Annotated in this window: 49 protein-coding genes and 1 pseudogene (1 of these 50 running past the window's edge); 35 read left to right on the top strand and 15 right to left on the bottom strand. The window is 61.8% G+C overall.

What is annotated here, in order from left to right; translation table 11 throughout:
* Window positions 1–1,785 carry the 3' portion of an AAA family ATPase gene (locus tag AC04PT_RS13885; protein WP_482874307.1) on the top strand. It extends 309 nt beyond the left edge of the window, so 1,785 of the gene's 2,094 nt are visible here — the last part of the coding sequence; the start codon falls outside the window, past its left edge; it ends in the stop codon at window positions 1,783–1,785.
* 448 nt (window positions 1,786–2,233) lie between these two features.
* Here the strand turns inward: AC04PT_RS13885 and AC04PT_RS13880 are convergent, their stop codons facing one another.
* Window positions 2,234–4,219: an ATP-binding protein gene (locus tag AC04PT_RS13880; protein WP_482874306.1), complete on the bottom strand. Its 1,986-nt coding sequence runs from the start codon at window positions 4,217–4,219 to the stop codon at window positions 2,234–2,236.
* Window positions 4,220–4,500: 281 nt separating this feature from the next.
* Between AC04PT_RS13880 and AC04PT_RS13875 the strand changes: the two genes are divergently transcribed.
* Window positions 4,501–5,133, top strand: coding sequence for a tyrosine-type recombinase/integrase (locus AC04PT_RS13875; RefSeq protein ID WP_482874305.1), 633 nt, complete (start codon window positions 4,501–4,503; stop codon window positions 5,131–5,133).
* A 317-nt stretch (window positions 5,134–5,450) separates the two neighbouring features.
* The gene (locus AC04PT_RS13870) at window positions 5,451–6,806 is read left to right on the top strand and encodes a GGDEF domain-containing protein (protein WP_482874304.1); all 1,356 of its coding nucleotides are present in this window, start codon (window positions 5,451–5,453) and stop codon (window positions 6,804–6,806) included.
* A gap of 638 nt (window positions 6,807–7,444) precedes the next feature.
* Here the strand turns inward: AC04PT_RS13870 and AC04PT_RS13865 are convergent.
* A complete protein-coding gene (locus tag AC04PT_RS13865) occupies window positions 7,445–8,644 on the bottom strand; it encodes an IS91 family transposase (protein WP_482874303.1) in 1,200 nt (399 codons plus the stop codon).
* A gap of 12 nt (window positions 8,645–8,656) precedes the next feature.
* Window positions 8,657–9,543 (bottom strand): annotated as a pseudogene (locus AC04PT_RS13860) (tyrosine-type recombinase/integrase).
* A 673-nt stretch (window positions 9,544–10,216) separates the two neighbouring features.
* Between AC04PT_RS13860 and AC04PT_RS13855 the strand changes: the two are divergent.
* From AC04PT_RS13855 to AC04PT_RS13830, 6 genes are all read left to right on the top strand, one after another.
* A complete protein-coding gene (locus tag AC04PT_RS13855; protein WP_482874301.1) occupies window positions 10,217–10,717 on the top strand; it encodes a DUF6634 family protein in 501 nt (166 codons plus the stop codon).
* A gap of 195 nt (window positions 10,718–10,912) precedes the next feature.
* Complete coding sequence (locus AC04PT_RS13850; protein ID WP_482874300.1) at window positions 10,913–11,581, top strand: hypothetical protein; 669 nt, start codon at window positions 10,913–10,915, stop codon at window positions 11,579–11,581.
* Window positions 11,581–13,776 carry a hypothetical protein gene (locus AC04PT_RS13845; protein ID WP_482874299.1) on the top strand — a complete coding sequence of 732 codons (2,196 nt, stop codon included), beginning with the start codon at window positions 11,581–11,583 and terminating at the stop codon, window positions 13,774–13,776. The genes AC04PT_RS13850 and AC04PT_RS13845 overlap by 1 nt, the downstream gene beginning before the upstream one ends.
* Before the next feature lie 163 nt (window positions 13,777–13,939).
* Window positions 13,940–14,917: a TniB family NTP-binding protein gene (locus AC04PT_RS13840; RefSeq protein ID WP_482874298.1), complete on the top strand. Its 978-nt coding sequence runs from the start codon at window positions 13,940–13,942 to the stop codon at window positions 14,915–14,917.
* Complete coding sequence (locus AC04PT_RS13835; RefSeq protein WP_482874297.1) at window positions 14,914–16,377, top strand: TniQ family protein; 1,464 nt, start codon at window positions 14,914–14,916, stop codon at window positions 16,375–16,377. The genes AC04PT_RS13840 and AC04PT_RS13835 overlap by 4 nt, the downstream gene beginning before the upstream one ends.
* A 429-nt stretch (window positions 16,378–16,806) precedes the next feature.
* A complete protein-coding gene (locus AC04PT_RS13830) occupies window positions 16,807–17,439 on the top strand; it encodes an alpha/beta family hydrolase (RefSeq protein ID WP_482874296.1) in 633 nt (210 codons plus the stop codon).
* Between the two features lie 119 nt (window positions 17,440–17,558).
* Here the strand turns inward: AC04PT_RS13830 and AC04PT_RS13825 are convergent, their stop codons facing one another.
* Complete coding sequence (locus AC04PT_RS13825) at window positions 17,559–18,386, bottom strand: class I SAM-dependent methyltransferase (RefSeq protein ID WP_482874295.1); 828 nt, start codon at window positions 18,384–18,386, stop codon at window positions 17,559–17,561.
* A 554-nt stretch (window positions 18,387–18,940) separates the two neighbouring features.
* Between AC04PT_RS13825 and AC04PT_RS13820 the strand changes: the two genes are divergently transcribed.
* From AC04PT_RS13820 to AC04PT_RS13790, 7 genes are all read left to right on the top strand, one after another.
* The gene (locus AC04PT_RS13820; protein WP_482874294.1) at window positions 18,941–19,894 is read left to right on the top strand and encodes a LysR family transcriptional regulator; all 954 of its coding nucleotides are present in this window, start codon (window positions 18,941–18,943) and stop codon (window positions 19,892–19,894) included.
* 138 nt (window positions 19,895–20,032) lie between these two features.
* Window positions 20,033–21,544 carry an amidase gene (locus AC04PT_RS13815; RefSeq protein ID WP_482874293.1) on the top strand — a complete coding sequence of 504 codons (1,512 nt, stop codon included), beginning with the start codon at window positions 20,033–20,035 and terminating at the stop codon, window positions 21,542–21,544.
* Window positions 21,545–21,548: 4 nt separating this feature from the next.
* Complete coding sequence (locus AC04PT_RS13810; protein ID WP_482874292.1) at window positions 21,549–22,832, top strand: TRAP transporter large permease; 1,284 nt, start codon at window positions 21,549–21,551, stop codon at window positions 22,830–22,832.
* Between the two features lie 22 nt (window positions 22,833–22,854).
* The gene (locus AC04PT_RS13805) at window positions 22,855–23,829 is read left to right on the top strand and encodes a TRAP transporter substrate-binding protein (RefSeq protein ID WP_482874291.1); all 975 of its coding nucleotides are present in this window, start codon (window positions 22,855–22,857) and stop codon (window positions 23,827–23,829) included.
* Window positions 23,830–23,883: 54 nt separating this feature from the next.
* Complete coding sequence (locus tag AC04PT_RS13800) at window positions 23,884–24,411, top strand: TRAP transporter small permease (RefSeq protein ID WP_482874290.1); 528 nt, start codon at window positions 23,884–23,886, stop codon at window positions 24,409–24,411.
* 64 nt (window positions 24,412–24,475) lie between these two features.
* Window positions 24,476–25,858: an FAD-binding oxidoreductase gene (locus tag AC04PT_RS13795; RefSeq protein WP_482874289.1), complete on the top strand. Its 1,383-nt coding sequence runs from the start codon at window positions 24,476–24,478 to the stop codon at window positions 25,856–25,858.
* Window positions 25,859–26,222: 364 nt separating this feature from the next.
* Window positions 26,223–27,281, top strand: a complete 1,059-nt coding sequence (locus AC04PT_RS13790) for an IS110 family RNA-guided transposase (RefSeq protein WP_482874288.1) — start codon at window positions 26,223–26,225, stop codon at window positions 27,279–27,281.
* Between the two features lie 601 nt (window positions 27,282–27,882).
* Here the strand turns inward: AC04PT_RS13790 and AC04PT_RS13785 are convergent.
* Window positions 27,883–28,773, bottom strand: a complete 891-nt coding sequence (locus tag AC04PT_RS13785) for a LysR substrate-binding domain-containing protein (RefSeq protein WP_482874287.1) — start codon at window positions 28,771–28,773, stop codon at window positions 27,883–27,885.
* A 119-nt stretch (window positions 28,774–28,892) separates the two neighbouring features.
* On the opposite strand from AC04PT_RS13785, the gene AC04PT_RS13780 reads away from it, so the two are divergent.
* On the top strand, window positions 28,893–29,597 hold the full coding sequence (locus AC04PT_RS13780) for an SDR family oxidoreductase (protein ID WP_482874286.1): 705 nt from the start codon (window positions 28,893–28,895) through the stop codon (window positions 29,595–29,597).
* Complete coding sequence (locus tag AC04PT_RS13775; RefSeq protein ID WP_459015771.1) at window positions 29,587–29,835, top strand: DUF6552 family protein; 249 nt, start codon at window positions 29,587–29,589, stop codon at window positions 29,833–29,835. The genes AC04PT_RS13780 and AC04PT_RS13775 overlap by 11 nt, the downstream gene beginning before the upstream one ends.
* A 12-nt stretch (window positions 29,836–29,847) precedes the next feature.
* On the opposite strand, the gene AC04PT_RS13770 is transcribed toward AC04PT_RS13775, so the two are convergent.
* Window positions 29,848–30,375: a TetR/AcrR family transcriptional regulator gene (locus AC04PT_RS13770; protein WP_482874285.1), complete on the bottom strand. Its 528-nt coding sequence runs from the start codon at window positions 30,373–30,375 to the stop codon at window positions 29,848–29,850.
* Window positions 30,376–30,442: 67 nt separating this feature from the next.
* Here AC04PT_RS13770 and AC04PT_RS13765 point away from each other — a divergent pair, with 67 nt between their 5' ends.
* Window positions 30,443–31,516: an alcohol dehydrogenase family protein gene (locus AC04PT_RS13765; protein ID WP_482874284.1), complete on the top strand. Its 1,074-nt coding sequence runs from the start codon at window positions 30,443–30,445 to the stop codon at window positions 31,514–31,516.
* An 82-nt stretch (window positions 31,517–31,598) separates the two neighbouring features.
* On the opposite strand, the gene AC04PT_RS13760 is transcribed toward AC04PT_RS13765, so the two are convergent.
* Window positions 31,599–32,195, bottom strand: coding sequence for a TetR/AcrR family transcriptional regulator C-terminal domain-containing protein (locus tag AC04PT_RS13760; protein WP_482874283.1), 597 nt, complete (start codon window positions 32,193–32,195; stop codon window positions 31,599–31,601).
* Window positions 32,196–32,313: 118 nt separating this feature from the next.
* Here AC04PT_RS13760 and AC04PT_RS13755 point away from each other — a divergent pair, with 118 nt between their 5' ends.
* The 4 genes from AC04PT_RS13755 to AC04PT_RS13740 all read left to right on the top strand — a co-directional run bounded on the left by AC04PT_RS13755 (window position 32,314) and on the right by AC04PT_RS13740 (window position 35,722).
* Window positions 32,314–33,339: an aldo/keto reductase gene (locus tag AC04PT_RS13755; RefSeq protein WP_482874282.1), complete on the top strand. Its 1,026-nt coding sequence runs from the start codon at window positions 32,314–32,316 to the stop codon at window positions 33,337–33,339.
* Window positions 33,340–33,406: 67 nt separating this feature from the next.
* Window positions 33,407–34,360: an SDR family oxidoreductase gene (locus AC04PT_RS13750; protein WP_482874281.1), complete on the top strand. Its 954-nt coding sequence runs from the start codon at window positions 33,407–33,409 to the stop codon at window positions 34,358–34,360.
* 65 nt (window positions 34,361–34,425) lie between these two features.
* On the top strand, window positions 34,426–34,932 hold the full coding sequence (locus AC04PT_RS13745) for a hypothetical protein (RefSeq protein ID WP_482874280.1): 507 nt from the start codon (window positions 34,426–34,428) through the stop codon (window positions 34,930–34,932).
* A 115-nt stretch (window positions 34,933–35,047) separates the two neighbouring features.
* Window positions 35,048–35,722, top strand: coding sequence for an NAD(P)H-binding protein (locus tag AC04PT_RS13740; RefSeq protein WP_482874279.1), 675 nt, complete (start codon window positions 35,048–35,050; stop codon window positions 35,720–35,722).
* Window positions 35,723–36,484: 762 nt separating this feature from the next.
* On the opposite strand, the gene AC04PT_RS13735 is transcribed toward AC04PT_RS13740, so the two are convergent.
* Window positions 36,485–37,567, bottom strand: a complete 1,083-nt coding sequence (locus tag AC04PT_RS13735; protein ID WP_482874278.1) for an NAD(P)/FAD-dependent oxidoreductase — start codon at window positions 37,565–37,567, stop codon at window positions 36,485–36,487.
* A 108-nt stretch (window positions 37,568–37,675) separates the two neighbouring features.
* On the bottom strand, window positions 37,676–38,557 hold the full coding sequence (locus AC04PT_RS13730) for a pirin family protein (RefSeq protein ID WP_482874277.1): 882 nt from the start codon (window positions 38,555–38,557) through the stop codon (window positions 37,676–37,678).
* Between the two features lie 99 nt (window positions 38,558–38,656).
* On the opposite strand from AC04PT_RS13730, the gene AC04PT_RS13725 reads away from it, so the two are divergent.
* From AC04PT_RS13725 to AC04PT_RS13695, 7 genes are all read left to right on the top strand, one after another.
* Window positions 38,657–39,556, top strand: a complete 900-nt coding sequence (locus tag AC04PT_RS13725) for a LysR family transcriptional regulator (RefSeq protein WP_482874276.1) — start codon at window positions 38,657–38,659, stop codon at window positions 39,554–39,556.
* Window positions 39,557–39,728: 172 nt separating this feature from the next.
* Window positions 39,729–40,481 (top strand): ABC transporter ATP-binding protein, encoded by a 753-nt coding sequence (locus AC04PT_RS13720; RefSeq protein ID WP_482874275.1) that lies wholly within the window; start codon window positions 39,729–39,731, stop codon window positions 40,479–40,481.
* On the top strand, window positions 40,478–41,215 hold the full coding sequence (locus AC04PT_RS13715) for an ABC transporter ATP-binding protein (RefSeq protein WP_482874274.1): 738 nt from the start codon (window positions 40,478–40,480) through the stop codon (window positions 41,213–41,215). The genes AC04PT_RS13720 and AC04PT_RS13715 overlap by 4 nt, the downstream gene beginning before the upstream one ends.
* Window positions 41,212–42,093, top strand: coding sequence for a branched-chain amino acid ABC transporter permease (locus AC04PT_RS13710; protein WP_482874273.1), 882 nt, complete (start codon window positions 41,212–41,214; stop codon window positions 42,091–42,093). The genes AC04PT_RS13715 and AC04PT_RS13710 overlap by 4 nt, the downstream gene beginning before the upstream one ends.
* A gap of 22 nt (window positions 42,094–42,115) precedes the next feature.
* On the top strand, window positions 42,116–43,114 hold the full coding sequence (locus AC04PT_RS13705) for a branched-chain amino acid ABC transporter permease (protein WP_482874272.1): 999 nt from the start codon (window positions 42,116–42,118) through the stop codon (window positions 43,112–43,114).
* Window positions 43,115–43,137: 23 nt separating this feature from the next.
* Window positions 43,138–44,328 (top strand): ABC transporter substrate-binding protein, encoded by a 1,191-nt coding sequence (locus AC04PT_RS13700; protein WP_482874271.1) that lies wholly within the window; start codon window positions 43,138–43,140, stop codon window positions 44,326–44,328.
* A 63-nt stretch (window positions 44,329–44,391) separates the two neighbouring features.
* Complete coding sequence (locus AC04PT_RS13695) at window positions 44,392–45,525, top strand: iron-containing alcohol dehydrogenase (RefSeq protein ID WP_482874270.1); 1,134 nt, start codon at window positions 44,392–44,394, stop codon at window positions 45,523–45,525.
* A gap of 3 nt (window positions 45,526–45,528) precedes the next feature.
* Here the strand turns inward: AC04PT_RS13695 and AC04PT_RS13690 are convergent, their stop codons facing one another.
* A complete protein-coding gene (locus AC04PT_RS13690; protein ID WP_482874269.1) occupies window positions 45,529–46,275 on the bottom strand; it encodes a FadR/GntR family transcriptional regulator in 747 nt (248 codons plus the stop codon).
* 73 nt (window positions 46,276–46,348) lie between these two features.
* Window positions 46,349–47,359: an AraC family transcriptional regulator gene (locus AC04PT_RS13685; RefSeq protein WP_482874268.1), complete on the bottom strand. Its 1,011-nt coding sequence runs from the start codon at window positions 47,357–47,359 to the stop codon at window positions 46,349–46,351.
* A 104-nt stretch (window positions 47,360–47,463) separates the two neighbouring features.
* Between AC04PT_RS13685 and AC04PT_RS13680 the strand changes: the two genes are divergently transcribed.
* The 5 genes from AC04PT_RS13680 (at window position 47,464) to AC04PT_RS13660 (ending at window position 52,254) form a co-directional block, all read left to right on the top strand.
* Window positions 47,464–48,216, top strand: a complete 753-nt coding sequence (locus AC04PT_RS13680) for an SDR family NAD(P)-dependent oxidoreductase (protein ID WP_482874267.1) — start codon at window positions 47,464–47,466, stop codon at window positions 48,214–48,216.
* Between the two features lie 9 nt (window positions 48,217–48,225).
* A complete protein-coding gene (locus AC04PT_RS13675; RefSeq protein WP_482874266.1) occupies window positions 48,226–49,452 on the top strand; it encodes an acetyl-CoA C-acetyltransferase in 1,227 nt (408 codons plus the stop codon).
* Window positions 49,449–50,333, top strand: a complete 885-nt coding sequence (locus tag AC04PT_RS13670; RefSeq protein WP_482874265.1) for an enoyl-CoA hydratase/isomerase family protein — start codon at window positions 49,449–49,451, stop codon at window positions 50,331–50,333. The genes AC04PT_RS13675 and AC04PT_RS13670 overlap by 4 nt, the downstream gene beginning before the upstream one ends.
* Window positions 50,334–50,410: 77 nt before the next feature.
* Complete coding sequence (locus AC04PT_RS13665; RefSeq protein WP_482874264.1) at window positions 50,411–51,160, top strand: SDR family oxidoreductase; 750 nt, start codon at window positions 50,411–50,413, stop codon at window positions 51,158–51,160.
* Window positions 51,160–52,254 carry a CaiB/BaiF CoA transferase family protein gene (locus tag AC04PT_RS13660; protein WP_482874263.1) on the top strand — a complete coding sequence of 365 codons (1,095 nt, stop codon included), beginning with the start codon at window positions 51,160–51,162 and terminating at the stop codon, window positions 52,252–52,254. Before AC04PT_RS13665 ends, AC04PT_RS13660 begins: the two co-directional genes overlap by 1 nt.
* Window positions 52,255–52,375: 121 nt before the next feature.
* On the opposite strand, the gene AC04PT_RS13655 is transcribed toward AC04PT_RS13660, so the two are convergent.
* From AC04PT_RS13655 to AC04PT_RS13640, 4 genes are read right to left on the bottom strand one after another with little or no spacing between them, the layout of a single operon-like run.
* The gene (locus AC04PT_RS13655) at window positions 52,376–53,068 is read right to left on the bottom strand and encodes a nitroreductase (protein ID WP_482874262.1); all 693 of its coding nucleotides are present in this window, start codon (window positions 53,066–53,068) and stop codon (window positions 52,376–52,378) included.
* A complete protein-coding gene (locus tag AC04PT_RS13650; protein WP_482874261.1) occupies window positions 53,065–54,675 on the bottom strand; it encodes an acetate--CoA ligase in 1,611 nt (536 codons plus the stop codon). Before AC04PT_RS13650 ends, AC04PT_RS13655 begins: the two co-directional genes overlap by 4 nt.
* A gap of 23 nt (window positions 54,676–54,698) precedes the next feature.
* Window positions 54,699–55,871 carry an acyl-CoA dehydrogenase family protein gene (locus tag AC04PT_RS13645; RefSeq protein ID WP_482874260.1) on the bottom strand — a complete coding sequence of 391 codons (1,173 nt, stop codon included), beginning with the start codon at window positions 55,869–55,871 and terminating at the stop codon, window positions 54,699–54,701.
* Between the two features lie 12 nt (window positions 55,872–55,883).
* Window positions 55,884–56,885: a phosphotransferase family protein gene (locus tag AC04PT_RS13640; RefSeq protein WP_482874473.1), complete on the bottom strand. Its 1,002-nt coding sequence runs from the start codon at window positions 56,883–56,885 to the stop codon at window positions 55,884–55,886.
* Between the last annotated feature and the right edge of the window lie 786 nt (window positions 56,886–57,671).

Raw genomic sequence — 57,671 nt, 5'->3', positions numbered from 1 at the left:
AGCTTTGATATATTCATAAAAACGCCTGAATATGACGAGGCGATGTTAGAAATTGAGAAGCTGTTTGAAGGCATCAAGAAGGCGTTCGCCGATCGGCCTGAAATCGAACAAATGATCAAAGACCTCAAAGATTTGAGGGATGCTTTTGGGAAGCCTAACAAAGACGGCTCCATAGCGAAGTCTAGCAAAGTCCATAAGGCATTCGGCTCAGGAAACAAAATTGATAACATTCCGGATTCTCTGCTTCCATTCGAGACCTTTGTTACAAGCAAAAATCCATCAAAATGGATTGGCTGGCAGATCAAAGGGAAAGAGTTCTTGGACCTCGGTGACACCTGCCCTTATTGCGCGACATCTTTAGAGAAGCCCGAACAAAAGGAAACCGCTCTTGCTGTTGCAAAAGAGTACGACCCCACAGCAATCAATCACCTCAACAACCTGAAGGAAGTCATTGAACGGCTTGGCGCGTACTTCAGCCCCGTGTGTCAAGAAAACCTCAACCAAATCACCAAGGCCAAAACGGAACTCACCGCGATTCAGATGAGTTATCTGAATGACCTAAAAAACAGCATTGAGGCGCTTATCCAACAACTGGAAGGGCTGAGGAATATATCGTTCTACTCATTGCGAGATGTCGACGAAATCGACAAGACATTGCCGCTCCTAAAGATCGAACTTGGCTTGATCGACAAGCTGGATTCGGAACCCTCAAGGGCAGTAACTGACCCAATCAATGCGCAACTGAACAGCTTGATCGAGAAAGTTGGTAACCTGAAAGGACAAATAAACAAACACAAGGCCAAGATTAAGAAGACGATTGAACAGAACCAGGGCAGCATCAATGGGTTTTTGCGATCGGCAGGATACAAGTATTCGGTGAAGATCATCTCAGAGCCGGACTCATACAAGATGAAGCTCGAGCACGATGATCTTTCGGATTTCATCGAGTCGGCTACTAAACACCTGAGTTACGGTGAAAAGAATGCTTTTGCCTTGGTGCTCTTTATGCATCAGGTCTTAAGTGAAGACCCCGACATCGTAATCCTTGATGATCCAATCTCATCGTTTGACAAAAACAAGAAATTTGCGATCTTGCATCAGCTATTTCAAGGCAAAGGTAATCTTCGCAATCGAACGACCTTGATGTTGACCCATGACATCGAACCAGCCATCGACGTGATCAAGAGTCTGTCTCACAAATTTCAAGATCCGAAGCCTACTGCGACTTTTCTTTCCTGCAGAAATGGGATTTTGAAGGAAACTTCAATAGTTGGCGATGACATCCGCACTTTCGCCAAAATCTGCATTGATATCATGGGCGGCGCGTCGGATGACATCGTCAAAGCGATCTATCTCCGAAGGCATTACGAGATAATCGACGAGGTCGGCCACGCCTACAATCTCCTGGCTAGTTTGTTCAAAGGCCGACTTGTCCCAACCATTGTAACTGCCTTGGAAAACCGGGACATGAGCGAAGAAGAAAAGGCCGCGGCGGAAGCACAAGTCCAAAAAATGCTGCCAGCCTTCAACTACGATGCATTGGTTGCACAAGTGAACGATGCTGCAGCAATGAAACAGAAGTTCGCCGAGACTGAAGTCGGCTACGAGAAGATTCAGTTGTTCCGTGTCATCAAAGGCAAGCATCAGGACGATGTGATCTCGAAGTTTATCAATGAGTCTTATCATATTGAAAATGAATACGTTATGCAGCTCAACCCACACAAATTCGAGAGCGTGCCCGAATATGTAGTCAACGAGTGTGCAAAGGCTCTTCAAGACGAATGATACTGATGGTGGGAGGCTCGACGGCACAGCTGACCCCGGCTAGGTCTGCTGACGAATGGTCTAAACCGTTTCTTCGGGGGGCCGCGTCTGGAGGTACACAGCCGTTTCCAGAACGAATGTCAGCTATTGCGTCCCGAACTAAACTGTTTGCAGCCTTGACGAAAGTCCGCTTCCCAACCGTCCCAGCTTGACGGAGCACCGACGCGACCGGCCCACAGCTGCCGTTCATCGCATCCTCTGAATGCCGCTGCGCGGCCCGCCGAACCGGCCGTTCGCTGCGGCTGCGAGGTCGAGGCAGCCCTGAACTCACACTGTGCAGACTTTGCGGTCGTTCACCGAGTTCGCCGGTATGGCGGCCTTCGTTCATGCACTACCTTAGTCGAGGCCACCAAAACATCCCATCCATCGGATCTTGAACCAATATTCCTGACGAATGAATGCAATTTTCTTACTCGGCCTTGTCGACGGGTTCCAGCGCTTTGGATACGGCGCTTAGCAAGTCCTGCTGGCTGACGGGTTTCATCAAACGAATGTCGGAGGGCTTCAATCCGTTGCCATGGACTGTCGCCTCTGCCGCGTAGCCCGAGAGGAAAATGCACGGGAGGTCTGGATTGATTGAGCGGATCTCTTTTGCCAGCGCGGGCCCTTGCAGGTTGCCCGGCATCACAACATCAGTCAGCAGAAGGTCAAATTGATCATTGGATTTGAACAGCTCCAGAGCCGCGTCTCCGCTTTGTGCGGTTGCGACCGCATATCCCGCGCTTTCCAGAACCCGGGTCAAGATCTGCATCACTTCGAGTTCATCTTCAGCGATCAGGATTCTGCCATGCGGCATGTGGTGATTGAGCGGTTCGCGAAGCGCGGCTCGTTGGGGCTTGCTCCGCTGCTCGGCCGCCTTGAAGTACAGCTTGAACGTCGTGCCGACACCAACTTCGGAATAGATGCGGATCGCGCCACCAGATTGCTTGATAAAGCCCTGCACCATCGACAGTCCCAATCCGGACCCTTCGCCAACGGGTTTGTCGGTGTAGAAGGGCTCAAAGATCTTTTCGATCTTGTCGGGTGGAATGCCATGTCCGGTATCGCTGATGGCAAGCATGACATAGCGCCCGGGTTCGATATCCTCCTCCCGATCAAAGACATACTCGTCGTCGATACGCATATTGGCTGTTTCTATCGTCACCCTGCCGCCGTCAGGCATCGCATCCCGCGCGTTCAGAAGAATGTTGATCAACGCGTTCTCTGCTGAAGTGGCATCCAATTCGACATCCCAGAGCCCCGCCATCAACGAATTTTCGATATTGATCGTCGCAGGCAAGACCCGGGAGCCCCACGTCATAGTGTTCTGTATAATCTGGTTCAGGTTGATACGTGTCGGTTCAAGATGCGCGCGTCGCGCAAAGCTGAGCAGGTTCTTCGTCAGGCCAGCGCCGCGCATGGTCGCTGTGATTGCGGCACCGATAAGTTCTTTGCGATCGTCATCCTGGTCGGTTTCAAGGCTCAGCTCAAGATTGCCAAGGATAACAGCAAGAAGATTATTGAAATCATGCGCCACGCCACCTGTCAGCGTGCCAATCGCCTCAATTCGCTGCGATTGACGAGCCCGCGCCTCTGCTTGGCGCAAGTCTGTGAGATCGATGCTGGTGCCGATATGTTCGACCACCTTTCCTGTTGAATCAAACTTCGGTTCTTCAATCTGGCGAATGAAGCGGATGTCGCCATCAGGGCGCAGTACACGGAATTCAAATGTTTGGGACTTGCCGGAATTCAGGCAATTGATCGCGTCTACGACAACGGAATGATCATTGGGGTGAACGTGGGGCAGCCTGACGCCCGGGTCCGCTGAGATCCTGATAAATTCCTCAGGCGTCATGCCAAGGTTTTTAGCGTGCTGTTCCGAGCAATAAGTGCAATTGCCAGTAAAGGCTTTAAAGGAAAAATGCCCGATCCGGGCAATTCGGATTGCAGTCCCCAGTCGCGCCTCGCTTTCCCCGACCTTGACGGTTTGAGCTTTGTTCTCCGCAACTTCATTTGACAATGCTACTCGAAGTTTTTGCTCGTTTTCGCGCAAGGCTTTGACGCTGGTATCGCGCTGATCCTTCAAGCGCCCCAGAACTATGCCTGCCAGAAGGTACATTATCGAACCGAGGGCCGCATGCAGCGGTCCGCCCGTTAATGTGGGGGGTCCAAACTGCTCAAAATGAGCATGGCCAATAAATAACATCGCCAAGACCCCGGCGACGAGCCCAGAGAACTTTCCGCCAAATGCTCCAGAAATGCCGACGCAGACCATAATGATAAGAAACGGAACAGGAAGGACAATGCCGGAATGAAACGTGATCTCTGCTAAAAGGATCGAGATTACTGTGGGGAGAACCCAGACTAAATCGATAATGGAGGGGAAACCCGGATTCCGCAGTCGTTTCAACGCCATCTAAATTGTTTCCATTGTTAACGTCACCGTCTCGCTCGTCATGAAAGACGCGGAACAAGCTTTGTGCTCCATGTTCATCCTGAAACGTGCAACCCGATTTGGCAATCCAGATGCCTTGATTATCGCAGTAGCGCCTTGAAAGCTGACATTTGCTGCGTTGCAGAACTGCAGAGTGTTGAGCTCGCTGCGGGCCTTCTCCGCAACCGCACCTGGGCGTGTTACCTTTTATAGCCACGTCGGGTTGGCGCTGTGGTGGATTGAGGCGGATGGGAGAAGCCACCATGTCCATCGCCAACTTACCAGCCATTCGCGCTTGCCGCCCCGCTTGGAACAAGGGCCGCGTCGTCGGCCAGAAGCGCCCGCTCATGCCGAAGCACGTCTGGGCTATCCGCGTGCGACTGGAAATCGCCGAAAACCATCGCGACCTCGCGCTCTTTAACCTTGCCATCGACAGCAAGCTGCGCGGCTGTGACCTCGTCAAGCTGAGGGTCGCGGACATCTATGCCTCCGGCCAAGTCAAGGAACGTGCTTCGATCATCCAGAGCAAGACCCGGCGGCCGGTGCGGTTCGAGATCACTGAAGGCACGCGCAAGTCAATCCTGCGCTGGATGGAAGAGCCACTGATGATCGGCTCGGAGTTCCTCTGGCCGGGCCGGTTTCACGAGCGGTTGCACATCTCTACGCGACAGTACGCCCGGTTGGTTCGGGAATGGGTGAATTCAATCGGGCTGGATCCGACGTCATACGGCACGCACTCAATGCGCCGTACGAAGGTCGCGCACATATATCGCAAGACCGGCAACCTGCGTGCGGTTCAGCTACTGCTCGGGCATACCAAGATGGACAGTACAGTCCGGTATCTGGGCGTCGAATTGGAAGACGCGCTGGTGATCGCCGAAGCGGAGGAAATCTGAGTACCTCAGGCCGTTCCGCAGGGACGGCCCAAGGCGGCCACTCACCACCACCCGGTCCTGCTGCGGTGCAGCCCGGCTTTGCGGCCGTTCGGTGCAACGACGAAATTGGGTGTTTGGCGAATTCACGCAGTACGGACCTTACTGCTGTTCGCCGCGCGCGCTCGATTTTCGTCGCTTCTGCGAACGCCATGGAAGGTGGCCGGACAGCGGGAGTTAATCACGCGAAAGGGTGCAGGCCCGACGCTCCGTTTTGTCCGGCAACCCCATTTTAACTTTAATGTGTTGTTTTTCGGCGAACCTACCACGGGGAGCCTTGCATGGCAGAATCAATGGAAATTTTCTTCGGCCTTTTGCAGCAGTTCACCGGAACCGGCGGCGGCGCAGAACATCCTATCGTCCATTTTGGGATTGCGGCGATCTTCTGGGCACTCTTGTTGATGCTCACGCACCATAGTGCTGGCGAAAATAAGACGACGAACCACCGACTGCTGATGATTGGCATTGGGCTGTCGCTGTTCCGTGAGGTCTTCATGATCTCAATTAAGGTCTTGCAGGCCTACGGCGTCTTCACCGGTGAACAACTGCATGTCGTTTTTCCCCCACTGGAACACGCCTTATCAAACATTTCTCTGATCGTGGTTGCGGGCGCCTTTCTCCTATTTCTCACAAGTCAGGAAAAGAAGGCGAAGCTCTATATCGCCGCCGGGGTGTCGACGATTGTTGCGGTCTACCTTTCGAGTTTCTGGTATTGGGCTCAACACATCATCGCTAATCCCACATCGAAGTTTGGGCAGACCTGGCCCGAGCTGGCATTCCGCAGTGCCGCGACGTTCTGGCTGATCGTGCCGATCGTCTTGCTGTTCCGCCACTCGGACGGTTGGCAGCGTAACGTGGTGTCCATCGCGCTCGGCCTGTTTGCGCTGAACGAGTTCTTGAAAATCGTCGATGCGCTTACGGGCGAGGTCAACGAGCCGATATATGCGGCCATTCGTCATGCCGTATATCTGGCCGCGCTACCATTGCTTGTGTATCTTTACAGCCGAGAACTTTCGGAGCGCCTAAAGAGCGTTCTGAGCGGGTTGGAGGATAGCATCCGAGAAAGAACGGCCGACCTTGAGGACGCGAAGACCGCGCTGGAGAAGCTGAGCCAGCTTGACGGGCTTACCGGACTATCCAATCGACGCCACCTTGAGGATTGTCTTTCCTCCGAATGGAACCGCTGTCGGCGCGACGGGAATGATCTGTCCACCATCCTGATCGATCTTGATCACTTCAAGGCAATCAACGACACACACGGCCACCCAGCCGGGGACGCGTGTCTTGCCGCCGTCGCTGAAGCCCTGAAGGGTTTTCCGCGCCGGGAAGGCGATCTGGCTGCCCGCTTTGGCGGCGAAGAATTCTTACTCCTGCTTGCTGACTGTGACCGCGAAGCCGCTGTGAAAATCGCGGAAAAGTTGCGCAAAACGATCTCGGAGCTGGAAATCGGAATAGGGGAGCAATCTCTGAATGTGACCTGTTCGGTCGGTCTCTCGACATGCATACCGAAGTTTGGGACCACCGTTGAAGACTTGCTCCGCGCCTCGGACCTTGCGCTCTATCAAGCAAAAGAAGGTGGCAGGAATCGTGTTTGCACCAAAGCGCCAACCGACCAAACTCTCACTGCGGTAGCGTGACGATGCGAAGCGATTGGCTGTGACCTACCCATTAGTTACGATGTGCCAGAAACCCTCTCTTATTAAATCGACCTAAGCTGTCCCATTGGCGCTGACGGCAGACACAGGGGTGATCAAGTCCGCGAGTCAACTTTTCTAAGGCTAACCCGTCACCCTGTGAGTTGCCATTTCACTTGCCGTTCGTCCGGCGCCTCCCGTGCCTCAAGGCCAAGGCAACAACGTCGGGTCGAGCCAACGTTTCTCTGAACGTCGGCTTTCAGCGCGGTTGTCAGATGAGTTTGCAGCCGCAGCGAATGTCAGTTTCCCTGAAGGTTTTTCGATGCGGGTCGCGGCGCAACGGTGGCCATCCCGCGGTGGCGGCCCGCGTTGACAAACCTCGGAAGGAGGAAGCCGCGGGGGTCTTGGATCAGGCTATGGGGAAAGTGCGCGGACGCTTCGGGCAACCATTGGATCTGGTTGCAGCTGATAGCGTGGCTGGTGATCGATCCGCCCCCTGATTGCTCCAACAGCACGGAGGGATTGGGGGCAAATGGACCCGCTCGGTCTGGCCGGTGACGGCAGGCGCAATCCGGGTTGGCCGGGTCTGCAGGGAGCATCCGGTGCCATTCTGTAAAAGAGGATCGATGACAAGCGATTTGTCATGCGGCCTGCTCTCTGGGTGGGGCGCGCGACATCGGTTTCTGCCCGCGCCGGAAGATCTCGATGATGCGCATGGGGCCGCCACAGCAGGGGCATGGCTCGCGTAGGGTGAGCGGGGCGGCCTCCGCCTCGGCACTTGGCGCAACGGGGTCTTCTGGGCGTTGTAGGCAGAGCAAGGCGCGGATCTTCGTGAGGTTGGCCTTGCGGGTCGAGCTGGCCAGCAGGCCGTAGTGCCGGATGCGGTGGAACCCGTCCGGGAGGACGTGGATCAGGAAGCGGCGGATGAACTCGGGGGTGGCCAGCCGCATCACCTTCTGGCGATCTCCGTGCTTGATGCGGTAATCCTTCCAGCGGAAGGCCACGGTATTGGCATCGGCGCTAACCAGGCGGGCGTTCGAGATCGCCACTCGGTGGGTATAGCGGCTCAAGTAGGCCAGCACCGCCTCGGGGCCACCGAAGGGCGGTTTGGCGTAGACCACCCATTCGGATTTGCGGAACGGGGCGAGCCAGGCCGCGAAAGCACCGGCCTCAGCCAGCTCTTCAAGATCGCCGAAGAAGGCGAGTTTGCCCGCGCGGTGCAGGTCCATCAGCCCATCCAGAAGCAGGCGCCGGAACAGCCGGGACAGCACCCGCACATGCAGGAAGAAGCCGGGGCGGCAGGCGATCCAGCGGCTCCCGCCCGGCGACAGGCCGCCACCGGGAACGATCATGTGGACATGCGGGTGGTGTGTCAGCGACGAACCCCAAGTATGCAGGCCGCTGGTCATGCCGACCCGCGCGCCCATGCGCCTGGGATCGGCGGCGATGGTCATCACCGATTGCGCCGAAGATTTGAACAGTAGCCCATAGACGGCCCGCTTGTTCCAATAGGCGATCCGGGCAATCTCTGCTGGCAGCGTGAAGACGACATGGAAATACTCGACCGGCAACAGATCCTCGGCGCGCGCCTCCATCCAGTCGCGTGCCGCTGGCCCCTGACACTTCGGGCAGTGTCGGTTCTTGCAGGAATTGTAGGCGATGTGGTGGTGGCCGCATTTGGTGCAGCCCGCCACATGCCCGCCGAGCGCTTCGGTTCGACAGGTCTCGATCGCTGACATTACCTTGAGCTGGGACAGGCTGACATGCCCTGCATTGGCCCGCCGCCATGCAGGGCCATGAGCGCGAAAGATGTCAGCGATCTCCAGCTTGGGCCGGGCCACGGCCCCCGAGCGTTATGCCAACCCTCGTCGGAGGGTCTCGTCTTGCAACAGCTTGATCTGCTCATACGGGCTGACCGTGCTGCGGATCGTCTTGGTGGCCACGTGGGCATAGCGCGCCGTCGTGGTCAGCTTGGCATGCCCGAGCAAAACCTGGATGACCCGGACATCCGTGTTCGCCTCCAGAAGATGCGTCGCAAAGCTGTGGCGGAGCGTGTGCAGCGTTGCAGCCTTCTTGATGCCGGCCATGTGCTTGGCCGAGGTGAACGCCCGGTTCAACTGTCGCGGCGACAGCGGATTGATCTTGGGTTTGCCCGGGAAAAGCCAGCCTTCAGGGCGGGACTCGCGCCAATACTCGCGCAACAACGCAAGCAGGTTGGGCGACAGCATTGCCTTGCGATCTCGCCCGCCCTTGCCGTCATCGACGTGGATCAACATCCGATCGCTGTCGATGTCGGTGACCTTGAGATGGCATACCTCGGACGCGCGCAGACCCGCGCCATAGCTGATGCCGAGGGCCGCGCGATACTTGAGCCCGGGGCCGGGAACGGCGGCCAACAGATCGGCGACCTCCTCGACACTGAGGACGATGGGTAATTTGCGGGGCTTGCGGTGAAACTGCATGAACCGCTTCATGTCTTCGCGTCCGCAGGTGGTGCCGAAAAGAAGCGAAGCGAGATAATACGCACATTGAACGTGCTGGCCGACACCCCGTCCTCGGTCATCTTGAGCTGATACGAGCGCAATTCCTCTGGCGTGGCCGTGTCAGGTGGCCGCCCGAGAAACGCCGCGAAATGCTTCACGTTGCGGATATGAGCTTTCTGGGTTTTCTCGGCCAGCCCCCGGATGTTCATATCCTCGATCATCCGCTGGCGCAGCGGTGTTACTCTCTCCTCTGTCATGGAAGCCTCCTGTCTATCGATTGAGAAGGCCCCAATCGTCAGGCAGGTCAGGAAGATCGCAAAATGCGCATCGTTACAGGCGGTTCACACCATCAGCCAAGAACGCCAATGCCGCGGAGCGGCTTAGTCCTTCCGCCCTCATCCCAAAGGCCTTCGCAACCGCAGCGAAAGCTGAGCGGCCGCGGCGAACGGCAGGAAGCTCCGCAGAGCGGGCCAACACGGTTTGCGGATCCCCCCTATCGAAAAAGGCCGCTCGCCCGCTTTTCGCATCTTTCGGTCTGGTTGTCTGGGTGGACCTTGAGCAGCGTGTCTGTAAGGCAGCACAGCAGTCTCGGAGACCTCATATTCGCTGATTTTGAGACTTGGCCTCATATTCCAGCACACGCAAAGGCAGCTGGTCCGCTTATTTTTAGGATGGCGTTAACAAGAAACAGAATGTTTCCGACGAATGCGTCTTGCGAAACATGCGTCTGAATGAACGGATTCCTCTGCGGTGCTTGGCTGAGTTGCCCGTCGAATTTATGCTAAGTGACTGTTTTCGCAATAAATTATGTTTTTCATTTCTCGACGGCTCCGCTATGCGGTCACCCGAACACGCGCGTTCACCCAACCAATCTGACTGCGGTCTCTCCCGTGTATCGCGGGGGAGGGCGCCTGCTCGAAGGACATGAACATGCACGAAACCATCAGCCCCAAGGCGTTTCTCGAACGTCATCTAAAGGCGTTCCACGCGGCCATCTCTGGCCCTGACTCGGAGGGTGCCGATGTCGCCGCGCCTTGCCTGGAGTCTTGGACACCGGTTCTCCGCGGTGCGCAGCTCTCGTTGGCTGGGAACGTGGAAGACCATCCATCGCTCGGCGCAACCCAAATCGTCACTTCGCCTTTGATCCTTGTGACCGAAGACGCGAGCTGGGCGAGAACGCTGTCGCGTTGGTATCGTTTGGGAAGCCCCTTCGCCCCGACCGCGCTTTCCGGCTCTGACCCCACGGGTTACTGCACAGTGATTAGCGGGGATGTTTTGGGCGTCCCGCTGCAGTTTGCCCGGCGCGTTACCGAACAGCGGCCCCGGCAGCTGGCCAGACAGGCCTTTGAGCTCGGCTTGGACGATCTTGTATCCGATCTAGAGCAGATCTGCCATCGATGGCCGCCCTCTGAGAAGAAAAATAACATTTAGAGTCAATAGGTTGGTCTGATTTCGCGATTTTTCTAAGAATTTTCGCTTAGTTTTTCGCGACCAACCCGTACTTCCTGCGCATGAGACGACGGCAAGGCGCCGCGGCTTGCAGAAATCAATCGGCAACCTCTGCCATAGCTCTGAAATTTCCATTTCAGAGGTCGGGCAAGGCTTGCCGAAACGAAAGACGACAAGATGAGTTTCGACGACACCTATCTCCGGTCCCGCGCCAAGCGAGCCATTCCCAAGAAATCGCCATTTCACTTCGTGGGGCAGATGACTTTCCTGAATGCAAACGGGAAATCGCAGGCGTTGGAGTACAACAGTCTGCAAGAATACCAAGCGGCGATCTGCAGCATCTATCGGCCGGGTGTCGTTGATGTTGAAGAGCAAATCGCACCGATCCGGGTGCGTCACGGCTCAGTGAAGGCCACGCCGTATTGGTTCGACCTCAGGCTGACCCACAGCAATGGGCGGCGTACCGCAATCTCAGTGAAGCCGCAGACCAAGGCCGAACGCTATGCGTTTCGCGAGAAGATGCAGGCTGTGGCCGCGGTTGCGACGGCGGAAACCGCTGACAGGGTTTGCGTGGTGACGGAACGCAATATCGACCCCGTGACGCTGGCGAATGCCAAGCTGTTCCATGCCGCCCGCCATCCTGACGTGGACATGGATGACAAGGTGCTTGACGCATTAAGCACACTGACGGAACCGTTGCCGATCCGCGAATTCCTCGCGGCCTGCGGCATCGGGGCGCCGGGGTTCTGGAGCGTGATCCGGGCAATCCGTTCTGAAGCCGCCAAGGTCGTCACGGCGGAGCGCATCACGTCCCGGACCGTCATCGCGCGTACGGAGGGGGTGTAATGTCAGTCTCGTCGAAACCTCGTCGCAGGTTGCTGGAAATCGGTTGCCATTTCCGCGTTGGGCCGCGTTCCGCAGAAGTAATCGACGTACGACCGGAGGGGTACGTTGTTGTGTGGGATGAGTGGGCCGATCCGAAGAGCGGCAACGTGCGGGGTCGCGCACATGAGCTTCTCGGCTACGCACGGGTTGAAATCGAAAACAGCCACGGGCAACTGGATATCATCAGCCGGCCCGGCGCAAACATTAGCGACCCGAAACATACCCCGCGCCACTGGCGTACCCAAAAAGAAACGGCGCGCATGCTCGTGCGCAAAGCCTGTGCGCTCGCCGCCGAAGAGTTGATGGCCGAAGACCGGCTTGACGTGACACGGCGGGCATTCGAGGAGAATGCCGAGTTGATCATCGCCAGGGCGCGGACGGTTCACGCGCGTCTTGTTCAAGATGCGAATTCCGATCGGAAGACCCGCAGCAGGCGTCCTGCGCTCTACGGCGAGGAGAAAGCGCGCAAACCGTTCGTGTTCGACTTGTCGGTGAAGAACGGAGACCCGTCTTCGAGGGGAGCATCAATCTACAAGTGGCTCAAGGTCTTGCGCAAGAACGGAGAGAATGCCCTGTATGACGCGTTGCGCAATTGCGGCGGAAAGTCAGGACATTCTGATGAGTTGGCAGATTTCGTCACTTCGGTGATCGACCGGCTTGTCGACCAAGAGCGGCCCGAGCTTGACGCTCTGCACGACAGCGTCTTGGCTGAAATTAACAAAGAGAATGCCAGGCGCCTCAGCGCCGAAGTGCCTTTGCCGAGCCTTTCGAACCGCGTGAGTCCCGCGTTTGTCCGCAAGCAGGCTGCGCGCCTTGGACGGGCCGAGTTGGCGATCCGTCGCAGGGGCTTTGATCAGGCCTACCGTGACATGCATGCGCTCGGGGTCGGCATCACGACCGTAAGAGCGCTCGAACGCGTCGAGATCGATGAATATACCATCGACCTGACCCTCCTGTTGCGGTTGACAGGCGTTTTCAAACTCTTGACCCCGACCGAGGCGGAGATCCTGGGGTTGGATGGACGCGCGAAACGGGTCGTGATTTCCGCAGCTATCGACGTGCATACGCGCTGTCTCCTGGCCCTTCAGATCGTGCCCGAGGGTGTCGGCGAAATTTTGAAGCAGACCCTCGAGATGGTCTACACGGACAAGACCTCGATCTCGGATGCTGCCGGCTGCAAATTTGACTGGTTTCAGCATGGAGCGCCGGAAGAAGTCGTCCTGGATCGCGGTGCATCCTACACCTCGGAAGAGGCGTATCACATTCTCGCGTCTCTCGGGATCACGAACCTCGGCGCCCCGGCCGGGAAGCCTTGGCTGCGCCCGTTTATCGAGCGTGTCTTCGGCACCATGCACAAGACATTCCTGCAAAGGTTTTCGGGCCGGAACTTCTCCAATGTTGTCGAACGGGGTGGAAACGATCCTGCAGCGCGGGCGACCTTGACGCTGGAAGAGTTTCTAACCTGGTTGGTCCGGTGGACGGTCGATGGATACCACAATAAACGCCAGGAAGGCCTCGGAATGACGCCTCGCCAAGCCTGGAAAAACGCAACCGAAGACACGCCGGTCCGGCACCTCAGCAGTCGTGAAATGCGCCTGGCTTTCGGCACCAGGGTCAAACGAAAATTGGGGCGCCACGGGCTCACAATCAACCGGGTGAATTATCAAGGGGGGTTCCTTGTAGGCCTCTGGAATGAGCGTGGCGACGTGACCGTCGAGGTCTGCTATTGGCAAGGCGACGTCGGTACCATTGAAGTGCGGATCGATGCTGGCAATTGGACTACGATCGTGGCGGCCGACGAGCGCTGGATCGGCAAGACCGAGATGGACGTTCGCGAGTGGCTGGTATCACGCCGGGAGGTCGACGCAGAGGCAGAGGCCACCCGGCTTGAGCTGGTCTACGAGATGGACCAGCGGTCGCAAAAGCTGAAGGCAATGAACGGACTTCTCGCCAGGCCGCGTGACGCGAAGGGCGTGGAGCTGACGGACGCCCATTTTGCGCTGCACACGGACACTGCAGAGCGCCGCCATCTTGCCGGGCCGCATCGTGACTTGCTGGCGGATGAAGTTGAGGTCGCCGCGCCGGACGCAGCACTTCGGGATCAGGATGCTGATAGGCACATGACCCTTCCTGCCGACGACGATCTCCTGGAATGACCCCTGAGCTCTCCTGTGGGTGAACGCAGCAGGAGGGCCCTCTATTTTAGAAAATTCAGCAGGTTATGAGGAATCGAAAAGATTTCTGAAAAATCTCTGCGTTCTTTCACGAGCTCCTCTTACCTCCGCCCCGTACACCAAAGATCGAAGGAATATTCTCTCCATGACTACCCTGCCGTCCGTGCCCCTGACCGCTGAAAGTACGGATCCTGAAAAGTTTGCCTGGCTGATGGATCGCTACTTTCGCCTCGACCGGGATGATGCCTTGATTCAGCGGCTTCAAATGCTGTTCGTATCTGACGAGAATGGCGAACTGACCGCCGAGCCCCGCGTCGATCCTTTGACCCTTGAGACCCGCGGCCTGATGCTGCTCGGCAATTCTGGAGCCGGCAAGTCCGCGCTGGCCATGCGGACCCTGCGCGCGTTGCCGATGTTCGAGTTGGCCGGTCGCGGACGCGAGGGCAACACGCTCTATGTTACGGTGCCGCCGGAAGCCACGATCAAGAGCCTTGCTGGCCGGATCGCCAAAGCTCTTGGCTACCTCGAAATCAATCCGCGTGCCAAGGCCTACGAGGCCTGGGACGTGGCGCGCCACAGTATGCAGGAACGTGGTATCCGGTTGCTGGTAATCGATGAGACCCATCACCTGCTGCGCAAGGGGGCTGGTCGCGATGTAGAAGGCGCCGTGCAGACCCTGAAATCTCTCCTGCAGGGCGAATGGCCGGTCGCGGTTATCATCGCCGGGGTCCACAAGCTCCGCGACGGCGTCATGACCGACCCGGAAACGGATCGGCGCTTTCCCAAGTTCGAGCTGTCTCCGATTGTCGAAGGGTCGTTGGAGGCACAGACCTTTGCGCGCAGCATGCAACTCTGTGCTGACAAGATTGGACTGTCGCTGCCGACAGAGGCGCGGTTGCCCGAGCGCATCCTCTTTGCCGAAGGTGGCGTGGCCGGTCGGTGCATTCGTCTCGCGAAAGAGACGCTCGGCAGGGCTTTGGATAACGAACGCACCGAGGTGACGCTCCGGGACGCCAGAATGCAGTTTGAGCTCGAGTATGGGACCTACCCCCTGTCGCCCTTCGCGGAGGGTGCTTGGGGCACGGTCCGGCAGGCACTTATCGACGGGGGGTGGTCGCGATGACGCAGCTCCTTCCTCACGTACCGTTTTCTCAGCGCGAAACCCTGTTGTCCTACGCAGGAAGGCTCGCTGCGATCCACACCGGGCAGGGGATCGCACGATTGCTGGCTGACATGCGCATCAACACCGAGCATTTTGTCCTTGGCCGCGATGACGCCGTGGCGCGTTTTGCCGAGATTGCGGCTGCCGATTTGCCGACGCTGCAGCGGGCCAATATGCGGGCCATCGGGTCTGACGTGGGCTTTCGCGACGAGCGAATGCAGAAGACTTTTCTCGTGCGCGCGGCAGACAAATACTGCCCAGTTTGTCTGTCCGAGGATGGCAGGCCGCGGGCGTGGAAACAGCGCCTCGACTGGTGTTTCGCGGCCGTGCATCGCTGCCCGCAGCACGGGGCAGCCCTGAACCGTCTGTCGAGGCCCACGCGCACCCTGCAGGAAGCTCAGGCGCAGGTGGACGGGCAGGCGAGAAAGGTGGAAGGTCCGACTCCTGCATATTTGCTCTGGCTCGAAACCCGTCTGTGGGGAGGTAGCACGACGGACCACTGGCTTTCCGGGCAGTCCATCCAGCAAGTGCTCGACGCCTGTCTGATGCTTGGCACCACGCTGACCCACGGCCATCGGCAGCCAGCAAAGAAGCTTCCTGGGCTACAGCAGGAAGCTGCCATCGAGGCCGGCTTTCGCTACTATGCCGGTGGGCCGGATGCGGTCGTCAAAGCCTTGGACGAAGTTCGTGCCCGTTCTCCTGCGCGTGCCGTTCAGGCCGGGCCTCTGGCGCACTATGGCCTGTTGTTCAGCTGGCTGGATCGTCGCAGCAAAGGGCAAGACCCGGGTCCGATCCGCAACATCATGAGAGACCATATCATCGAACACGATGCCGTGGACGTGGGCACCAAGGTTCTCGGCAAGGAGGTGACGAAGCGGCGGTATCACAGCGTGCAAAGTCTTGCTGAGACGCTGGGCATCAACCGTACCCGGATGTCACGGCTCCTCCAGAGGCTGGGCCGCGTTCCCGAAGGCGCGACAGACGCCGAGAGCGGGCTGCTCCGGTTCAAGGCCGACGAAATCGCAACTCTGCTGTCGGACTTCGAGACGGCCGTCCCCCTGGCAGACGTCCCGGACTATATCGGTGCCACTCTTACTCAAATGCAGGCGCTCTATGCCGCGGGCTTGGTGAAGCCCCTAGTCCCGCGCGATGCCCGAGGCGCAGTGCGGAACGTCGTCTTCGCACGGCGGCACCTTGATGCGTTTCTGGCTCCGTTCGCGGCGCTTCCGGTAGCAGAGCCAAGAGAGCGCGCGTCGCTGGATCCGATTGCCTATGCTTGTCAGCGGGGAGGGGGCACTACTGCCGATCTCGTCCGAGCCATCGCCAACGGAAATCTTCCGGCCTTCCGGCTGCCAGACAAGAGCGGGCTGGCGGCTGTCATCCTGTCGCCATCCGAAGCGATCGCGCGTCGCGCTGCCTGATTTTCATCCAATGGCTTTCAAAAAGGGTCCGCTTTGCGGGCCCTTTTTTCTTGGCTTCTTCTTCGCATGGCCGAAACGGGAAAAACTCAGCTTTGTTTCGGGACAATCTTAGGTTAACGAAAGTTTAGGTGGTTCATATCTAGCTGAAAACAAAGAGACATTTTGGGTGATTTTTCGTCTTGGGAAAAACTCGGTGTAGTTTTACAGACGGTGAAAATCCGGATGAAGTTGTCTCGGAATCGGGGCAAAGATCCCGCGAGATTGATTTGACCTCAATATGTTGCCCCTTAAGCGTATGGGGCGTCCATATGTTGATTTCGCTCTGATAGCTGTTTAACTCATCACTGAAAAAGCTTGGTGCAGTCCACGAAACCGGCAGAATGAGCGTGATTTTTGCGCTCTTGCGTTGAGCCGATGACGAGGGGACTTATGGATCTTCTGCTGAACGGCAATGAACCCGGTCGGACGACCCTCCTGCTGGCCCATGGCTCCGGGTCCGCCATGGACACTCCCTGGATGACCGCCGTGGCCGAGGCGCTGTCTGAGGCTGGCCTCCGTGTCGCCCGGTTCGAGTTCAGCTACATGGCCGCGCGCCGCAGCGGCGGGTCGAAACGTCCGCCCGCCAAGGCCGAGACCTACGTGCCCGAGTACCTCTCTGCCATCGACGCATTGGCCTGCGACGGCCCGCTTCTCATCGGCGGCAAGAGTATGGGCGGACGGGTCGCAAGCCTCGCTGCGCAGGACCTCTTCGATGCGGGTCGTGTCACGGGGCTGGTGTGCCTTGGCTTCCCCTTCCACGCCCCGAAGAAGCCCGAAAAGACACGCTACGGCCATCTCGAGGTGATCACCTGCCCTACGCTCATCTGCCAGGGCACGCGCGATCACTTCGGGTCCCGCGACGAGGTCGACCGGTACCCGCTTTCGCCAGCTGTCGAGGTGTTCTGGTTGGGGGATGGCGACCACGATCTGAAACCGCGTAAACGGCTGACCGGGAGGAGCCTCGACGACCACCTGGCAATGGTGGCCGCGCGGGTGTGCTCATGGAGCGCGACACAGGGATGAGACGAATAGGGGCGTCACGCTCCGGGCACGTCCAGTTGACAATGTTCTATGTGCAGACCCGTTGCGGGCGAACCTGCCTTTGACCTGAAGCGGGCAACGACTGCTCTGGCAGACCATCGTCAGGAACGAACAGCCGACACGACCACAGACGGAGCTGGAACAAGAAAACCCAGTGCCCCCTTGGTCCCTTCTGCCTGGGTCCGCTGCGCCAGATCATTCCGGATGGCAGCCCGCCTCGCAGCGGGTTGTCGGCGGAGCAGCGAAGCGGCGCGCACAGCACCAGCGTCAAAGACATCGAAAAGCGCCTCGGGGCTGGAGACACTCAGCTCAGAGTCGACCTCGACGAGCGTGCCGTTGGCAAAGCCCGCCTCCTCGACCAATGGCGTGGCAACAGAGATGTCAGCCAGCACATGGGCGTCCGGCCCGTCCGGCAGGGTAATTGTGGGATCGGCAAGCCGATCAACTGCATCGAATAGCCAGCCGAACGAACCGTCCGAGCCCTGACCGTGCCAAATTGAGAACGCGATTGCTCCACCCGGCTTCAATACTCTGGCGGCCTCTTTCAGGCCGCGGAGAGGATCAGGAAAATGGGGCACCCCGAAGCCGATTGTCACGGCATCGAAGCTCGCGTCGGGAAACCCCATGTCCATGGCGTCGCCTTGAAGAAACCGCGCCCCCTGCACCGCATCCCGGGCGAGCGAGATCATGGCTTCCGAAAAGTCCAGCCCGGTGACCTTCGCTCCTCTCTCGACGAGCTCTGCCGCGACCACACCGTGGCCAGTGCATAAATCGAGAACCTCGGTATTCGGACCTGCGTTTACAGCATCCGCCAGCGTTCGGGCGACAAGTCGCGTGGCCATGTCGAAACCATCGGCATAATTCCGTGCAATTGATGGTGTGCCCCACCCATCGCGCTCCATCTTCTCGAAATCACGCGTGTCGACCATCTATCGCGCCCTCCACGCCTCGACGATACACTCAACCCCGTCTGGCGCTAAGACGCGCGTCTGCAAGATTGGGCACTAGGCCAACCTCGGATGCAGCGCGGCATTTTCAGGAGCTTGCCAGCTCCGCGGCGGCTTGGCGGCGCCTACCAGCCATCAACATTTTGAGCTGCGAATCAACTGGCACCCCCTGCAGGTCGGGCGGACTCCGGACTTTCGCTGCAGCCGCGATATGAAGATGCGAGAAAGCTGGGAGCGGACATTTAGCCAGTCGTCACTCAGGCGCTGGCCAGATCGACACGACGGTCGGGAAGCAGAGATTTGCGACAGAAGCGGGATCACCAGAGTGCTCCGTGGGGAGCGGACATCGTCCTCGTCCGGCCGAAAGCAAGCTGGCTTTGCTGAAAACCTTGTGTGGGAGCGGCGTTCTAACCAAGGCACGTTCTTCCGCCCGCTGGTTACCATTCACTCCAGTGCTCCCAGTTGAGCCGCAGCTCGACCAGTGTTCATACAAGCAAGGCATGATGATAGTGTCGACGCAAAGAGCTCCGGGAGTATTGACCATTCCAAGCCTTGCGTTCCAGAAGGCGATCACGATCCGTCACTTGCGGGTGATTGCCGCCTTGTCCGAGTTGAAATTGGTCGCGCGGGTGTCCGAGGCGCTTAATGTCTCGCAGCCCGCCGTGTCCAAGCAGATTGCGGAACTGGAAAGGATTGTCGGGGCTCCCATCGTGACGCGCGAGCGGAACCGGCTGTTTCTGACGCCGATCGGGCAAAGGCTCGCTGAATACGCCAGGCAGGCGCTCAATCAACTGGACCGGGCCGCCTTTGACATCGAGGCGATGGCGAGCGGAGTTTCCGGATCGGTCTCGGTTGGGGTTGTCAGCTCGGTTGCTCCCACCCTTTTGCCCGGCGCCATTGCGCTGTTCAAAGGCAGCACGCCGCAGGCCAGCATCTCGATAAAGGAAGGCCATTTCGTCGAACTTCTGCCCGAGTTGGAGGCCGGTGAGCTGGATGTCCTCATTGCCCGGATTTGGCAGCCCCAGGAACTGCCCGGCATCGCCCAGCTCGGCCTGTTTGCGGAGCCGGTGGTCGTCGTGGCCGGGCGCAATCACCAGTTGGCAAAACGGGCTAACCTGGACTGGAGCGATGTGGTGGATTTCCCTTGGATTCTGCCTCAGGCCAACTCGGTGGCGCGGCGCGCGATTGATGCGCTCTTTGCCGGGTACGGGCTGACCCCACCGGCCAACACGATTGCCTCCCTGTCATTGACGTTGAACCTTGCCCTGCTGGAGGCGATCCCCTCTCTGGGTCTCATGCCGCAACGCCTGGCTCAGGCCCATGCGGCGCGCGGCGACATCGTTTCGCTTCCATTGGACACCCGCGGTCTTCTGTCCGAAGCACGCTGCTTCTGGCGCATCGAACAGGTCGACACGAATCCCACCCTGACGTTCTTCTTGAAGTGTCTGGAGAAGGCGACGGAAGAGCTGAAAATCATTCCCTTTGGTTAAGGTTACCGGCGGAATTTTCAATATTCTTCGGGAACGACCCGCTTTATCTTAACTGAAATCGTTTCTGGGAGGGAAGGCGATGGCAGGTTCGATCACGCTGACCACGGTTCGGGTAGGCGCATGAGAGGGGACACAATGATGGCCCTGTCTGCGCACGAGGTTTTGCAACGCTTTGCGGACCAAAGGCTCACCCCGAGCGAGTATCTGGCGGCCTGCCTCGAGCGGATCTCGCAGGTCAATCCGAAGATTAACGCCCTCACCGCGATCGATGCCGAACGCGCGGTCGGCGAAGCGGTTCAAGCGACAGGCAGATGGCGGTCCGGAGCGCCCAAGGGGCCGCTCGACGGCTTGCCGGTGGGTGTGAAGGACCTGCAAGATACCAAGGGGTTGCTGACCACTCATGGCAGCCCGCGGATGCGAGCAAATTGTCCACAGTTGGATATGCCAATGATTGCGCGGCTGCGCGACGCCGGGGCGATCATCTTAGCCAAAACCAATGTTCCCGAATGCGGTGCCGGCGGCAACAGCCGCAACCCGGTCTGGGGTGCGACGGGTAATCCGTTTGATGCCAACCTTATCGCTGGCGGGTCTTCGGGGGGATCTGCGGCGGCACTGGCGGCAGATCTTCTGCCCCTCTGCACCGGGTCGGACACGGGCGGGTCTCTCAGATTGCCGGCTGCGCTTTGCGGAATCGTAGGCTACCGGCCGTCCGTCGACGTAATCGCCCATCCGACGCGGCCATTGGGTTGGTCCGGCATTTCGGTGCTTGGCCCGATGGCGCGCACCGTGGAGGATCTGGTCCTGATGCTGGGGGTCTGCGAAGGGTTCGACCCCGACGATCCGCTGTCCTTACGCGCGACACCGGACAGGTTCGCAACGCTGCCCGCCGTTAGCCTCTCGGACTTGAGGGTCGGTTTCAGCGAGGACTTCGGCGGTGCGCCGGTGGACCCTGCCATTCGGGAGACTTTCCGGGCACGTGTCGAGAAGATCACGCCGCAGGTTCAGGACTGCCGCGCGGTGGATCTGGCGCTCGGCGACATGGACCGATGCTTCGACATCCTGCGGGCCGAAAGCTTCGTCGCGGCCTTCGGCGAGGTCATAAAATCCGATCCCGACGCGTTTGGCCCCGATATCGCCACCAATGTCGAACTGGGCCAGTCCATGACTTTGGCAGACCGGGCCTGGGCGCATGCCGAACAGACGCGCATCCTGCGCCGCTTCAATGCGGTGATGCACGATGTCGACGTGATCCTCCTCCCCACCGCACCGGTCTCCCCGTTCCCCTGGACCCAAGGCCATGCCACGGAAATCGACGGTCAAAGCATGGACATCTATTATCGCTGGTTGGCGCTGAATTATCGCGGCTCGCTTACCGGTGGCCCGTCGATCACGCTGCCCTGCGGGCGCGACCCACAGGGCATGCCTTTCGGGTTGCAGATGTTGGGGCCGGTGCGCGGGGACGATGCGATGCTTGCCGCAGCACGAGCAATCGAGACGTTCTTTGCGGCAGACCCGGAAACGGCGAGGCCCCGCCCCGACATGGCGAGCCTTAAGCCCTCCGACATCGATCTGCGTTCAATCGTCACCCATCCACCCATCCTCAACAGCGCTGGCCTGTCCGAGACGGGCGCAATGCGAACGGCCGTGTAGCACAATGTATCTCATTCCCATCATCTTCATCATATTGCTGATCAGCGGCACGGCCTTTGCCTATCTGATGGGCGCGGTTTCCGTTCTGACCTTCGTGGCCCTCGACAAGAGCCAGTTCCTGTCGATCCTGCCGCAGCGTATCTTCGCACAACTCGACGTCTTCGCATTCATGGCGATGCCGCTGTTCATTCTGACCGCCGAGATCATGAGCCGTGCCGGTGTCACCCGCAGCCTGATCGACTTTGCCATGTCCATCGTCGGTCGCTTCAGGGGAGGTCTGGGTCACGTCAACATTCTGACAAGCGTGTTCTTCGCCGGCATTTCGGGCTCGGCCATCGCGGATAGTGCCGCCTTGTCACGCACCTTCGTGCCGGAGATGAAAGCCCGTGGCTATGACCCCTATTACGCCGGCGCGATCACCGCAGCCTCGTCGATGATCGGGCCGATCATTCCGCCTTCGATCATCATGATCATCTATGGCGGGTTGACCGGTGCGTCGGTGGCCGCCCTGTTCATCGCAGGCGTGGTGCCGGGCCTGCTTCTCGCCGCGTCTTTGATGGCATTGAATGCCATAATTGCAGCGATGAAGGGCCACCCAGGCGGAAGGTCTGACGATCTGCCGCCTTTCCTGCCCAGCCTGCTGAACGCGGCGCCTGCGCTCTGCCTGCCGGTGGTGATCCTCGGAGCATTGGTCTTTGGCTTGGCGACACCGACCGAAGGGTCAGCTGTGGCAGTCGTGGTCGCCCTCGTGGCGGGCCAGTACTACAAAGGGCTGACCCTGCGCATGATCTTCGACGCGGTCGAGGCAACGGCCAAGATGACCGGCACGATCTTCATTATCCTCGCCGCGATTTCAGTGCTTGGTTACCTGGCGGGGCAACTTGGGTGGTCCAGTGCTCTGGCAGATTGGGTCGGGTCCTTTGGGCTGACTGGCACGAAATACCTGTTCTTCCTCGTCGCGATCTTCCTGATTGCCGGGATGTTCATGGACACGCCCGTGGCCCTGACGCTGCTCATTCCGCTCTTCGCGCCACAAGCGCTGGAACAGGGCATCAGCCCGATCCAGCTTGGCATCGTGCTGTGCTTCAACCTGTGTGTCGGGCTGATCACGCCGCCTCTGGGCAAGTGCCTCGTGGTCGTCTCGGCGCTGACAAATCTCAACTACTGGCGTCTGGCCTACGCCTCTCTGCCGTTCATCGTCGTTCAGGTTCTGCTGCTGATGGCGCTGGTCTACTGGCCGGCCCTCTCGCTCACATTGCCCGGCCTGCTCGGCTTTTCAGTCAATTAGAATACTTAAGGAGGAGAAGAACATGAAACTCAAGGCACTCTCACTGGCGGCATTGCTGGCGATGTCCGGCGCGGTCAGCGCGGAAGTCAAGATCGCCCTGGATAGCGCTCCGGACCTCGATACCAGCGGATCCTACAACTGGGCACATGCCTTCGGAGCGGCCCTGACCGAAGCCGGAATGGACGTCCGCGAAATGCCGCGCGGCGCAGTCGGCAACGAAGCCGAGAAGTTCGACCAGGTGTCGACCGGGTTGTTGGAAGTTTCGCTGTCGGATGTCCGCGCCATCGCGCAGGTCGACCCGTTCATCTATGGCGTGCGGCTGCCCTATATCTTCGACGATGTCGACCACATGGACCGCGTGCTGGAAGCCGGCAAGGTCTTTGACCGCGTCAACGAAAAGCTGGCCGATCAGGATGTCGTCGTTCTGGCGCTGGCGCCGCTCGGGCCGCTTTCTGGCATCATCACCACCGATGCGGTGGTCCGGTCGCCTGCCGACATGTCGAACCTGCGAATGCGTGCGCTCGACGATGCCCAGATCGCCATGTACCAGGCCTGGGGATCCAGCGGCACCATCGTACCCTGGGGCGAAGTCCCGTCCGGCCTGCAAACCGGCGTGATCGACGGCTACCTGAACTCGCCCTTCGTGCCGGTGATGTTCGGGCAGACCGACTTCGTCAAGAACTTCTCGGACGCCGGCGTGATCATCCCGATGCGCGCTGTCCTCGTCTCCAAGAGCTGGTACGAAGGCCTGTCCGAGGCCGACCGGGCCGCCGTGGACAGCGCCGTCGAAACCGCTGATGCAGCAGCCCGCGCGTGGCTTGCAGAAGCCTCCGAGCGCGGCCTCGCCGCCTTGGAGGAAAAGGGCGTGACCGTTCAGCGCCTAAGCGCGGAGGAGCGCGCAGTGTTCCGTGAGGCGTCCAAGCCGGTCTACGATTCCGGCCTGATGCCGTCCGAAGACGTGAAAGTCTGGACCGATCTGTCCGACGCCAACCGCTGACGCGCAACCGCCGGGCCTTTGGCAAGGCCCGGCCCCTTTTGCAGGAGATGATACATGCGCAATGCCATCATCACAGCCAGCAACAGCGTTCACCGCGTCGCACGTGGCGCCGCCGTCTTCGCCGTCTGCCTGATGTTCCTGACCGTGGTGTTGCAGATCATTGCCCGCTACGTGTTTTCCGCGCCCCCGGTCTGGACCGAAGACGTGGCCCGCTATGCCATGGTCTGGACCGGACTTCTGGGGGCGACGCTGTCGTTCAAGACGCGCTCGGACGCGGTGCTGATGCAGAGCGTCGCGCCCGAGCGTCCTCATCTGCTGGGTTTCCTTGCCGAGGCTGTCCACAGCGCAGCGGTTCTGACCTTCGTTTTGCCGGTCGTCTATTTTTGCTTCATTGGCCTGCGTGGCGGCTTTGCCAAGGGGTTCCTGGCGCGCCAATCCGGCTTGACCGCCGACACGCTCGGGATTCCGATGGTCTGGATCTCCATGTCGGTGCCGATTGCGATGATCATCATCCTGCTGCATTTGGCCGCGCGTTGGGCCGGCGACGATCAGGCCGATACCGCCGACACGCAATTGGACTGACTTCGCTTTGACCCGGGCAATCCAGACCCAAACCATTCAAGACCATCCTCTAAAGAGACCCTCCATGACCACGGACACGACCGCTCAAGCCATCTCTGACCTGAAAGACCTGTTGGGCGACCGCCTCTCGACCGGCGAGTCCATCCTGGAGATGCATGGCCGCGACGAGGCCTACTCCGAGCCTGCCTTGCCTGACGCGGTCGCCTTTCCCGAGACCACTGAAGAGGTGTCCGCGATCATGAAGATCTGTTCGCGTCACGCGGTTCCGGTCGTCCCCTTCGGCATCGGCACATCGCTCGAAGGCCACGTGATCCCGATCCACGGCGGGATCAGCGTGGACACCAGCCGCATGAACAGGATTCTCGAAGTCCATGAGAGCGATCTCGACGCCGTCGTGCAGCCTGGCGTCTCGCGGACACAACTCAACGACGAGCTGCGTGCAACGGGCCTGATGTTCACGGTCGATCCCGGCGCGGATGCCACACTGGGCGGGATGGCCGCCACCCGGGCGTCGGGCACGAACACTGTGCGTTACGGAACCATGCGCGAAAATGTCCTGGCGCTTGAAGTCGTGCTGCCCGATGGCACCATCATCGAAACCGGTTCCCGTGCGCGCAAATCCTCCGCGGGGTATGACCTGACACACCTCTTCGTGGGTTCCGAAGGCACGCTTGGCATCATCACCAAGCTGACGGTACGCCTGTTCGGCCAGCCGGATACGATCCTGGCCGCAACCTGTTCCTTCGAGACCGTCGACGACGCCGTGAACTCGGTGATCATGGCAATCCAGATGGGCATTCCGATGGCGCGGATCGAATTGCTGGACGAGGTCCAGATGAAAGGCATGAACATCTTCAACCCCGATCTGAACCTGCCAGAAAAGCCGCATCTGTTCCTTGAGTTCCACGGATCGGACACCGGCGTGAAAGAACAGGTGGAGATGTTTGAAAGCGTCGGCGAAGAGTTCGGCGTGTCGGGCTTTGAGTGGGCCACCAAGGCCGAAGATCGCAATCGGCTGTGGACTGCGCGGCACAACGCCTATTACGCCGGGAAATCGCTTCGCAAGGGCTGCGAGGGTCTGATTACCGATTGCTGCGTTCCGATCTCGGCGCTGGCCGAGTGCATCGCGCGGTCAAAGGACATGGTGGCAGCCTCCGGCATGATCGCCCCGATTGTCGGTCACGTCGGCGACGGCAACTTCCACCTCATGATCCTGATTGACCCGAAGGACCCCGACGAGTTGACGCGGGCCAAGTCACTGGCCTCGGAGGTCAACAAGCTCGCTCTGTCCTTTGGCGGGACCGTCACCGGCGAACATGGCGTCGGCACCGGCAAGAAGCGCTACATGGAGGAAGAGCACGGGGCTGCCTATTCGCTCATGGCAACGTTGAAACGGGCCGTTGATCCGAAGAATATCATGAATCCCGGGAAGACAGTTGAAGTTTAATGATAGCCTCAGTTTCAACGAAGGATCGGGGCCCGTTCAAACCGGGATTAAAGGCCGTTGGTCGCTGCAGCAATGCATTTCTTGAGGGATGGCATATAGCGCGTCAACAGCTCGGTTACATCGGATGACTTAAGGTACGGCAGCAATTCGATGCGGTTTCATACATTTTGGAACGACTGCTTCGGCGAAACTGCAATGCAGCGAAATGCTGCTGGATCAAGGTCCGGTTGGGGCCGCTCGTGCCGGCCCAGTTTTTGCCGCAACTGCGAAGAAATCCGCCCCTCACGCGGTCAGTAATGGGATGTACCGGCTGCTTCACCCAGCAGGTTAGGCTTGGCCTATTTCTGCAAACTGGAGAAGTAGCATGGCGAAGAATGATTTTGATGAACTGATGTCAGTCGGCATCGATATCGGTAAGGACGTGTTTCATCTGGTTGGCTTTGATCGCGATGGTCAGCTTGTTCTCCGCAAGAAGATCAAACGGCTGGCACTGGTGGCGACATTTGAACAATTGCCGCGTTGTGTCGTCGGCATGGAAGCCTGTTTGAGCGCGCATTTTGTCAGCCGGACATTCCGTGGGTTGGGATTTGAGACCCGGATCATTCCAGCGATTTACGTGAAGCCTTTCAACAAGGGTCAAAAGAACGACTACAACGATGCCGAGGCGATTGCAGAGGCCGCGTTGCGCCCCAATCTTAAAACGGTTTCTGAGAAGACGCAGGACCAGCTTGACCTGCAAGCGCTGCATCGCGTCCGGTCTCGCCTTGTGTCGCGGCGGACGGCCGCGATGAACCAGATCCGGGCCTTTCTGATCGAACAGGGTATCACCGTCCGGCGCAGTGTGTCTGCCTTACGCAACTCGCTTGAAGCCATCTTCGACAATCGCAGCGGCGAGATGTCCTTGCGCATGCGCAAACTGATCGTGGGTCTCCAGCAGGACTGGATCTGGCTGGACAAACGGATCGAGATGACCACGGCTGAAATCAAGGAGGTCAGCGAAACTGAGCCGGGTTGCCAGCGGCTTATGACGATCCCGGGTATTGGCCCGATGATCTCAACGGCAATGGTTGCTGCAGTTGGCGAGGGCGAGGCCTATGACCGGGGACGCGACTTTGCAGCCTGGCTCGGATTGGTCCCAAGGCAAAGCAGCACCGGCGGGCGCACGACATTGGGGAGCATCACAAAACGGGGCAGTCGTTATCTGCGCATGCTCTTTGTGCAGGCCGCACAGGTAATCATGATGCGCCCCAAGAACTGGCACAAGTTCAGCTTTGGTCCGTGGCTGGAAGCGGCGTCAATGCGGATGCAGCACAACAAACTTGGTGTGGCACTGGCCAACAAGCTCGCCCGGATCGCCTGGAGCGTCCTCAGCTCCGGCAAAGACTTTGATTGGAAAAGACAAGAGATGGCGGCTGCGGTCTGAGCAGGCCGATGCCGCAAACAATGTTCGTAAACCTCAACTGCATGGAACGGAATTAAGACGCACCCAAAGTCTGAGAGCCCAAATGGTCATCAATGATCTGGTCAGTAATGAGATAGCGGCGCGTGCGCACTCCCAAAAGGGCCACGGCAAACAATGAAGCCGATAAGAAGGCCGGATACTGAACCGCGCAATTAATCCGGAGACGATGTCAGCATACATGTAGTTTGAGGTGTCCGTTGGCGTTCGTTTGCAACGGTTCCGACATCGATCCAATGGCTGCTTCTTTGATTTCAATGTCTCGCTTTGCGCTTGCAGCGAAGGTCCGGAAACCGCCCTACCTGCGCGACGGCGAAGGAGCACGGGCGGCCCACAGCTGACGTCGGTGGTCCGTGCGGCGAACGACAGCAGCGAACCCAAACTGACCACGAAGTCCCTCGTCGGCTTTGTGCATGCAGCGAGATGCCATTCGCTGTGAACCGCCCTGGCCGGAACTTCGGCCTGAGCGCGGGGATCTTCCTTACATTGCCGAAGCGGTCGTGTAGTCGAAAGCCTGTAGTCGCCGCTTAGCAAAATATCGCGCTCGTTGCCCGCCTTTCGATCCCTATCGAATTTCCTCGTGCGCAATGCTGAGTAGCCACTCCATCACCCGATGTGCCGCCTCGGATGCGCCCTGACGAGGCAGAAGGGCGTAGAAATCCTGACCACCCTCCAGTGCGGCTTGGACAGCACGCACCAGGCGACCGGCATCAAGGTCACGCTGCACAAGGAAACGGCTGGCCAGGGCGACACCCTGACCGGCCAAGGCTGCGTCAAGGCTCAGGGTCGTCTGGCTGAAGTGCAGACCGCGTGACGCCGTCGGCACGGTTCCGAAGGCCATCTCAAGAAACTGCGGCCAGAGATCGTGCGCGTCGTGCAGCAGGGTCATACGGGACAGTGCGGCCGCATCGATGGGAAGGTTGTCCGGGGACGTGAGCTGCGGTGAGCAGACTGCGACAACCTGCTGCGGGAACAGCAACTCGGTGCGCAGGCTTGCCCCGAACGGCGGGCGCCCCTGCCGCACCGCGATGTCGATGCCGTCGGCGTGGAAGCTCATGACCCGCTCAGTGGCGGTGATCCGGAGGTCGATCCCCGGATGGGCCTCGGTGAACTCGGCGAGCCGCGGGATGAGCCATTTCGAGGCGAAGGTCGGGGTCACGCTGATCGTCACGCGCGAGGGCGTCTCCAGGAGCGCCCCCGTCGCGTCGGAGAGCTGGGAGAAGGCCCGGGCGACCGCGGCATGGTAAGTCCGCCCCTCTTCGGTGAAGCTAAGCCCCCGCGGCTCGCGCAGGAACAGGCGCAGGCCGAGATGCTCCTCAAGACCGCGCACCTGCTGCGCCACGGCGCCCTGCGTCACGCCTAGTTCCTCAGCCGCTGCACGGAAGGACAAGTGCCTGCCGGCTGCCGAGAAAGCGCGCAGGCCGTTCAGGGACGGCAGATTGGCTTCGCTCGTCACGATAGTTCTCCTACACCCGCGCAACAGCTGCGCTTGGCTGGCCGCACGCGCCTCTTCTCCGTATCTAAAACATGCATAGGCGAGTTCGATGCCACGGAAAAGAGATGGAGAGTTTAGAGATGGCGATAGAAAAAGTAGCTCTGATCACAGCGGGCGGCAGCGGCATGGGCGCTGGCGCGGCGCGGCAGCTGGCGGCCGATGGCTTCAAGGTCGGGGTGCTCTCCTCTTCCGGCAAGGGCGAGGCCTTGGGGGAGGAGCTTGGCGGCTTCGGGGCCACCGGTTCCAACCGCTCAGTCAAGGACCTGAAGCGTCTAGTCGACGGCGCTATGGACCGCTGGCAGCGGATCGACGTGCTGGTGAACTCGGCAGGGCACGGCCCCAAGGGTGACATCCTCGAGATCACCGACGAGGACTGGCACGACGGGCTCGACGTCTATCTGATGAACGTGATCCGCCCGACCCGGCTGGTCACGCCGATCATGGCAGCCCAGGGCGGCGGGGCGATCATCAACATCTCGACCTTCGCCGCCTTCGAGCCCGACCCGCTTTTCACGACCTCCGGCGTGTTCCGCGCAGGACTTGCCAGTTTCGCCAAGCTCTATGCCGACCGCTATGCGGCGCAGAACATCCGGATGAACAACGTGCTGCCCGGCTTCATCGACAGCCTGCCCGAAACAGAAGACCGGCGCGCGCGCATTCCCATGGGCCGCTACGGGCGCGAGGCGGAGGTCTCCTCGCTGATCGGCTGGCTCGCTTCCGATAGCGGCGGCTATGTCACCGGGCAGAACTGGCGGATCGACGGGGGGCTTACGCGTGGCGTCTGAGGGTGTCAGTCTCGCGGGCCGCGACGGCACAGCCTTCGTCGTGAAATGGGCGGCCTCCATCATACAGATCCTTGGCTATGCCGGCACCGCCTTTGGCTGGACGCCGTGGAACCTCTACCTCTTCATCGTTGGGGTTCTCGGCTGGCTGATCGTCGGGGTGCTCTGGAACGACCGGGCGATCATGTTGATCCACTTTGTCGCTCTCGGCGCGATGCTGGCGGGCATGGCGCGCACGTGAAGGAGGGCGCCGTCACGCGGCGCCGTTCATCCTAAGTCCGTGCCCCAGCCGCTTCGCGCTGAGCACGGCGGTATCGCGATGCAGCGACCAAGCTTGTGTCAGACCCTCCAATATCACCAACAGATAGATTTCGCGGCCGTCGAGCCCGGTGGCTGCGGCGGCGCGGCGGGCCACCTCTGCCTTGTGCCGCGCCAGCAGCGCGCGTAGCCCTTCGCTGCCTGGGTCTGCGGCGACCGCTCCGTGGAACAGGCAGCCATGCGAAGTCTCCGTCGCCATCCAGGCCCCGACCCGTTCAAACAGCACGTCGAGCACCGCCTCCTGCGCCGCGGGCAGGTCATCGAAGAGGTGCGAAAGATAGCGCCCGTGGCGATGCTCCAGCGCTGCCACCACCATGTCGGCGCGTGATGGCGTATACTTGTAAAGCGTGCGCAGGCTGACGCCCGCTGCATCGCGCAGATCCTCGACGCTGGGCTCGGCAAAGCCCCGGGCGGCGAAGGCTTGCTCAAGTCCTGCGGCAATCTTGGTTTTGGTATCTGTCATGCTTGACGCTGTAGAGTGATCCCTCTACTTACGCAAGTAGAGTAATCATTCTACACGATGGAGCGACATGATGACCCTTCCCGAGACGATGAAGGCTATGGTTCTGACAGGCCATGGCGGTCTCGACAAACTGGAGTGGCGAGAGGACGTGCGCGTGCCGCACCCCGGTGCGGGCGAGGTGCTGATCCGCGTGGGCGCCTCGGCGGCGAACAACACCGATGTGAACACCCGCACCGGCTGGTATTCGAAAGCGGTGCGCGGAGATACGAACTCCGCGGCGGCCACGGGCTATGACGGTGCCTCGGACGCCGATGGCGCCTGGTCCGGGGCACTGAGCTTTCCGCGCATCCAGGGCGCCGATTGCTGCGGCGAGATTGTCGCGGTCGGCGACGGGGTCGACATCACGCGCGTCGGCGAACGGGTGCTGGTGCGACCCATGCACCGACCCGCCGGAGGAGATGCGGAGGCGCTCGTCACCTTCGGCTCGGAGCGCGACGGCGGCTTTGCCGAGTTCACCACTGTCGAGGACGAACACGCACTCCGCATCGACAGCCCACTTGCCGACGTGGAACTGGCCTCCTTCCCCTGCGCCTTCTCGACCGCCGAGGGGATGATCCAGCGGGCCGGGCTTGGCGAAGAGCGAGTGCTGATCACCGGCGCCTCGGGCGGCGTCGGCTCTGCGGCCGTGCAGCTCGCCAAGCGACGCGGCGCGCATGTCACGGCAGTGACCAGCCCGGCCAAGGTCGCCGACCTGAAAGCGCTCGGTTCTGACGCCATTATCGGACGCGAAGACGCCGTGCCGGAGGAGGCTTTCGACGTCGTTCTCGACCTCGTCGGCGGGCCACGCTGGCCCGCGCTGCTCGAGGCGCTGGCGGTGCGTGGTCGCTATGTCACCTCAGGGGCCATTGCCGGTCCGATCGTGGAGCTGGACCTGCGCACGCTTTACCTCAAGGACCTGACACTGATCGGCAGCACTCGGCAGGACCCAGAAGTCTTTACCGACCTTGTGGGCTATATCGAACGGGGTGAGATCCGACCGATTCTCGCAGAGACCTACGCGCTGCGCGACCTGCGCGACGCGCAGGAAGCGTTTCTCAAGAAGTCCCACATGGGCAAGATCGGGATCGAAATTGCAGGCTAACGCCTCACGTAGGGAAGTTCCCAAGGCGGGGTGATGTCAGATCATGACGTCGCCCTGCTTCACCGGATTGACCCGGCGCCCCTCAGTCTTTCTCACCGTAATGCGCGAGGAACATCTGCACGCAGTCGGCAATGACGGCCTCCGCGTCCAGATCGGCCTTTTCGCCCAAAAGGAACTCGGGCCACATCAGGAAATGCTTGATCATCGACAGAAGCTGCCCGGCGGCAAAGCCCGGCTCGGCCTGGCGCAGCGCTCCGGCCTGCATTGCCTCGCCGATCAGCGCCTGGATCGGGCCGTCCTGCATCGCCGCCTTTGCAAAGAAGGCCTGCGCGAGATCCTGATCGCGCAAAAGCTCTGACATCACCAGCCGGTTCAGGCCCATGTATTCTGGGCCCGAGAGGTGGCCTATGTAATCCCGCGCCGCCGCGATCAGCTGTTCTCGCAGCGGGGCCTCAGGGTTGTAGCGCAGCTTCGGCGTGGCGGCGATCTGCTCGAGCAGGATGTCGGTGATGGCCTGGAACAGCACCTCCTTGCTCTCGAAATGCTTGTAGAGCGTGCGCTTCGAGACCTCGGCCAGTTCGGCGATTCTGTTCACCCGCGCCGACGGAAACCCCTGTTCGCGGAACTCCTGGATGGCGGCGTTCAGAATGTCTTTTCGTTTCTTTTCAGTGAGTTTCATCGGTTACACCCCGCTTGGCTGGAAAAATGTAAACACGGGGGTTTACTGATGGCGCCTTCCCCTCTATGTAAACACCACAGTTTACAAACGCAAGCGCCGCGGCGCAGAGGACAGCACGATGAAATACAAGCAGCTTGGACATTCCGGTCTCTATGTTTCCGAACTGACGCTGGGCACCATGACCTTCGACAACGAAGGCGGCAGCTATGCCGATCTGGTTGGCGCCACCGGTCAGGAGCTCGCCTCCCGGATGGTCGATCTGGCGATCGAGGCGGGCATCAACATCTTCGACACCGCCAATGTCTACAGCTCGGGCGTCTCGGAAGAGATGCTGGGCGTGGCGCTGGGGTCGCGCCGTCAGGACACTCTCATTGCCACCAAGCTCTACAACACCATGACCACCGGCCCGAACGATCTGGGCACCAGCCGGCTGGCCATCATGCGCGAGGTCGAGGGCAGCCTGAAGCGGCTGGGCACCGATTACATCGACCTCTACCAGGTGCATAATTTCGACGTCACCACGCCGCTGGAAGAGACGTTGCGCGCGCTCGATGACCTCGTGCGGCAGGGCAAGGTGCGCTACATCGGCCTGTCGAATTTTGCCGGCTGGCAGATTGCCAAGGCGGACGGTGTGGCGCGGCGTCTGGGCACCGAGCGCTTTGTCTCGGCGCAGTCCTACTACAGCCTCGTCGGCCGCGAGCTCGAGCGCGAGATCCTCCCCGCCGTGCGCGACCTCGGTCTTGGCACCTTTATCTGGAGCCCGCTGGCCAGCGGTTTCCTGAGCGGCAAATACACCCGCGAGGCCGAAGGCTCCGGCCGCCGCGTCGCCTTTGATTTCCCGCCGGTTGCCAAGGAGCAAGGCTTCGACATCATCGAGACGCTGGCGCAGATCGCCGAGGAAAAGGACGCCTCGGTGGCGCAGATCGCCCTGGCCTGGCTGCTGCACAAGCCCGGCGTCACCAGCGTCATCGTCGGCGCCCGCAAGGAAGCGCAGCTGGTCGACAACCTGAAAGCCGCCGACATCAGCTTGAGCGAAGCGGAGATGGCGCAGCTCGACGAGGTCAGCGCGCTCAAGCCCGAATACCCCGGCTACCTGCCGGTCTGGCGGCGCGGAGACACGCTGTTCAGCCAGCTTCACGACTGAAGCAAAGACAGCGCGCCCGGATCATACCCGGCCCCCCCTCCATAGACCCATACCAAGGATCAGACAGATGGCTGACACGACTTTCGGACCCAGGGGCTGGACGCCCGCACGCCTCGGCAATCTTGCCGGCAAGACCTATATCATCACCGGCGCCAATGCCGGCGCGGGCTTTCAGGCCGCGCGCATCCTTCTGGGCAAGGGCGCCGAGGTGGTGATGCTGAACCGCAGCGCCGAGAAATCCGCCGCCGCCGTGAAGGAACTGAAACAGGAATTCGGCGCTGATGCGCCCGTGCGCTTCATCCGAATGGACCTGGCCAAGCAGGCCTCGGTCCGCGAAGCCGCCGAAGAGGTGCTGAAAACCACGCCGCGCATCGACGCGTTGATCTGCAACGCCGCAATCGCCCAAGTGCCGACCCGCAAGCTGACTCCTGACGGGTTCGAGAGCCAGCTTGGGACCAACCACTACGGCCACTTCACGCTCTGCGGCATGCTCTTTGACCGGATCGCCGAGACCAAGGGCCGGATCGTCGTCGTCGCCAGCCTCGGCTACAACATGGGGCTGAAGACCATCCGCTTCGACGACATGAACTGGGACGAGGGCTACGGCGCCAACACCGCCTATTCGCAGAGCAAGCTGGCGCAGATGATGTTTGCCTATGAGCTTCAGGACAGGCTGGAAGCGGCCGGACGCAGGGGCGTGAAGGTCTTCGTCTGCCACCCCGGCTCGTCCGCGACCTCGCTGATCTCGACCAGTGGCAGCCGGACCATGCGGTTCATCTGGTGGCTGATGACCAAGACGCCGATGGTTCAGACCGCCGAACAGGGGGCCTATCCGGAGGTGATGTGCGCCACCGAAGAGGCGCTGACCGAGCAGCGCGCGCTCTATGGCCCGACCGGCACCCGCGAGTTCGTCGGTCCGGTCGGCCGCGGCACGCTGAACGCGCATGCCTACGATAAGCCGGTCATGGCCCGGCTCTGGGAGCGGTCGGAAAAGGACACCGGCTTCACCTGGCAGCTGTAACGTGATGCCCGGGGCTGGGCCGAGACAATCGGACCCTGCCATCCCTTTAACCGAAAGGTAACCCCATGGACATCGTCAAGACCGCTTCCGACTGGGCACGGTTCGAAATGCTCTCCAACGTTGCGTTCCTGACCTTCGGACTGGCATTCGGGCTGGCAGGTCTCGGCTTCCGGCAGCTTGCCACGACCGACCTGGCACGGGCCTTCACGGTCCCGATGCTGGGGGCGGGCGGGCTGTTGCTGATCCTCGGCGTGGGCCTGTTCTTCCCCGCACAGTCCCGGCTGGCGGGCGTCCCGGCGGCCTTTGGCGAAGACGCTGCCGGTTTCATCGCCACCGAGATCACCCGCGCCGACAAGGTGCTGAACGACTACCGCATCGCGGTCTTCAGGGTCTTCCCGGCGATCATCGCCCTCTGCGCTCTGGCGCTCCCCTTCCTCGACGGGCCCTATTGGCGCGCCAGCCTGATCACCGCTATCGCCTTGTTCACGGTTCTTATCCTCATCGACAGCACCGCCAACGCCCGGCTTCAGGACTACAGGCAGCAGCTGTCGATGGCAGAGGGATCAACGTGATCACTGGCGTCCGCGCCGGAGTGTCGAGAGTGCCCCAGCAGGGCACGGAATCTTCTCAGCTCAGCTGTGCAATTCGTGACGGCAGCATGCCGGTCAGCATATCGGCGGACAACACATGACCAAACGTATTCTAATCTTTGGCGCGACCGGCACCGTTGGGTCGGGTGCCCTTCTTGAATGTCTCGATCACCCGGAGATCATGGAAGTGATCTGCATTCTGCGCCGTTCGAGCGGCCGCACCCACCCCAAGCTACGCGAGATCCTGCACAGCGATTTCGAGGATTTCTCGACCATTGCGAGGGAGTTCGCCGCAATCGATGCCTGTTTCTGGGCCTTGGGATCGCCAAGTTCTGGACATACCGCGGAGGAGTTCACCCGGATCGAGCATTGCTTTGTGTCCGCCGCGGTCAAGGCGCTCTACGACCAAAGCCGCCAGTGCCGATTTGTCTTCGTCTCTGGTCCGGGCGCGGACAGGTCCGAGACGTCCCGCCAACTGTGGGCGCGGATCAAGGGACGCGCCGAGAATACCGTGGTGAGAACTGGCTTCAGGCAGGTCGTGGTGTTCCAGCCGGGGGCCATCGCTACCCGTCGGGGTCTCCGGCACAGCGTTCCGCTATACGGCCTGGTGGCGAAACTGGCGCCGCTCATGCGCCCGTTTGGCATGGGCACATCGACCCAAGAGATCGGGCGGGCCTTTGTGGCGGTGGCGATTGGTCGTGCCGCCGTTGACCCGCAGGGAGTGGCATTGAACTCCGCGGCGATCAACGCCCTTGCCCGCTTGGCAATGTGATCTCAAGGAAGCGAGCATACATTGCGTCTGCAAGAAGCAAGTGATGACACACCGAATGTCCGCTCGAAGATGGCGCGCTGCTATCTCTTGCACGCGCAGCGAACTTCCGCTTCCCGCCCTTCCTCCAAGAGGTCTTCTTAGCTGCAGCGGGAACTGTGCGTCTGCAGCGAACGGCAGGAAGGTCCGCGCTGCGGTCATTCGGCAGTCGCAAGACTGTGAGCTCGTCCCCATTTTTTTCGCGTACGCAGCGAATGGCCGGTTCGGTGTGCGAACTGCGCGTCGCGATGGCTGCGTGAATGGCCGGTGAGGGTCGAGTGTGCCGCCTTTTTCTAGATCAAGGTTGCCAAATAGCTGAGTGTGAATGGGTGTTATGAAAAAGCGATGCAGCGGCTGCTCTCGCAAAAACGCCGACGAGGTGGGATCGTAGATGACGCCAGGATACCCGGGCACAATACGGCTTGGAGCGGGGCCATCAAGACAACTGAACGGCAGCCAGCGCCCAAGACCAGCATCCCGCTGCAGGACCTCGAGGCGCATCGTGGGGACGCTACTTCCCGCCGTCTGGGAAAGGCTGTGAAAACCGGCGACGGGTCGAATGGACGTGGCCTATTGAGCGTGATGAACCGTGAACGTTGGTCGTCACGCAGGGGTCTTCTCGGTCTGCCCGGCAGGGTATCAAGGGGCGTTGCGTCGGATGCAGACACAATGCACCCCGATTTTTGGGGTGCAATCCAGTCGTCCCGCCATCATGGCGAGTGCTACTCAAGCCTGGTTCAGTAGCTTGTTGTATTTCGATAGGAACAGATCCTCGCCCTTCATCTTGCGGGTCACGAAATCACCCGCGGTGAACAGGCTGAGGAAGGAATTGCCGCGCTTCGGGCCGAGCGGCACGAGGATCGGCGCCTTGGGGCCCCAGGGCTTGTAGGATTTCAACTCTTCGAGCGGTTTGCCCGCCATCAGGCCTTTCAGGGTGGACTTGAGCCAGGGCAGCTGGCGGCTGGTGGCGACAATGGTCATGCCGTCGCCCGCGTCGGACACGTCTCCGGCGGCAAAGACGTTGGGCAGCGAAGAGGGGCGTAGCCAGGGGTCCACATTGATGCGGTTCGCGGTGCTTTTCTGCGTGTCGGGCAGGGTTTCGAGAAGAGAGGAATTGGCGCGGGAGCCGAGGACGGGGAAGATCAGGTCGAAGTCATGCTCGGACCCGTCCGACAGCGTCAGGCTGCCGGCGTAGGGCTCGGTCAGGTTTTGCAGGTTCTCTGCGCGTTTGCCGAGCACGAGGGTCACGCCGACGTCGCGCAGCTTGCTCGCCAGTGCGTCGCCCAACTTGTCCGGCATGGTGGGAAACAGGCGGTCGGTGTCCGAAATCAGCGTGATCTTCTTGTCCGGCATGGCATGGGCAATCTCGCCCGCCAGTTCGGTGCCGACGGCCCCGGCGCCGACAATGCCGATGGTGCGGGCGGCTTTGACCTGCTGGTAAATGTGCTGATTGGCCTGGCGCAGCCCCTCGATGTCAGAGCCCACCGGCTTGAACGGCATGGCATTGGACGAGCCGGTGGCGACGACGATGTAATCCGCCTCGACCTTTTGGCCGTCATCCAGCGTCACGCCGGTCGCGTCGATGCCGGTGGCGTGGGCACGCAATACGCGGCCGTTTGTGAGCAGGCGGTCGTAAGAGATCAGGGCGCGGTCCGTCAGCGAGGGATCGACCACGGCGCGGATCATCGCGGGCGCATGGACGAAGTGGCTGCGCGGCTCGATCAGGGTGACGTCGGCGGTGTCGTCGAGGGACTTGGCGAGATCGGCGCCGATGTAGCCGCCGCCGACAATGGCGATGCGTTTGGACATGGGGATGGTTCCTTTTGGGGCGGCCAGGCGGCGGAGGGTCCGCGACGCAGGCCGGTGCTTGTTCGGGGTGACGGGGAGGGACCACGGATGCGGTCCCTCCGTTCTGGGTCAGGCGCTCTCGGGTTGATAGGTGATCTGTCCGTATTTGCCGGCGCGAAACTCGCGGAAGGCCTCGGTCAGCTCGGTATCACTGTTCATCACGAAGGGGCCGCGCATCGCCACCGGCTCGTCGATAGGGGCACCGCCGAAGAGCAGAAGGTCGAGCGGCTCGGCGCCCGGGTTGGTGATCTTGATTTCCAAGCCGTCTTTGCCCAGCACGAAAGAACGCTGCGCGGCGATCTCCGTTCCGCTAACGATGCCGCCTTGCGTGGGCAGGAAGCCCGCGACGGGCAGGCCATCGGGCAGGGTCACACGGGCCGAGCCCATGGGTTCGATGCGGACATGCCAGATGAATTCCTTCGCGAAAGCCGGGATCGGCGCGGCCTCGTCCTCGTATCCGCCCAGAAGCACCTTGAGATGGGCGCGGCCACCCGGCAGCGGTACGACCGGCAAATCCTCGGCCGAGACGGGTCTGTACTCGGCAGGCTCGGCCTTGTTGCGCGCGGGCAGGTTGATCCAGAACTGGAAGCTGTGCAGCCTGCCGCCGTGGGTCCGCAGGTCTGCGGGGATCATCTCGTCATGCACGATGCCGTTGCCGGCCTTCATCCATTGCACGCCGCCCGCTGTAACGGTGCTGTTCCCGCCGGTGCTGTCGGCATGGGTCAACGCGCCTTCGAGGACGTAGGTGAAGGTGGCGATACCACGGTGCGGATGCGCGAAAGACCCGTCGGGATCGGGAAGCTCGCCCGGGGCGATGTCCCTTGGCGGCATGTGGTCGAGGAGCATGATCGGCCCCACGAATTGCACCGCCGCATTGGGCAGGGCGCGGCCGATGGTAAAGGGGCCAACCTGGTCGGGCTGGACGCCGTGCTGTGATTTGACCTGTTTCATCGGATACCTCCGTTTGCTGATCCAGAGGTAGGGTCTCCGACGCGCTATTGAAATTTATATTTCCTGCGCATCTATATTAGCGATGCTTATCAGGTGGGGATGCAGATGAAACTGGACCAGTTGAAGGTGCTGCGCGCCGTGGTCGAAACCGGGACGGTCAAACTGGCAGCCGAGAGCCTCAATCGGACCCAGCCTGCGGTGAGCCAGGCTCTGAAGGCGCTGGAGTTCCAGACCGGCACTGAGCTGTTTGACCGCTCGGGTTACCGGCTCGAGCTGACGCCGGTGGGGCGGCGGGTCTATCTGCAATCGCTGCGGGTGCTGGCCGAGGCCGAGGACCTGACCCAGCTGATCCGGCATTTCGAGAAAGGGCAGGAAGAGACGATCACCCTCGCCATCGACGCCGCCGCCGATCCGAACCTTTTGACGCCGGTGCTTAGCGGCCTGCAGACCCGCTTTCCCGACACCCGTCTCGTGCTGCGCGCAGAGGTCCTGTCCGGCGCGATCGGGGCGGTGCAATCCGGCGAGGCCGTGCTCGCCCTGGCGCCGGCGATCCCGGTTATGCTGGAAGAGGCGGGCTTCGACTACAGCCCGCTGGCCGGGTCGGTGATGCGCAACGTCGCCGCGCCGTCGCTGCTTGAGGCGATGGAGGGCGCGCTTACTCTGGCCGAGCTTCGGCGGTTTCACCAGATCATCGCGCGCGACAGTGGGCAGGCCGCCGGCCTTTTTGACCGCGAGCTGGGCGTCCAGAAGGGGCAGCGGCGGTGGTACGTCGGCGATCTGCACATGAAGAAGCAGCTGCTGATGGCGGGGTTGGGCTGGGGCCGCCTGCCCGAGCACATGATCGCCGAAGAGCTGGCGCAGGATCGCTTGCGCGAGATCGTCCTGCCTCACACCCACCTCAGCTTTGACATAGAGGTCTATGTCTTTCGCCAGCGCGGGGCGGGCAGGGGGCCTGTGGCCGCGCATCTGTGGGAGGCCTTCGCCGCAGCACCCCGGTAGCGGACCGCCGCCGCACAGCCTTCCCATCTGCAATTTTTGTCGGACACTAACCGAGAAAGGCTTGACCGACCGCCAGGTTGTAATTAATGTCGGACACTAATGCAGGAATATGGGAGATTCCTGCAGGCAGGGAGGATGCACTGTGCGGCAAAACGGCAATCCATTACTCGAGGTGCGGGATCTTACCATCAGGTTCGGCGGTGTTGTCGCCCTCAACGAGATTTCACTCGAAATCCACGAGCAGGAAATCCTCGGGCTGATCGGCCCCAACGGTGCGGGCAAGACGACGCTGTTCAATTGCCTCAGCCGTCTCTACCGCCAGAGCTCCGGCGATATCCTCGTCAGGGGCGAGAGCATCACTCCGCTGGGCGCGGAGGATATGGCCGCCCGCGGCATCGGGCGCACCTTTCAGAACATCGCGCTGTTCGAGACGATGACGGTCTACGAGAACGTGTTGACCGGCGCGCAATTCGCGATGAACGGTGGCCTCGCGGCAGACATTCTCAACGGCGCAAGTGTGCGCCGGGAACGGGCCGAGACGCGCGAGCGGATCATGCATCTGCTGTCGCTGCTCGACCTGGCGGACATTGCCGATCACACCATCGCTGATCAGAACTTTGCCGTGCGCAAGCGGATCGAGTTCGCGCGGGCGCTGGCTGCGAAACCGAGCCTGCTGATGCTCGATGAGCCGGCCGGCGGGCTGAACCGCGAAGAGGTGCGGCATCTGGAAGACCTGATCCGGCAGGTGCGCGACGAGTTCAAGGTCGCGGTGCTGCTGGTCGAACATCACCTGAACCTCGTCATGAAGGTCTCCGACCGCGTTGTGGCGATGGATTTCGGCCAGAAGATCGCCGACGGGTTGCCGCATGAAGTGCGGGCGCATCCGCAGGTCCTGCGGGCCTATCTCGGGGAGGAAGCAGCATGAAACATGCGCTGGAACTCAACAACGTCACGGCCTCCTACGGCCACGGCAGCATCCTGCACGGCATCGACCTTGCGGTGCCGGAGGGTGGCGTCACGGCGCTTCTTGGCGCGAACGGCGCGGGCAAGACCACCACGCTGCGCGCCATCTGCGGCATGATCGAAACCCATGGCGAGGTGCGGCTGTTCGGCGAGGAAATCACCGGCAAGAGCCCCGAGGCCATCGCACGGATGGGCGTGGCCCATGTGCCAGACGGGCGCGGCACCTTCACCAGCCTGACGGTGATGGACAACCTGCGGCTCGGGGCTTTCACCGCGAAAAAGCGCGGCAACTTTCAGCGCTCGCTCGACCGGGTGTTCGACTATTTTCCCCGGTTGAAAGAGCGCGTGGGTCAGCACGCCGGCACGCTTTCCGGCGGCGAGCAGCAGATGCTGGCGATTGGCCGGGCGCTGATGGCCGAACCGCGGTTGATCCTGCTGGACGAGCCCTCGATCGGGCTGGCGCCGGTGATCGTGAAGCAACTCTTCGAGATCCTCGACCAGATTGCGCGCGATGCGGGGGTCTCGATGCTGCTGGTCGAGCAGAATTCGAACCTCGCGCTGAAACTGGCCTCGAACGCGGCGCTGCTGGAGGTGGGCAACCTCGTGGCGCGGGGCACCGCCGAGGAGCTTTCGCAGAACCAGGAGATCGCACGGGCCTATCTGGGCGATGTCGCGGCAGAGGGGGCAGGGGCATGACCTTTTTTCTCGAACAACTCATCATCGGCCTGTCGTCTGGCGGTATCTACGCGATTATGGCGCTGGCATTGGTGATGATCTACAAATCCACCGGCCACGTGAACCTGGCGCAGGGCGAGATGGCGGTGTTTTCCACCTTCATCGCCTGGACGCTGGTGCAGATGGGCGTGCCGATCTGGCCTTCGATCTTACTGACGGTGGCCGTGTCTTTCGTCGGCGCCATCGTGCTGGAGCGCGTCGTCGTCCGGCCCTTTGCCAAGGCCGACGACCTTGTGGTCGTGGCGGTCTTCGTGGGGCTGTTTCTCAGCATCCACAGCCTTGCCGGCGCGATCTGGAACTACGAGGTCAAACCCTTCCCCAGCGCCTTTTCCGACGGCTCGATCAGCCTGATGGACGACCTGTCGATCCGGGCGCATACCTTGGGGTCGCTGCTGACCACCGTGGCGGTGCTGACGGCGGTGTGGTTCTTTTTTCGCTACACCCGCCTCGGCCTCGCGCTGCGGGCCGCTGCGGACAATCATGAAAGCAGCCGTCTGGTGGGGATCAACGTGTCGGTCATGCTGGCGCTTGGCTGGGGGCTGGCGGCGGGGATCGGCGCGGTGGCGGGCGTGATGATCGCGCCGGTGACCTTCCTCGATCCCGGCATGGGCCTCGCGCCGCTGATCTTTGCCCTTGCAGGCGCGCTTCTGGGCGGCATCACCAGCCCCTTCGGGGCCGCCTTGGGCGGGCTGATCGTCGGCGTGCTGGAGGCGATGGTCTCGGCCTATGTCCCCTATGGCATCGAGTTTCGCGAGTTGATCGCGCTGATGCTGATCCTGTCGGTTCTGCTGGTGCGGCCCGCGGGTCTCTTTGGTGAAATCGTGACGCGGAGGGTGTGAAATGACCATGGAGAGCACAGACATGACCCAGGCCCTGAGCGCCCTCCGTAGCCGCAAGGTCTCGCTTCCTCTGGCGCGGTTCGGATACGGCGCCGCGGCTCTGGCCCTGCTGGCCGCGACCGGGGTACTGGAAGGCTACGAGCTGTTCCTCGCGTCCTCGATCCTGTCCTATGCCATCGCCGCGATGGGGTTGAACGTGCTGATGGGCTACAACGGGCAGATCTCGCTGGGCCACGGCGCGTTCTTTGCGATCGGCGCCTATGCGGCCGCGATCTGCATCGACCGGTTTGCCGTGCCCTTCGCCCTGACACCGGTGATCGCCGGTGTCGTCGGCATGGGAGCAGGCTGGCTGATCGGCAAGCCGGCGCTTCGGCTGGAGGGCGTCTACCTTGCGCTGGCCACCTTCGGGCTGGCGATTGCCACGCCGACGGTTCTGCGCTCGGACCTCTTTGCAGAGTGGACCGGCGGCGTGCAGGGGCTGTTCCTGCTGATCAACCCCGCGCCCGAATGGGCCGGGCTGGACCTTGACCAGTCGATCTACCTCGCAGTCGTGGGCTATTTCCTGCTTTTTGCCTTTCTCACCCTGCGGCTGGTGCGCGGGCTCAATGGCAAGGCCTGGATCGCCACGCGCGACAACCCGATTGCCGCCCGCGCCATGGGCTTTGACGTCACCCGCGCCAAGACCCGCGCCTTTGTCTTCTCGGTACTGGCCTGCTCGGTCGGAGGTGCGCTTCAGGCGGTTGCCGTGCAATTCGTGGCACCTGACAGCTTTCCGTTTTTCCTGTCGATCTCGCTGTTCACCGCCGTCGTCGTGGGCGGGCTCTGCTCGCCGCTGGTCGGCCCGCTGCTGGGCGCGGTCTTCATCGTCATGGTGCCCAACGTGACCGAAGAGATCTGGCAAGGCGGAAGCTGGGCTGTCTATGGCGGCGTCATCATCGCGATCATGGCGATCCAGCCGCGCGGACTGGCCGGGATGCTCGGCTGGGTCAAGGGCAAGCTCACCACGCACACCAACAGATAACAGCAGACAGGGAGGAACCGACCATGCTGAAATCAACCACTGCCCTCGTTTTGGGCCTCACCCTCGCCAACGGCGCAATGGCGGCCAATTATGACAAGGGCGCCTCGGACGACGAGATCAAGTTCGGAACCATCGTGCCGCTCAGCGGCCCGGCCTCGGCCTATGGCTCGACCGGCACCTGCATCGCGGCCTATTTCGACATGGTCAACGACAAGGGCGGCATCAACGGCCGCAAGGTCAGCGTCTCGGTGCAGGACGACGTCTACAACCCGGCCAAGATGCTGGAGCAGGCCCGGCGGCTGGTCGAGCGCGAAGGCGTGCTGTTCATCGCGGGCAACATCGGAACGCCGACGAATTCGGCCATCCACCGCTACATGAACCAGCGCAAGGTGCCGCATCTGTTCCTGACCACAGGCGCGTCGAAATGGGACGACCCCGAGAACTATCCCTGGACCATGCCCTATATCCCCAGCTACGCGGCGGAGGGGCGGATCTATGCCAAGTACATCAAGGAGAACATGCCCGACGCCAAGATCGGCATTCTCTACCAGAACGACGACTTCGGCCGCGACTACATGGATGCCTTCATCGACCAGTTGGGCGATGAGAGCATGGTGGTCTCGGCCGTCAGCTACGACACCTCGGCGGCCACGGTCGACAGCCAGATGTCGACCCTGAAGGAAAGCGGCGCGAATGTGTTCTTCAACGTCGCCTCGCCCAAGTTCGCGGCACAGGCGATCCGGCGGGCAGGCGAGATCGGTTGGGATGCGACGCAATTCCTTGTCTCGGTGTCAAACGCCAAATCGGCGGTGCTGGAGCCCGCGGGGCTGGATCATTCCACCGACATCATCTCGACCCAGTACCTGAAGGAGCCGACCAACCCCGCCTATGCCGAGGATGCGGACGTGCAGGCATGGCAGGCCTTCAAGGCCGATTATTTCCCCAAGGCCTCGGAGGGCAATTGGTGGGACTGGTCGTGCTATTCCACCGCCTACACCATCGAGCATGTGCTGACGCAGGCGGGCGATGAACTGACGCGGGAAAACCTGATGCGGGTGGCCTCCAATCTCGAGGGTTTCGAGGCACCGATGCTGCTGCCCGGGATCACGGTGAATACCGCCGAGGATGATTTCGCGCCGATTGAGGCGATGTCGCTGATGAAATTCGATGGCGGCAACTGGGCATTGTTCGGCGACGTGATCGCCGTCGACTGATATGCCCGTCCGGCAGCGCGCCCTTGCTCCCCGGGTGCGCTGCCACTTTGATTGGAGAGGCCGATGACCCGAATTGCGCTCACCCCCATGGAGGCCGTGATCCACGGCACCCCCGCCGCGCAGGCCGTGGCGACCGAGGCCGAGCGGCTTGGCGCGCGGCGCGTCTTCGTCATGGCCAGCGGCACGCTTTGTCGCGAGACCGACGAAGTCGAGAAACTGAAGTCTGCCCTGGGCGCGCGCTGCGCCGGAGTCTTTGACCGGATGGGCGCGCATGTGCCGCGCGGCGATGTGATTGAGGCGACCGCTGCGGCGCAGGAGGTCAGGGCCGATCTCATCGTCACCATCGGTGGCGGTTCCCCCACTGACGGGGCCAAGGCGGTGGCGCTCTGCCTCGCCAATGACGTCTCGACCGTTCAGGACATCGACCGGTTGCTTGCCGGCGAGGTCGCGGCCCCTGCTGTGCCGCAAATCTCCATCCCCACGACGCTCTCTGCCGGAGAGTTCAGCGCCATCGCCGGCGTCACCAACGAGGCCACGGGCACCAAAGAGATGCTGCGCCATCCGGGTCTGATGCCGCGTGTGGTGATCCTCGATGCCGAGGTCGCGCGACACACGCCCGAATGGTTGTTCCTGTCCACCGGCGTGCGCGCCATCGACCATTGCGTCGAGGGCATCTGTTCGCAGGAGGCCAACCCCTTCGGCGACGCTCAGGCGCTGAACGGATTGCGGCTGTTGGCGGACGGGCTGACGCGCATCAAGGGGGACGCTTCTGATTTGCAGGCCCGGCAGGACTGTCTGCTGGGGGCCTGGCTGTCGATGGGGCCTCTGACCAGCGGCGTACCAATGGGGGCGAGCCACGGGATCGGCTATGTGCTGGGCGCCAGATACGGCATCCCGCACGGCCACACGTCTTGTCTCATGCTGCCTGCGGTGATGGCGTGGAATGCCTCCGTCAACGCGGACCGCCAGGCGTTGGTGGCCGAGGCGCTGGGGGATGCGTCAGAGCCCGCCTCAAACCTCCTGCACCAGCTGATTGCAAGCCTCGGTCAGCCACGTGGCCTGCTCGCCAACGGTATCTCGCGGGATGTTTTCTCCGATATCGCAGAGGCCGCGCTTCACACCCCTTGGGTGCCGAAGAACCCGCGCCCGATTGCCGGCGCGGACGATGTGATGCAAATCCTCGAACTGGCGGCCTGAGCCTCAAGCCTCCCGCGCCTTCGGAAAGACCGCCGGATCGGTGATATCGAGGCTGGCCAGTTCATATCCCTTGCGGAAGTCGTTGAGGTGCTTGATCATCCAGGCCTTCGCCTCGTCCGCGTCACCCCACTTGATCGCGTGAAGGATCTTCTCATGCGCGGTCAGCAGGCGTTCGCTGGCGTTGAGGCTGGTCATCACCGTCTGGAACGACGGGTAGAACAGGTCGCTGATCGGCAGCCTCAGCGACTGGATCACCCGGTTGTTGGCGGCCAGAGCGATCAATTCGTGAAACTCGATATCCAGTTTGACCAAGGCGTCGGGGTCGTCCATCGCCGCTCTGGTCCGGGTGATATTGTCTTCCAACGCTGCCAGATTTTCAGCATTGCGCCTGTTCGCCGCGGCCTCGGCCGCCACCGGGTCGAGCGCGCGGATCGCCTCCCAGATCTCTTCGAAGGTGACGCCGTTCATCACCAAGGGCGTCACCAGCCGGCGCGACAGCTCTTCGGTATCCGGGCGGGACACGAAAAGCTTGCGCTTGCCTTCTTCACGGTAGAGCAGGCCCTGCTGTTCCAGCGACCGGATCGCCTCGCGCACGGTCGAGCGGTGGATGCCATTCTCACTGGCCAGCGCGGTTTCGGCGGGCATGCGGGCCCCGGGCTGCAATTCGCCGGAGAGGATCTTCTGTTGCAGGGCAAGCGCCAGCTGCCGGAACACGGGCAGATCGGCAGTGGTGTCGAGGTCGAGTTTCATGGGCAACTTTCACGATAAACTACGCCACGTCAGCTTACATGCTGACCGACGCTAATGCGAGACATTTTCCGGATTATGAAATATCGTCGGACACAGTAGGAGTCTGTCGGCTCTCCGCCCGATACCGCGCCGGAGAGGTCCCGGCCCATCTCTGGAAGGCCCGGAAAAAGGCGCTCGGCTCGGCATATCCCAAGAAATCGGCCACATCGGCAACCGGCATGTTGGTCGCGGCCAGAAGGTACTGGGCCTTGGCTGCGCGCAATTCGGACGTCAGTTTGCGAAAGCTCTCGCCCTGATCCTTGAACTGCCGTCGCAAGGTGCTGGGTGACATGCGGAACTGCCGGGCGAGACTGTCGAAGTTCGGCCAGTCCCGCGGCGACTTGCGTGACAGCAGCGCGCGCACCTGCCCGGTCACGTCGTCCATGCCGCGATAGCCCACAAGCAGGTTGCCGGGCGCCTGTTTCAGGTAGCGCTTCAGGGCGGCCTCGCTGCGGTTGACCGGCAGGGTCAGGTGCGCGGCGTCAATCACCACCTGCGTTTCCGGCGCGTCGAACTGAACTTGCGTGCCGAACAGGCGCGAATAGGCCTCGGCCCCCTCGGGCGCGGCGCAGCGAAAGGCCACCTGCACCAAGGGCAATCGCCGCCGCGCCAGCCAGCAGAGCGGTCCCAACAACACGATCAGAAGCGTGCGATAGGCAAAGGCCGAAGCGGGCGGTCCGTCGTCGGTAAAGGCGATGATGGCCTGCGCGTTTCGGACCGTGACGGTCCCATGCGGGGCACCAACCATCACGCCCAAGGCCCAAAGCGCGCGCTCCAGCGCCTTGCCGAGGGTCGGCGCGCCGCGGATGGCATGGCACATCAGCGCAAAGCTGCCCGGCCGCATCGGATGCGCGGTCATGCCCAGCATTTCACCCTGCAACTCCTGAGCGAGCGCGAACCAGAATTCCCCGTATTGCGCCAGCGTCATCGGCCCGTCCGGCGCAATCCGATGAGCAATCGGCGTGGCATCGAGACCGGCGCGGCGGGCGCAGTCGAAGGCTTCGTCGATGAAGACCGGAGAGACCGGTGCCGTGAGGTCTGACATGGCTTTCATATGGCATTTTCGGTCATAAAATGGAACGGAAATGTCATTGTTTGCCATGCGGACACGCTCTATCGATCTGAGCCAAGCCACTGAGGGAGGACGGCATGGACATTACAGGCAAGACGATACTGGTCACCGGCGCGAGCTCCGGTCTAGGCGCGGGGGTCGTGACCCGGCTCATCGCTGGCGGGGCGAATGTGGTCGGGCTCGACATCAACATTGACGGTGCATCAGAGGATGACCGCAAGGTGATGGCCAAGGCCGATGTGACCTCCGCTGATCAGGTAGCAGAGGCCATCGAGACCGCGAAAACCCGCTTCGGCGGCCTGCATGGGCTGGTGAATTGCGCCGGCGTCGCACCCGGCGAAAAGATCGTAGGTCGCGACGGGCCGCATGATCTCGACAGCTTCGCACGTGCAGTCTCGATCAACCTTGTCGGCACCTTCAATACCATGCGGCTCGCGGCCAAGGCCATCGCAGTGGCCGAGCCGGGGCCGGACGGAGAGCGCGGGGTGATCGTCAACACCGCCTCAGTTGCGGCCTTCGACGGCCAGATCGGGCAGGCGGCCTATGCGGCGTCCAAGGGCGGCGTGGTCAGCCTGACATTGCCTGCGGCGCGGGAATTGGCGCGGTCGGGCATCCGCGTGATGGCCATCGCGCCGGGTATTTTCGAGACGCCGATGATGGCCGGTCTGCCGCAGGAGGTGCAGGACTCGCTGGGCGCCAAGGTGCCGTTCCCGCCGCGTCTCGGGAAGGCCGAGGAGTTTGCCGACCTGGTTGCCGCGATCTTTGCCAACCCGATGCTGAACGGCGAGGTGATCCGGCTGGACGGCGCGCTGCGTATGACCGCGAAATAGGGGCTGACCATGCAACATGTTCGAATTTTCGACGCGGTTCGCACGCCGCGCGGCAAAGGCAAGGCCTCGGTCGGCGCGCTGGCGGAACTCAGCCCGGTGGAGCTGGCCACTGTTCCGCTTAAAGCCTTGAAGGAACGGTCGAACCTCGACACCTCGGCCATCGGCGACGTAGTGCTCGGCTGCGTCGATCCGGTGGCCGATCAGGGCGGCGACATTGCGCGCACGGCGGCCCTGGAGGCGGGCTATGATGAGGCGGTTCCCGGCGTCCAGATCAACCGCTTTTGCGCCTCGGGGCTGGAAGCCTGCGCCATCGCGGCGGGCAAGGTGGCCAGCGGCGAGGTCGGCTTGGCCGTGGCCGGCGGGGTCGAGATGATGAGCCGGGTTCCGATGCTGTCGTCGGGCATGCCGGTGTTGGCCGATCCCGGCATCGCCATCCCGCGCAAGTCGGTTCCGCAGGGCATCTCGGCCGACCTGATTGCCACGCTGCGGGGATACAGCCGCGACGACGTGGACGCCCTGGCGGTGGAAAGCCAGCGGCGCGCCGGCCGCGCGTGGGAGGAGGGGCGCTTTGCCCCCTCCATCGTGCCGGTCAAGGACCGCAACGGTCTGACCGTGCTCGACCGCGACGAGGCGATCCGGCCGAGGGCGGACATGCAGTCCCTGGGCGCGCTGAACCCCTCCTTTGAGCGCTACGCGAAGAAAATGGAATATGACGCTGTTGCGGAACAGAAATACCCCGAGATTGGCGCCCTGAAATACGTCCACCATGCCGGCAATTCCTCGCAGATCGTCGATGGCGCGGCTGCGGTTCTTCTGGGGTCTGAGAAAGCTGGCAAGGATAACGGCCTGACGCCCCGCGCCCGCATCCTCGGGCTGGCCTCGGTGGGGTCCGAGCCGACGATCATGCTGACCGGGCCCAAGGCCGCCTGCGACCGGGCGCTGAATCAGGCCGGGCTGGGCTACGCCGACATCGACCTGTGGGAGTTGAACGAAGCCTTTGCCTCGGTGGTTCTCTATTTTCAGGAGGAAACCGGCGTCAGTCCGGACCGGATGAACGTCAACGGCGGGGCCATCGCCATGGGCCATCCGCTGGGGGCCACGGGCGCCATGATCCTGGGCACGCTGCTCGACGAGTTGGAGCGCGCGGACAAGCAATTCGGCTGCGCCACGCTTTGCGCCGCGACGGGACAGGCGATCGCCATGGTGATCGAACGGATGGAGGGAGAAAGCGCATGAGCCAGATCATCACCCTGGGCATCGACGGCCATGGCATTGCAGAGCTGTGCTGGGACGATCCGGACCGCAAGGTCAACGTGTTTTCCACTGAGGCCATCTCGGAATGGGTGGGCTTTGTGGACCAGGTGGCCTCGGACCCAAGTGTTCGCGGCGTGCTGATCACCTCCGGCAAGGCCTCGTTTCATGCCGGCGCAGATCTGCGCATGGTCGGCGGTTTCTTCGACATGTCGGCCGAGGATCTCTGGTCCGTCATGGCCCGCGTCAAGGACAGCCTTTACCGACTGGAGACCTGTGGCAAGCCGGTGGCCGCAGCGATCAACGGGCATTGTCTGGGCGGCGGTTTCGAGATGGCGCTGGCGGCACATGCCAGGTTCGCCGTGGACGATCCGGCGATCAAGCTCGGCCTGCCTGAGGCCGGGCTCGGGCTGATGCCGGGCTTCGGTGGCACTCAGCGTCTGGCGCGGTTGGCGCCATGGCAGCGGGTGACGGCGGACATGTTGCAGGGGGTGACCTACGACGTGGCGGAAGCGCGATCTTTGCGGTTGCTGACCGATGATGTCCCTGCAGGTGCCTTGCGCGATGCCGCCCGCCGGTGGCTGCTGGACAATCCCGCAGCCGAACAGCCGTGGATGGCGCGGGGTTATCGTGGGCCATCCGCCCCGGAGATCGAGCGGTACTTCCACGCGCTGAACGCCGGGTTGACCCGCGATGGTGTGGCCGACCGACCCGAGCAAAGGTTGATTGCCGAAGCCATTTATCACGGGCTGCAAATGCCGATCGAGCCGGCGCTGCGGCTGGAGGTGCGCCGGTTCATCGAACTGACCCGCAACTCCTCGGTCAGGCAGACCTTGCAGGCGCGCTTCTTCGGCGAAGCCGCATGACGCGTCATTCTATTATTGTCGGACACTAATGTGCGTGATAGCGTTCATGGCAATCGCAGGTTCGGAGGAGAAAACACATGCTTGAAGGCAAGATCGCGGTGGTGACCGGCGCGTCGTCGGGGCTGGGCTATCAGTTTGCCCTGACGCTGGCCGGGCAGGGCGCCGCCGTCGCTGTGGCCGCGCGCAGCGCCGACAAGCTTCACGATCTGGTGGCGCGGATCACGGCAGAGGGCGGCAAGGCGCAGGCCTTCGGTTTCGATGCCGCGGACCCCGCCGCACCCGATGCGCTGATCGCCGCCGTGTCCGAGCAGATGGGGACGCCCGACATTCTGGTCAACAACGCCGGCATCAGCAGGCCCGCCCGCGCCCACAAGGCGACGCTTGAGGATTTCGAGCAGACCATGGCGGTCAACGTCCGTGCGCCCTGGCGGCTGTCGCAGCTCTGCGCCGAGCGCTGGATCGACGAGGGCCGCGAGGGGTGCATCGTCAACGTCTCCTCGATGCTGTCGACGCGGGTCGCCAAAGGGGTGTCGCTCTATACCATGTCGAAGGCCGCGATCCGGAATCTGACCGCTGGTCACGCGCTGGAATGGGGCCAGCACGGCATCCGCGTCAACGCGCTCTGTCCGGGCTATATCCGCACCTCGATCAACGATGAATTCTGGGACACCGACCAAGGCAAGTCCGAGCTCGCGAAGCTGCCGCGCCGCCGTGTGGGCGAGCCGAAGGATCTCGACAGCGCGCTGCTGTTTCTCGTCGATCCGCGCAGTCATTTCGTCAATGGCGAAGCGCTGACGGTCGACGACGCGCAGAGCTGGGCGATCTGATGAGAGAGCGAAAACCGCGCGCCCTCGAGGGGCTGAAGGTCGTCTCGATGGCTGAGCAATATCCCGGGCCATTCTGTACGCTGACCCTGTCGGACATGGGCGCCGATGTGATCCAGGTGGAGCGGCCGGGCGGCGATCCCTCGCGGTTTCTGCCGTCGTTCTACGAAGGGCTGAACCGAAACAAGCGCTCGGTGGCTCTGGACGCGCGCGACCCGGCGCAGAAGAAGGAACTAATGCGGCTCATCGAGCAGGCCGACGTGTTTCTCGAAGGCTTTCGGCCGGGCAAGCTGGCGAAGCTTGGGCTTGGCTACGACGACCTGAGCGCGGTGAACCCGCGGTTGATCTACGTGTCGATATCGGGCTTCGGCCAGAGCGGTCCCTACCGGATGCGCCCCGCGCATGATCTGACCTTCCAGGGGATCGGCGGCGCTTTGGGCGAGCGCATCAGCGGGGCGGTGAGTGGTCTGCCTCCGGCGGTATTGCTGGGCGACAGCGTCTCGGCGCTCTATGCGCTGACCGGCGTGCTGTCGGCCTTGCTGGCCCGCGAGCGGACCGGGCAGGGCACCCATGTCGACATCGCCATGAGCGACGCGGTTCTGGCCTTGCAGACACCCTTCATTGCCGCCGATGCCGCTGAGGACGCCAGCCTGCCGCAGCGCGATCCGGGCTATGCGCTCTACGAGACCGCCGACGGCCGCTGGCTGACCACCTCGGTGGCGCATGAAGATGCCTATTGGGATCAACTGTGCCGCGATGTGGGGATGACGGAGGGTGTGGGTCTGACCCGTCCCGAGCGTGTGGCCCGGCGCGATGAGCTCGTCGCGAAGATCGCCGCACGCATCCGGGACAAGCCTTTCGCGCATTGGGAGGCGCTGTTCGAGGCCTCGGGGCAGATGTGGGGGCCTGCGCTGCGGCGTGAGGAGCTCGCAGAGGACCCGCAGTTCCGGACGCGCGGGCTGTTTGACGAGGTCACGCGGCAGGATGGGATAGTGCAACCCGTGTTGCGCCAGCCGGTGAAGTTCTCGGCCTATGACAATGCACCGCTGCGGCGGGCGCCGGGGGTCGGGGAACACCAGGGCGAAGGCTTCGACTGAGCGCGGAAGGTTGCCAGAGGCGATCCCGCGCCCCGGACTTGATCCGGGGCCTCTCGCTCGGCTGACCAGGAGGTCCCGGCGCGAGGCCGGGATGGTTGCGCAAAGGACGTCAGGCTGTGTGTCAGTCGTGAAACCGTGCGTAGTCCTCGACGCCGAGGCGCCCGGTCTTGAACCGGTTCGCCGGATCGGACGGGTCGGCGTGGCCCAGCGCCATGCCGCAGATCACCGTGCGATCGTCGGGTAGGGCCAACACCTCGCGGATGGTCTGATGATAGGCCGCGAAGGCCTGTTGCGGACAGGTGTCCAGCCCGAAACCCCGCGCCGCGATCATGATGCTTTGCAGGAACATGCCGGTGTCGAGCCAGCTTCCAATCGGCAGGTCCCGGTCGATGCTGAAAATCAGCCCCACCGGCGCGTCGAAGAACAGAAAATTCCGCCTGAGCTGCGCGCGCATCCGCGCCGTGTCTCCCCGCGCAATGCCGAGGGTGGAATAGAGGCCCCAGCCGGTTTCCCGCCGCCGTGCCAGGTAGGGCTCGCGCAACGGGGCCGGGTAGTACTGATAGGTTTCCTCGCCCGCATCACCGGCGTCGAACCGCGCGGTGATCGCGGTGGTCAACCTGTCCAGCGCAGGTCCCGTCACCACGTCCACGTGCCAGGGCTGGATGTTGGAGCCGCTGGGCGCGCGCCCGGCGATTTCCAGGATGCGCCAGAGGGTCTCGCGCGGGACCGGCTCGGGCAGGAAGGCCCTGACCGAGCGACGCGAGGTGATGGCTTCGGCTGCGGTGCGCGCCTCTGGCCGATCGAGGCAGTTCATGCCGGCTGCCCCGCGAACTCCTGCTGCTTCAACAAGCGCCGCTGGATCTTGCCGGTGGGCGTCTTGGGCAATGCGTCGACAAAGGCAATCCGGCGCGGGTACTTGTAGGGCGCGGTCAGGGCCTTGGTGAAATCCTGCAATTCCTTGGCGAGCGCGTCGCTCGGGGTATGTCCGGACTTCAGGATGATGAAGGCCTTCACCACCTCGCCGCGGGTCTCGCAGGGGCTGGCGACGGCGGCGCATTCCAGCACGGCCTCGTGCTCCATCAAGGCATTCTCCACCTCCATCGGCCCGATGCGGTAGCCCGACGAATTGATCACGTCGTCGTCGCGTCCGCCGAAGAACAGGTAGCCGTCGGCATCCATGCTGGCGGTGTCGCCGGTCAGGAACCAGGTCACGCCATCGACGGTCTGGTAGCTCTCGGCGGTCTTGTCGGGGTTGTTCCAGTAGCCCAGCATCAACTGCGGGTGCGGGCAGCGGATCGCCAATTGACCGGGCGTGCCGGCAGGGGCTTGACGCCCGTCCTCACCCAGGATCGCGGCCTCGGTGCCCGGCAACGGCTTGCCCATCGCGCCGGGCTTCACCTCCATCTGCGGATAGTTGAGCACGGTCATCAGCGTCTCGGTCTGGCCGTAGCCGTCGAGCAGCAGCGCGCCGGTCTTGTCCGACCACGCCCTGACGATCTCGGGATTCACCGACTCGCCTGCCGAGACCGACAGCCGCAGCGCCGAAAGGTCATGGCCCGAAGTATCCACCTGCACCAGCTGCCGGATCTCGGTGGCGGCGGCGCAGTAGACGCTGACCTTGTAACGCTCGAGCAGCTCCAGCCGCCTTTCAAGGTCGAACGGACCGTCATAGAACAGTACCGTCGCGCCGCAGCTCCAGGGGCCGTAGAGGATCGACGTGCCGGCCTTCGACCAGCCGGTGTCGGCGGTACACCACATCACGTCCTGCTCGGTCAGCGACAGCCAGTACCAGGCCGAGACCCGCCAGGAAAACAGCGCCCGGCTGGCGTGCAGCACGCCCTTTGGCAGGCCGGTCGAGCCGGAGGTGTAGAACATGATCGCCGGGTCTTCGGCCTCGACCCGGACCGGAGTGAAATCGGCACTGTGCCGCGCCATTTCGGTCTCGAAGTCATCCCAGCCCTCTGCCGCTCCGACGGAGAGCCGGACCTTGGCGCCGCTGGCAATCTTGTGCGTCTCCGCAGCGGTTGTCACCACCGCCACCGCGCCGGAATGCTCCATGCGATAGGTCACATCTTTCTCGGTCAGCATGGTCACACAAGGGATCGGGATGGCCCCGATCTTGTTGCAACCGACCATGGCGATCTGCCACTCGGGGATGCGTGGCAGCATGATCAGCACGCGGTCGCCTTTCCGCACGCCCTTGGCGGTCAGGTAATTGGCGAAGCGGTTTGTCAGGTCGCGGATGTCGGCATAGGTGAAACGCCGCTCTTCGCCCGCGTCGTTGACCCAGATCAGCGCCATGCGCTCGGGGTCTTCCGCCCAGGCATCCACCACGTCGCCGCCGTAGTTGAACGTCTCCGGCACCTGCCATTCGAAGCGCGCGCAGGCGGCCTCGTAGCTCGTCATCTCAACACGTTGCATGCTTGCTCCTCCCCTGAAGCGGTTCAACCCTTCATGATCCGGCGCGAGATCGCCCATTTGTGAACCTCGGACGGCCCGTCATAGATGCGGAAGGCCCGGGTCTCGCGGAAGATCTGCTCGACCACCGTATCGCCGGTCACGCCCATGCCGCCCAGCACCTGCACGCAACGGTCGGCCACGCGGAACAGCGCCTCGGACACCGCCGTCTTGACCATCGAGCTTTCGTGGCGCCCGTGTTCGCCCTTGTCGAGCAGGGCGCAGGCCCACCAGATCATCAGCCGGCTCTGTTGCAGTTCCATCTCGTTTTCGGCCAGCATGGCGCCGATCTCGCCGTGCCGCCCGATGGGCTTGCCGAAGGCCTCGCGCTTGCGAGCGTAATCCAGTGCAACCCCCTGCGCCCGCATCGCGCCGCCGAGCCAGCGCATGCAATGGGTCAGCCGTGCCGGGGCCAGCCGGACCTGTACGTAGCGAAAGCCTTCGCCAACCTCGCCCAGCACGTTCTCGGCCGGGACGCGCAGATTGTCGAAGGTCACCTCCCAGTGGCCGCCGGTAAAGGAGCTGTCGAGCGTATCAAGCTGCCGTGTCAGGCTGATGCCGTCGGCGTCCATGTCCGAGATCAGCATGGTCGGGCCGCCGGGCCTGTCGCCATCGGCCTCCACGTCGCAGAAGATGATGGTAAAGCCCGCGCCCTGCGCCCCGGTGATCAGCCATTTGACGCCGCTGACCACGAAATCTTCGCCGTCATAACGGGCCTTGGTTTTCAACTCGGAGGGATCGGCGCCGGCCCCCCAAGGCTCGGTCATCGAGAAGCAGGAGCGGAATTCACCGGCCGCGAAGGGCTTCAGCCAGCGCTGTTTCTGAGCCTCGGTCGCGACCTTGTCGAGCAGGTTCATGTTGCCCTCGTCGGGCGCGGCACAATGCATCGCAATAGACCCGAGCGGGGACAACCCGCAAGCCTCGAAGGCAATCGCCATGCTGACGTGATCCAGCCCCAGACCGCCCCATTCCTGCGGCACATGCGGCGCGAACAGCCCCGCCTCACGGGCCAGAGCGTTCAGCTCGATCCGCAGTTCCTCGGTGGGGCCGTGGGAGGTGTTGCGCGGGTCTTTCTCATAGGGAACGATCTGCTCCATGACAAAGCTCTCGATCCGCTGGCGCAGCGCATCCTGTTCAGGGGTGGGCTCGAAAGAGATCATGGGCAGTCCTTTTCAGTAATAGTCACCGCGGGCGACCTGCAGGCCGAAGCTCAGCAGGCCCCGGGAAAGGTCGTCGAAGCGGGCGAAGTCCGGGTCATCGGTGCCGCCGCTCTCGTAGCGGCGGTAGAGCTGCTGAAACACGACGGCGAGGCGTAATGTGGCCAGCGCGCGGTAATAGGTGAAATCGGTCAGTCTGCGTCCGCTCGCCTCGGCATAAAGCGTCGCGGCCTCTTCGCGAGTGGGAAAGCCGTGGCGTGCCGTGGGCATCTGGCGCAACTGGTGCATCGCCTCAGGATCTCCGGCCTCGGTCCAGTAACTGAGCAAGACCGCGAGGTCATAAAGCGGATCGCCCAGCGTGCCCATATCCCAATCGATCAGGGTCCGAGGTTCAAGGGTGTCCGGATCGAGGATGATATTGTCGAGTTTGAAGTCATTGTGAATCAGGGTGGGCGCACGCGAAGTTTCGGGCGGGTGGGCATCCAGCCAGTCTAGCAGCGCGGTCAGGTCCTCCGGCGCATTGTCCCAGGCCAGCCGTGCGCGCTTGCTCCAGCCGCGTTGGGTGCGTTCCACGAAGCCGTCGGGCCGCCCAAGGTTGCCGAGGCCGCAGGCTTCGGCGTCAACCGCGTGCAGTTCGGACAGCACATGGGTGATCCTGCGGCCGAGGGCGGCGCCAATCTGCTCGCTGGCTCGCCAATTCCCAATAGTGTCCGACGGTATTGACTCACCGATAACCAAGCCCGGGCGATATTCCATCATTAGAAACGGTGCGCCGACGACCGACAGATCATCGCAAAACAGCGCGGCCTTCGGGACTAACGGCATCACCGGGTGGAGGCTTGAAAGGATACGGTATTCGCGGGCCATATCGTTGGCCCCAGGTGGGACCGGACCGGGCGGAGGACGCCTCAATACAAGGGGTCCGCCTTCAGTTTGAAGGAGGAAGTTCATGTTTCCATAGCCGGCGGCGAATTTCTGAGGGGCGGCGCCCGGGTTCAGAACGATCCCGTGACGCATGAGGTACGCCTGCAAACGATCCTGGTCCAAGCCCGGAACGCTTTTCGGAGAAGTCCTTTGCTGTCGACTTGAGGTGGTGACCATCATTCTGCCCTTTAGTGTCCGACAGTAATTGTTATACACACGGGTTGGGGTGGTTGCAAAAGAAATTTTGACGGTCATTATGGCAAGAGGATTGCAGGGCCGGCTTGGCTTTACCTCGGCCGTGGCGCTGATTGCTACGCTAGCCTCAAGCCCCGTCATGGTCTGCCTCGCGAATTGCAAGGCGGGTACAATGCACTCGGTGTCCTCTGCATGACGCAGATTCGAGCTGACCAGCAGGCTGTGACCAAGGATTCTGAGTCGCGCGATTTTGCGAGTGCAACTTAAACATGAATTTGACTATCATCTAACAGTTTTGAGTATAGTTTTGACGCGACGTCATAATGTGCGCGCGCAACTTTTTTTGCTTGCGAGGATGTCATGCAGAGGCCTGTCATCCTCATAGCATGCTTGAAATTCCCGCATGCGAAAAAATTTTGCAGTGTCGGTTTTCGCAAGCTCCGTCACTTGAACCCCTTCAAAACATGGGGTTACGCGCAGCTTCGAACACGCGCGTTCATTCTGAAACATTCAATGATCCCCCCGGCGGAGTGCATGCCTTCGGTCGGGGCGGTGACCTCATGGTAAGATGAACGATACACCTACACTTCTCGTCCAAGAACTCCTTGATCGATGCATCCTTGCGTTTCGCGCGGCTCTCAAGGGTCCCGATCCCGATGGCAAAGACCAAGATGCTCCGAGCTT

It is taken from the genome of Litorisediminivivens sp. KMU-197 (genome assembly GCF_056858395.1).
Note: the sequence above shows the minus strand (reverse complement) of the source record. Positions and strands in the feature narration are given on the sequence as shown.

Bases quoted from the DNA above. Each gene is read 5' to 3' on its own strand.
- AC04PT_RS13880 (WP_482874306.1), bottom strand. From the start codon at position 4,219: ATGGCGTTGAAACGACTGCGGAATCCGGGTTTCCCCTCCATTATCGAT.
- AC04PT_RS13875 (WP_482874305.1), top strand. From the start codon at position 4,501: ATGTCCATCGCCAACTTACCAGCCATTCGCGCTTGCCGCCCCGCTTGG.
- AC04PT_RS13870 (WP_482874304.1), top strand. From the start codon at position 5,451: ATGGCAGAATCAATGGAAATTTTCTTCGGCCTTTTGCAGCAGTTCACC.
- AC04PT_RS13855 (WP_482874301.1), top strand. From the start codon at position 10,217: ATGCACGAAACCATCAGCCCCAAGGCGTTTCTCGAACGTCATCTAAAG.
- AC04PT_RS13850 (WP_482874300.1), top strand. From the start codon at position 10,913: ATGAGTTTCGACGACACCTATCTCCGGTCCCGCGCCAAGCGAGCCATT.
- AC04PT_RS13845 (WP_482874299.1), top strand. From the start codon at position 11,581: ATGTCAGTCTCGTCGAAACCTCGTCGCAGGTTGCTGGAAATCGGTTGC.
- AC04PT_RS13840 (WP_482874298.1), top strand. From the start codon at position 13,940: ATGACTACCCTGCCGTCCGTGCCCCTGACCGCTGAAAGTACGGATCCT.
- AC04PT_RS13835 (WP_482874297.1), top strand. From the start codon at position 14,914: ATGACGCAGCTCCTTCCTCACGTACCGTTTTCTCAGCGCGAAACCCTG.
- AC04PT_RS13830 (WP_482874296.1), top strand. From the start codon at position 16,807: ATGGATCTTCTGCTGAACGGCAATGAACCCGGTCGGACGACCCTCCTG.
- AC04PT_RS13825 (WP_482874295.1), bottom strand. From the start codon at position 18,386: ATGGTCGACACGCGTGATTTCGAGAAGATGGAGCGCGATGGGTGGGGC.
- AC04PT_RS13815 (WP_482874293.1), top strand. From the start codon at position 20,033: ATGGCCCTGTCTGCGCACGAGGTTTTGCAACGCTTTGCGGACCAAAGG.
- AC04PT_RS13810 (WP_482874292.1), top strand. From the start codon at position 21,549: ATGTATCTCATTCCCATCATCTTCATCATATTGCTGATCAGCGGCACG.
- AC04PT_RS13805 (WP_482874291.1), top strand. From the start codon at position 22,855: ATGAAACTCAAGGCACTCTCACTGGCGGCATTGCTGGCGATGTCCGGC.
- AC04PT_RS13800 (WP_482874290.1), top strand. From the start codon at position 23,884: ATGCGCAATGCCATCATCACAGCCAGCAACAGCGTTCACCGCGTCGCA.
- AC04PT_RS13795 (WP_482874289.1), top strand. From the start codon at position 24,476: ATGACCACGGACACGACCGCTCAAGCCATCTCTGACCTGAAAGACCTG.
- AC04PT_RS13790 (WP_482874288.1), top strand. From the start codon at position 26,223: ATGGCGAAGAATGATTTTGATGAACTGATGTCAGTCGGCATCGATATC.
- AC04PT_RS13780 (WP_482874286.1), top strand. From the start codon at position 28,893: ATGGCGATAGAAAAAGTAGCTCTGATCACAGCGGGCGGCAGCGGCATG.
- AC04PT_RS13770 (WP_482874285.1), bottom strand. From the start codon at position 30,375: ATGACAGATACCAAAACCAAGATTGCCGCAGGACTTGAGCAAGCCTTC.
- AC04PT_RS13765 (WP_482874284.1), top strand. From the start codon at position 30,443: ATGATGACCCTTCCCGAGACGATGAAGGCTATGGTTCTGACAGGCCAT.
- AC04PT_RS13760 (WP_482874283.1), bottom strand. From the start codon at position 32,195: ATGAAACTCACTGAAAAGAAACGAAAAGACATTCTGAACGCCGCCATC.
- AC04PT_RS13755 (WP_482874282.1), top strand. From the start codon at position 32,314: ATGAAATACAAGCAGCTTGGACATTCCGGTCTCTATGTTTCCGAACTG.
- AC04PT_RS13750 (WP_482874281.1), top strand. From the start codon at position 33,407: ATGGCTGACACGACTTTCGGACCCAGGGGCTGGACGCCCGCACGCCTC.
- AC04PT_RS13745 (WP_482874280.1), top strand. From the start codon at position 34,426: ATGGACATCGTCAAGACCGCTTCCGACTGGGCACGGTTCGAAATGCTC.
- AC04PT_RS13740 (WP_482874279.1), top strand. From the start codon at position 35,048: ATGACCAAACGTATTCTAATCTTTGGCGCGACCGGCACCGTTGGGTCG.
- AC04PT_RS13735 (WP_482874278.1), bottom strand. From the start codon at position 37,567: ATGTCCAAACGCATCGCCATTGTCGGCGGCGGCTACATCGGCGCCGAT.
- AC04PT_RS13730 (WP_482874277.1), bottom strand. From the start codon at position 38,557: ATGAAACAGGTCAAATCACAGCACGGCGTCCAGCCCGACCAGGTTGGC.
- AC04PT_RS13725 (WP_482874276.1), top strand. From the start codon at position 38,657: ATGCAGATGAAACTGGACCAGTTGAAGGTGCTGCGCGCCGTGGTCGAA.
- AC04PT_RS13715 (WP_482874274.1), top strand. From the start codon at position 40,478: ATGAAACATGCGCTGGAACTCAACAACGTCACGGCCTCCTACGGCCAC.
- AC04PT_RS13710 (WP_482874273.1), top strand. From the start codon at position 41,212: ATGACCTTTTTTCTCGAACAACTCATCATCGGCCTGTCGTCTGGCGGT.
- AC04PT_RS13705 (WP_482874272.1), top strand. From the start codon at position 42,116: ATGACCCAGGCCCTGAGCGCCCTCCGTAGCCGCAAGGTCTCGCTTCCT.
- AC04PT_RS13700 (WP_482874271.1), top strand. From the start codon at position 43,138: ATGCTGAAATCAACCACTGCCCTCGTTTTGGGCCTCACCCTCGCCAAC.
- AC04PT_RS13695 (WP_482874270.1), top strand. From the start codon at position 44,392: ATGACCCGAATTGCGCTCACCCCCATGGAGGCCGTGATCCACGGCACC.
- AC04PT_RS13690 (WP_482874269.1), bottom strand. From the start codon at position 46,275: ATGAAACTCGACCTCGACACCACTGCCGATCTGCCCGTGTTCCGGCAG.
- AC04PT_RS13685 (WP_482874268.1), bottom strand. From the start codon at position 47,359: ATGTCAGACCTCACGGCACCGGTCTCTCCGGTCTTCATCGACGAAGCC.
- AC04PT_RS13680 (WP_482874267.1), top strand. From the start codon at position 47,464: ATGGACATTACAGGCAAGACGATACTGGTCACCGGCGCGAGCTCCGGT.
- AC04PT_RS13675 (WP_482874266.1), top strand. From the start codon at position 48,226: ATGCAACATGTTCGAATTTTCGACGCGGTTCGCACGCCGCGCGGCAAA.
- AC04PT_RS13670 (WP_482874265.1), top strand. From the start codon at position 49,449: ATGAGCCAGATCATCACCCTGGGCATCGACGGCCATGGCATTGCAGAG.
- AC04PT_RS13665 (WP_482874264.1), top strand. From the start codon at position 50,411: ATGCTTGAAGGCAAGATCGCGGTGGTGACCGGCGCGTCGTCGGGGCTG.
- AC04PT_RS13660 (WP_482874263.1), top strand. From the start codon at position 51,160: ATGAGAGAGCGAAAACCGCGCGCCCTCGAGGGGCTGAAGGTCGTCTCG.
- AC04PT_RS13655 (WP_482874262.1), bottom strand. From the start codon at position 53,068: ATGAACTGCCTCGATCGGCCAGAGGCGCGCACCGCAGCCGAAGCCATC.
- AC04PT_RS13650 (WP_482874261.1), bottom strand. From the start codon at position 54,675: ATGCAACGTGTTGAGATGACGAGCTACGAGGCCGCCTGCGCGCGCTTC.
- AC04PT_RS13645 (WP_482874260.1), bottom strand. From the start codon at position 55,871: ATGATCTCTTTCGAGCCCACCCCTGAACAGGATGCGCTGCGCCAGCGG.
- AC04PT_RS13640 (WP_482874473.1), bottom strand. From the start codon at position 56,885: ATGCGTCACGGGATCGTTCTGAACCCGGGCGCCGCCCCTCAGAAATTC.